Consider the following 55,620-nt stretch of genomic DNA (forward strand, 5'->3'; position numbering starts at 1 on the left):
GCTGGATTCGCCGATTACCAAACTGACCGATGTATGGGTGCTGCACGCTCGATCAGACGGTAGTGATATCAATTTCTGGAAAGTCGCAAATCTTGGCGGCGGAGAGTTCGAAGAGCCTTCGTCTCCGGCTTTCGAGACGAGCGTGCTTAATTGGGCTGACGTGCGGCCTTATGGGCTGGGGACGGGCAGGCAGATCCTGCTTCCCTATCGCGTCAACGATCCTGTGCATGAGTATTACTGGCGAATCGGGAAAATCGGCTTCAAGGCACTGAATCTGTCCGAGCAAGGTATGCCCCTCGAGATCAAGGATTATGGACGTTCACCACGGTTTGAATGGGCGAACCTGCAGTGGCGAGCGCGCTTGAATTGAATGTCGAGCGAGGACGCGTGCACTTGAGCCTGTATTCGGCGCGGCCTAGTAATCAGCCCCGCGTTCGGTAACGTCCTTCTCGACCATCGGCGCATCCGGGTCCTGTCCCTCGGGGAATTTCCCCTTCAGATTCCACGCGAACGCGATGATCTCGGCGATCGTGCGGTACAGCTCCTCGGGGATGCTGTCGCCCAGTTCCATTCGCGCCAACAGCCGCACCAGCTCGGCGTTTTCATAGATCGGCACTTCACAGTCGCGGGCGATGCGCAGGATTTCTTCGGCCAGTTCCTCGTCGCCCTTGGCGGTGAGGGTCGGGGCGTGGTTGCCGTCGTATTTGAGGGCGATGGCCTGGCGTGGAGCAGTGGAATCGTTCATGCGGTTTCATCGACCCAGCGGTGTTCGAGGCGGGTTTGATTGCCTTGCGGCGGGGTGCCGAGGTGGCAATCGAGATCGCCGACATTCAGGCCGCGATCGAGCAGGCGCTGACGCAGGGCGAACAGATTGGTTTCGATCAGGTCGGCGGTGTATGGGCGCTCGGCCCAGAGCTGGCTCGACAGGCTGCCAGCAATCAACTGCGCCTGAATCTGCATCGGCCCCAACGGCTCCATGTCGAACGCCAGGTCGACGCGCCACAGCTGCTGTTTGGGTTCGCGTTCGTCACGGCGTTCGTTGGGTTGCGGTTCTCTTTCCGGCGCTTCTTCGCGCTGAAACTTGACCTGCAACGGCACGATGTCCTGCAGGTTGCGCATGGGGATTTCCAGCTGCCAGGTGCTGAGCAGACGGCCGTCATCGGTGACACCGGTCTGTTCCAGGCTCGACAGCTGATGGCTTTGCAGACGCGACACGGCGGCTGCAGCGAGACGCAGCAGATGTTCCAGATCGCCTTCGCCGTCGAGGCTTTGCAGCAGGCGGTCAGGCAATGGGAAACTGCTCGGCATGGGTTTGGCGCTGACCTGACCGAGAGTGCCGAGGGCGTTGCGCACGAAACTCGGCAGCGCTTGCGCCAGGGTGTTGGCGGCGATGATCGCGTTGAAACTGGCATTGCCCGGCGCACCCGGGGACAGTTGCGCGATCAGCTTGAGCAGATCGGCTTTCATGTCCGGGGCCAGCGCCGGATTCTGTCCGGTCAGCAATTTGGCTTCGAGGAAGGCGCCACTGTTGGCCAGGGCCAGGGCCACGCCTTTGGCGGTGCTCATTTGCTGCACATCGGGCAGGTTGGCGAGCAGGCGCGTGACGGCAGCGCGCAGATCCTGCGAGGTCTGATCGTCGTCGCTCGGCAGGTTTTGCAGAGCATTGAGCAAACCGTCCAGCGAACCTTGGCGAGTCTGCTGGCCGAGCAGTTGCTGGCTCACCGCCAATTGCTCCTGACGGCTGCTCAGTGGCACGAACTTGAGAGTTTGCGAGTCTTCGACCAGTGCCGAGAGCAGGGTGCCGATGCGCAGTGGCGTCGGGCTGTCGATGTCCAGTGTGGCGCCACTTTGCGCGGTGTTGAGCAGGCTCACCAGCGAGCGGTACACCGTCGGCTGTCCCGGCACTTGCGGCAGTGTCTGCGAGGTCAGCACCTTGCCTTGCAGCAGCGTGCCGACCGGCAACTGCGCGGTGTCGATGCGGGTGAGGGCGGCGACGCTGCTGGCAATCGCCTGTTGCACGGTGATCGCCAGATTGCCCGCCGACGGCTGAGTGACGGCCAGGTTGGTGCCGGTCGGCAACGGCAGGTTGCTGCTGGCTTGCACGGTGGTCTGCCGACCGCCGTCGACGGTCACCTTGAGCAGCAGTTGAAAGGTCTGATCCGCCTGCTTGAGTGACAACACCTCGGCCTGGGCGCTTTGCCCGGCGCCGATCAGGCCTTCGACCGGGGTCAACAGCTTGAGCAACTCACCGCTCATCACCAGCGGACGCGTGTTCGCCGGGGTGGTGGGCGGCAGCGGGAGGATGTTCATTTCGCCTGTCATACGCGGACACAACCTGAGGAAATTGCGCTCTTGGGAGTAAGGCACGGCATGTATAATGCCGCGCGTCTTGCGCTTCGTTCAGAAAACATAGCAATTGTTTGATCCAGCTCTCTGCTTCGCACCGTCATTGCATTTATCCTGCATCTCTTTAACGGCCGCGCCAGAGCCGACTTGAACCGTATAAGGCCCGTGATCCCTTGACCAGTCCTGTCCTGCAAACCGTTGCCCTTGCCTGTGAGCGAGACCTGCGGCTGCTCTTCGAAAATCTCGAATTAAGACTGGCCAGTGGCGATATGGTGCAGATCAGCGGTCCCAACGGCAGCGGCAAGACCAGCCTGCTGCGTCTGTTGTCCGGGTTGATGCAGCCGACCAGCGGTCAAGTGCTGCTCAACGGCCAGCCCTTGACTGCACAACCGAGCGAACTGGCGCGCAACCTGTTGTGGATTGGCCACGCCGCCGGGATCAAGGACCTGCTGACCCCGGAAGAGAACCTGTCCTGGCTCTGCGCCCTGCATCGGCCGGCCGGGCGCGACGCGATCTGGCAGGCGCTGGCAGCCGTAGGATTGCGCGGATTCGAAGATGTTCCCTGCCACACCCTGTCCGCCGGTCAGCAACGCCGCGTGGCGCTGGCGCGGCTGTATCTGGACAGCCCGCCGCTGTGGATTCTCGACGAGCCGTTCACCGCGCTCGACAAACAGGGCGTGGCGCAGCTTGAAGAACACTTGGCCGGGCACTGCGAGCGCGGCGGTCTGGTGGTTCTGACCACGCACCACACACTGAGCCGGATGCCGGCCGGTTATCGCGATATCGATCTGGGGAACTGGGCAGTATGAGTGTGTTCGGCCTGCTGGTTGCCCGTGAGTCCCGTTTGCTGTTTCGTCGCCCGGCGGAACTGGCCAATCCGCTGATTTTCTTCGCCATCGTCATCGCCTTGTTCCCGCTGGCCGTCGGCCCGGAAACTCAAGTCTTGCAAAACCTGTCCCCGGGGTTAGTCTGGGTGGCCGCGTTGTTGTCGGTCCTGCTTTCGCTGGACGGACTGTTTCGCAGTGATTTCGAAGATGGCTCCCTGGAACAGTGGGTCCTTTCGCCGCACCCGCTGCCCCTACTGGTGCTGGCCAAGGTGCTGGCACACTGGCTGTTCTCGGGACTGGCACTGGTTCTGCTCTCGCCGTTGCTGGCGTTGATGCTCGGTTTGCCGGTCGCCTGCCTGCCGGTGTTGCTGTTGTCGTTGCTGCTGGGTACACCGGTGCTGAGCCTGCTCGGTGCGGTGGGCGCGGCGCTGACGGTTGGTTTGAAACGCGGCGGCCTGTTGCTGGCGTTGCTGATTCTGCCGTTGTACATCCCGGTGTTGATCCTTGGCAGTGGCGCCTTGCAGGCCGCCTTGCAAGGCATGCCGGCGACCGGGTATCTGCTGTGGCTGGGTAGCCTGACCGCCCTGGCGATCACCCTGACACCTTTTGCAATAGCTGCTGGCCTGAAGATCAGCGTCGGCGAATAATGAGGTCTGGTTAAAATTTAACCAGCAAAGACCCTGAGACTGCTCACACCGATGAGCGGCACCCGTGATGGAAACAGTATGAACTGGACCTGGTTTCACAAGCTCGGCTCGCCCAAGTGGTTCTACGGCATCAGCAGCAGGTTTCTGCCGTGGCTGAGCATTGCCGCGTTGCTGCTGATCAGCGTTGGCGTCGTCTGGGGCCTGGCCTTCGCACCGCCGGATTATCAGCAGGGCAACAGCTTCCGCATCATCTATATTCACGTGCCTGCGGCGATGCTGGCGCAGTCGATCTACGTGATGCTAGCGGTATGCGGCGTGGTCGGGCTGGTGTGGAAAATGAAACTGGCCGACGTCGCCCTGCAATGCGCGGCGCCGATCGGCGCGTGGATGACTGCCGTGGCGCTGGTTACCGGCGCGATCTGGGGCAAGCCGACCTGGGGCTCGTGGTGGGTCTGGGACGCACGACTGACGTCGATGCTGATTCTGCTGTTCCTGTATTTCGGGGTGATTGCGCTGGGCAACGCCATCAGCAACCGCGACAGCGCCGCCAAGGCCTGCGCGGTGCTGGCGATCGTCGGGGTGATCAACATCCCGATCATCAAGTACTCGGTGGAGTGGTGGAACACCCTGCACCAGGGCGCAACCTTCACCCTCACGGAAAAACCGGCAATGCCCGCTGAAATGTGGCTGCCGCTGCTGCTGACGGTGCTGGGGTTCTACTGCTTCTTCGGCGCCGTGCTGTTGCTGCGCATGCGCCTTGAAGTGCTCAAGCGCGAAGCCCGCGCCAGTTGGGTGAAAGAAGAAGTGCAGAACAGTCTGGAGGCCGCGCGATGAGTTTTGCTTCATTCGGCGACTTCCTCGCCATGGGCCACCATGGCCTGTATGTGTGGTCGGCCTACGGTATCTGTCTGGCGGTGCTGATCCTCAACGTGGTCGCACCGATCGCGGCCCGCAAGCGCTATCTGCAACAAGAGGCGCGTCGTCTGCGCCGGGAGAACGGCAAGTGAATCCGCTGCGCAAAAAACGTCTGACCCTCATTCTGGCGATCCTGGTCGGGGTCGGCGCTGCCGTCGGCCTGGCCCTGAGCGCCCTGCAGGAAAACATCAACCTGTTTTACACGCCGACCCAGATCGCCAACGGTGAAGCGCCGCACGACACGCGCATCCGCGCCGGCGGCATGGTCGAGAAGGGCTCGCTGCAACGTTCGCCGGACTCGCTGGACGTCAAATTCGTTGTCACCGACTTCAACAAAGCCGTGACCATCACCTACCGCGGGATCCTCCCGGATCTGTTCCGCGAAGGGCAGGGCATTGTCGCCCTGGGCAAACTCAACGCCGACGGCGTGGTGGTGGCCGATGAAGTGCTGGCCAAGCACGACGAGAAGTACATGCCGCCGGAAGTGACCAAAGCGCTGAAAGACAGTGGTCAATCGGCACCGACCCAAGCGAAGGAGGGTTGATCGATGACTTCTGCACTGTTTATTCCCGAACTCGGCCATCTGGCGATGATTCTGGCGCTGTGTTTTGCGCTGGTGCAGGCCGTGGTGCCGCTGTTCGGTGCCTGGCGCGGTGACCGCATGTGGATGGGCCTGGCCCAGCCGGCGGCGTGGGGTCAGTTTGCGTTCCTGCTGTTTGCCTTCGGTTGCCTGACCTACGCGTTCATGACCGACGATTTCTCGGTCGGTTATGTGGCGATGAACTCCAACAGCGCCTTGCCGTGGTACTACAAGTTCAGCGCGGTGTGGGGCGCCCACGAAGGCTCGCTGCTGCTGTGGGCGTTGATCCTCGGTGGCTGGACCTTCGCCGTGTCGGTGTTCTCCCGGCAGTTGCCGCAAGTCATGCTCGCTCGCGTACTGGCGGTGATGGGCATGATCAGCACCGGTTTCCTGTTGTTTCTGATCCTCACCTCCAACCCGTTCTCGCGGATCCTGCCGCAGATTCCGGCCGACGGGCGTGACCTCAATCCGCTGCTGCAAGACATCGGCCTGATTGTGCATCCGCCGATGCTCTACATGGGGTACGTCGGCTTCTCGGTGGCGTTCGCCTTCGCCATCGCTGCACTGCTCGGTGGTCGTCTCGACGCCGCGTGGGCACGCTGGTCGCGCCCTTGGACGATTGTCGCCTGGGCCTTCCTCGGCATCGGCATCACCCTCGGTTCGTGGTGGGCTTACTACGAACTCGGCTGGGGCGGCTGGTGGTTCTGGGACCCGGTGGAAAACGCCTCGTTCATGCCATGGCTGGTCGGCACCGCGCTGATTCACTCGCTGGCAGTCACGGAAAAACGTGGGGTGTTCAAGAGCTGGACGGTGTTGCTGGCGATTGCCGCATTTTCGTTGAGCCTGCTCGGTACGTTCCTCGTGCGCTCCGGCGTGCTGACTTCGGTACATGCGTTTGCCTCGGACCCTGAGCGCGGCGTGTTCATTCTGATCTTCCTGCTGTTCGTGGTCGGCGGTTCGCTGACGCTGTTTGCGTTGCGCGCTCCGGTGGTCAAGAGCCAGGTCGGCTTCAACCTGTGGTCGCGGGAAACCCTGTTGCTGGGCAACAACCTGGTGCTGGTGGTGGCCGCGTCGATGATTCTGCTCGGCACGCTGTATCCGCTGATTCTTGATGCGATCAGCGGCGCCAAGCTGTCAGTAGGCCCGCCGTACTTCAACGCGCTGTTCATCCCGCTGATGGCGTTGCTGATGGTGGTAATGGCGGTCGGCGTGGTCGTGCGCTGGAAGGACACCCCGGTGAAGTGGCTGGCGAACATGCTGACCCCGGTGCTGCTCGGCAGCGTCGCATTGGCCGTGGTGGCCGGTGTCGCTTACGGCGATTTCAACTGGGCGGTGATCGCGACGTTCCTGCTTGCCGCATGGGTGTTGCTCGCCGGTGTGCGCGACATCTTCGACAAGACTCGCCACAAGGGCCTGATCAAAGGCCTGCCAACCCTGACCCGCAGCTACTGGGGCATGCAGATCGCTCACCTCGGCATCGCCGTGTGCGCCCTCGGTGTGGTGCTGTCGAGTCAGAACAGTGCCGAGCGCGACCTGCGTCTGGCGCCGGGCGAGTCGATGGATCTGGCCGGTTATCACTTCATCTTCGAAGGTGCCAAACACTTCGAAGGGCCGAACTTCACCTCCGACAAGGGCACCATCCGGGTGATCCGCGACGGCAAGGAAGTCAGCGTGCTGCACCCGGAAAAACGCCTGTACACCGTGCAGAGTTCGATGATGACCGAGGCCGGGATCGACGCCGGTTTCACTCGCGATCTCTACGTTGCACTGGGCGAGCCGCTGGAAAACGGCGCGTGGGCGGTGCGGGTTCACGTCAAACCGTTCGTGCGCTGGATCTGGTTTGGCGGTCTGCTGACCGGTCTGGGCGGATTGCTGGCGGCGCTGGATCGGCGTTATCGAGTCAAGGTCAAAGCCAAGGTGCGTGAAGCCCTCGGCCTGCAAGGAGCGGCTGCATGAGACGTTGGTTGATGCTGGTACCCCTGGCGATGTTCCTGCTGGTGGCGGTGTTTCTGTATCGCGGTCTGTACCTCGATCCGGCGGAGCTGCCGTCGGCGATGATCAACAAGCCCTTCCCGGAATTCAGCCTGCCGAACGTGCAGGGTGACAAGACCCTGACCAAGGCTGACATTCTCGGCAAACCGGCGCTGGTCAACGTCTGGGGCACCTGGTGCATTTCCTGCCGGGTCGAGCACCCGGTGCTGAACAAGCTGGCCGAACGCGGTGTGGTGATCTACGGCATCAACTACAAGGACACCAACGCCGATGCGTTGAAGTGGCTGGCCGAATTCCACAACCCGTACCTGCTGGATATTCGTGACGACGAAGGTTCGCTGGGCCTCAACCTCGGCGTGTACGGCGCGCCGGAAACCTTCTTCATCGACGCCAAGGGCATCATTCGCGACAAGTATGTCGGGGTGATCGACGAGCAGGTCTGGCGCGAAAAACTCGCAGCCAAGTATCAGGCGCTGGTCGATGAGGCCAAGCCATGAAGCGCTTTATCGCTGCCGTGGTCTTGGGCCTGAGTCTGGCCGGTGTGGCGCATGCCGCGATCGACACCTACGAGTTCGCCAAGGAAGGTGATCGCGAGCGCTTTCGTGAACTGACCAAGGAACTGCGCTGCCCCAAGTGCCAGAACCAGGACATCGCCGACTCCAACGCGCCGATTGCCGCCGACCTGCGCAAAGAGATTTTCCGCATGCTCGGCGAGGGCAAGGACAATCAGCAGATCATCGACTTCATGGTCGATCGCTACGGTGATTTCGTCCGCGACAAACCGGCGCTCAATGCCAAGACAGCCTTGCTGTGGTTCGGCCCGGCCGGTCTGTTGTTCGGTGGTCTGGTGGTGATCGCAGTGATCGTTCGCCGACGCCGCGCGCACCGCACCGAGACCCCGCCATCGCTGTCCACCGAAGAGCGTCAGCGCCTCGACCAACTGTTGGATAAAAACCAAGAATGATTGATTTCTGGCTTGCCGCAGGGCTGTTGCTTCTGGTCGCCCTGAGTTTTCTGCTGATCCCGGTTTTGCGTGGCCGTCGCGCCCAGCGTGAAGAGGATCGAACTGCCCTGAACGTGGCGCTGTATCAGGAGCGCGTGGCCGAGCTGCAAGCGCAGCAGGCTGAAGGCGTACTCGATGCCGCGCAAATGGACAGCGGTCGCGCGGAAGCTGCGCGTGAGCTGCTCGCCGATACCGAAGGCGTTGCCGCACCGCGTGTATCGAGACTGGGCAAGCCGTTGCCGTTGTTGGCAGCGGTGCTGGTGCCGGTGTTGGGCCTGGGTCTGTACCTGCATTTCGGTGCTGCCGATAAAGTCGAACTGACCCGCGAATTCGCCCAGGCGCCGCAGTCGATGGAAGAGATGACCCGGCGTCTGGAGCGTGCCGTCGCCGCGCAACCGGATTCGGCGGAAGGCCTGTACTTCCTCGGGCGCACCTACATGGCCCAGGATCGTCCGGCGGACGCTGCCAAGATGTTCGAACGCGCCGCCAACCTGGCCGGTCGCCAGCCGGAGCTGCTCGGCCAGTGGGCGCAGGCGCAGTATTTCGCCGACGGTAAAAAGTGGTCGGACAAGATCCAGGCCCTGACCGATGAAGCGCTGAAAGCCGATCCGAAAGAAGTCACCAGCCTCGGCCTGCTCGGCATCGCCGCGTTCGAGGGCGAGCGTTATCAGCAGGCAATCGACTATTGGAACCGGTTGCTGGCGCAGTTGCCAGAGGGCGACAACTCCCGCGCCGCCTTGCAGGGCGGGATCGAGCGAGCCACCGAGCGTCTGCAAGCCAGTGGCGGCAAGGTCGCCGCCGCGCCGGCCGCCAAGGTTGCCGCACTGCTCAAGGTGCGTGTCGATCTGGCCAGCGAACTCAAAGGCAAGGTGCAACCGGGCGACAGCGTGTTCATCTTCGCCCGCGCCGTTTCCGGCCCACCGGCACCGCTGGCGGCCAAGCGTCTGACCGTGGCCGATCTGCCGGTCACTGTCGAACTGGGCGATGCCGACGCCATGATGCCGCAGTTGAAACTGTCGAACTTTCCTGAAGTCCAACTGGTTGCACGCATCTCTCGCGCCGGTCAGCCAACCGCCGGGGAGTGGGTAGGTCGCAGCGGCCCGCTGGCCAGCAGCACCACCGCGCCGCAAACACTGACCATCGACAGCCCGGACAAATAACCCCGGAACCCACAGGAAAGCACCGCCATGCACAGCCTCGCCCGCATCTCCGTCATCACATTGGCCTTGAGCATGAGCGCATGTGCGGTGCACCGACCGGAACCGACCACCAACCTGCCGCCGATCCCGCCGTCACAACCGAGCCCGACCCCGTCGACCTCGCCGACTCCGGGCAAAAGCATCCCGGCCAAACCGTCCAAGCCAGTCCCACGCACCTCAGCCAGCTTCGCCCCACCACCGGGCGGCAACAGCCACTGGGACCAGAAACTCGGCGTCTACGTCCTCGACGACCAGACCAACACCTTCTACCGCCAGCGCACCTACTTCCGCTGGAACAACGGCTGGACTCGCTCCGTCAGCCCCAACGGCCCTTGGGAAGACACCGATATCCACGGTGTACCGCCGGGATTGGGCAAACAGTTCGGGCAGTAATGAAAAACGGCGATCTCTGGATCGCCGTTTTTTTGTGTGTTGCCGGGCATTGATGATGTCCCTGTAGGAGCTGGCGAAGCCTGCGATCTTTTGATTAGCTGTTTTTCACAATCCGCTGGTCAACAACCCCTGCACATAATCCACAAACGCCCGCGCCTTCGCATTGACCATCCGCCCCGTGGGAAACATCGCCCACAAGTCCTGATCCGGCAATACCCAGTCACTCATCACCGCCCTGACCGCGCCGCTTGCCAGCTCCGGAGCGAACATCCATTGCGAGGCGATGGTCAGGCCCTGATCGGCCAGCACGGCTGCACGCAAACCCTCGGCGGCGCTGACCCGCAGGCGGCCGGTCAGGGTTTGCGTCTGTTGTTCGCTGCCCTGGGTGAAGATCCAGGTGGCGCCGCCGCTGAGGTTGTAGACGATGCCTTGATGCTTATCCAAATCGGCAGGGCAGCTCGGCTCGCCGTGGCGGGCGAAGTAGGCCGGGGTGCCGAGCACTACGCGGCGACAGTCGGCGATTTTACGCACGGTGAGGCTGGAGTCGCTGAGCGGGCCCATGCGCAGGGCGACGTCGATACCTTCTTCGACCAGATTGATGTTGCGATCATCGAGCATCAGGTCGATGTTCAGCTGTGGATGCTGCTCGAGAAACGGCCCCAGCTGCGGCACGACGTGCAGGCGACCGAAAGTCACCGCCGCGCTGATCCGCAGGTTGCCGCTTAAACCGCTGGCGCTGCCACGGGCGGCGTTATCGGCTTCGTTGGCTTCATCAATGGCACGCCTGGCCCGTTCGAAAAACGCGAGTCCGGCTTCGGTCGGGGTCAGGCCGCGAGTCGAGCGCAGCAACAGGCTGACCGCCAGGCGTTTTTCCAACTGAGCGATGGTTTTCGACACGGCGGGCTGGCCGATATTCAGGCGTCGGGCGGCGGCGGAAAAGGAGCCGGTTTCGACCACGTAGACGAAGGTTTCCATGGCGGCGAGGCGGTCCATCAGTCTTCCTGCAAATCTGAAAGTTGTCGTAGTCCCCTTGTGGGAGCGGGCTTGCTCGCGAAAGCGGTCTGACATTCAGCACATGTATTGGCTGATCCAACGCCTTCGCGAGCAAGCCCGCTCCAACAGGGAATAGGGTGCTGAGTGTAATCCGCGTCCATTCAATCACATGCGGTAAAACAACCAAACGTCGTCCTGCAGATTTATGTGCTTGAGTAAAGATAACTCTAGAGTTACTTTTATTCGGCCGGAGCAAGGAGGCGCCAGGTGCAAAGCAGGCTATTGATCAAGGAGCTGGAGGAGGCAGGCTGGACGCTGGATCGAGTCACCGGCAGTCATCACATCTTCACGCATCGTTACAACCCGTACACCATTGCCGTTCCTCACCCTAAAAAGGATTTGCCGCTGGGGACGGTCAAAAGCATCAGGAGGCGTGCCGGGTTGTACCACCCGCCAGCCAGCTACAAGGGAGATCCATAATGCAATATCCGATCTGCATCGAATGGGGTGACGACAACACCGCCATCGGTATTCAGATACCTGACATTCCCGGCGCCGTCACGGCCGGGGACACTTTCGAGGACGCCTATAACGCAGCCGTTGAAGTCGCCCATCTCATGTTGCAGGAGATGGCGGCGGACGGGGAGTCGATTCCGATGCCGACGTCGGCAGCGGCCCATCGCAATAATCCGGAGTTTGCCGACATGGGCTGGGGGATGCTCGAGCTGGATATCTCGCCGTACATGGGCAAGACCGAGAAGGTCAACGTGACGTTGCCAGGCTATGTGATCCAGCGCATCGATCGCTATGTGCGTGAACACAATGTCAAAAGCCGCTCTTCGTTTCTGGCAGATGCGGCGATGGAGAAGCTGGTTCGGTATTAAGCGTCATCGCTCTCACAGGCCCAGTGAGCAACCTGTGGGAGCGAGCTTGCTCGACATCTTACGCCGTTGCCAAAGCACCACGCTGCGACGCACTCAGGAACCGCAACAACGCCAGCAGCGGGAACGCGCTACCGACAATCACGATCCACAACCAGCCGCCATGCTCATATACCGCACTGGCGACCGACGAGCCGAAAGCGCCGCCGATGAAGATGCTGGTCATGTACAGCGCGTTGAGGCGACCACGGCTTTTGGCGTCCAGCGAGTAGACCGCGCGCTGGCCGAGAACCATGTTCATCTGCACGCAGAAGTCCAGTACCACGCCGGTCACCGCGAGGCCGATGACGCTGTAGGCCGGGTGAATGAAGGCCGGCAGGAAGCTCAGGCTGGCGAACAGCATGGCCAGCAGCGAAGCGATGCGGGTGTGGCCGGCGTCAGCCAGGCGTCCGCTGATCGGCGCGGCGATGGCACCGATGGCACCGACCAGCGCGAAGATCGCAATCTCGCTTTGCGACAGACCGTGGTTGCGCGCCAGTTCCAGTGGCACCGCTGTCCAGAACAGGCTGAAGGTGGCGAACATGCAGCCCTGATAAAACGCCCGCTGACGCAGCACCGGTTGCTGGCGCAGCAGGGTCCACAGCGAGCCGAGCAACTGGCCGTAGGAAGCGCTGTGATCCGGTTGACGCTTGGGCACGGTCAACGCCAGCACCACGCTGATCGCGGCCATCAACGCCGCGGCAATCATGAACATCGCACGCCAGCCGAAATGGTCAGCCACTACGCTCGACACCGGCCGCGCCAGCAGAATGCCCAACAGCAGGCCGCCCATGATCCCGCCGACCACCCGGCCACGGGATTCTTCCGGCGCCAGATGCGCGGCCAGCGGAATCAGGATCTGCACCGACACCGAACTGAAGCCCACCAGCAACGAGATCAGCAGGAACACGTTCGGCTGACTGGTGAACGCCGCGCCGAGCAGGCTGGCAATCGCCACCACCGTGGTGATGATCATCAACCGGCGGTTTTCCAGCAGGTCGCCCAGCGGCACCAGGAAGAACAGGCCCAGCGCATAACCGATCTGCGTCAGCGAGACGATGAAGCTGGCCATGGTGTCGGAAAGACCGATGTCCGGCGCGATCAGGCCGATGATCGGTTGCGCGTAGTAGATGTTGGCGACGATCGCGCCGCAGCAGAAGGCGAACAGCAGCACCATGCCTCGGGTCATTGCGTGAGTTGTGGCGTTCATAAGGTTTCTCGATCCAGCGAAAGGGAATGCGGTGAGGCTAAGGGACGCACCGACGCGGCGGTAGAAGCCTTGTATCGATATCAGTTATTCCGTTGCGGAATGATTGGCTTCAGCGGCGGTGTCGTCCATCGGCGAACCTTGCGTCCAGCCGGGGAGGGTCGATGATACATTCACTTACATGTTCTTCGATAGCGTGCTTATGTTTACCGCTGCGCTTTTACTGTTCATCAACGGAGGATTGCCATGTTGCGTCAGCTGCTGCGTCACACCACCACGATTGCCTTGATTGGCCTGCTCAGTGCCACTGCGGTGCAGGCCGCCGATGCCCCGGGCATGCGTCTCGGCGTGCGCGGTGAGATCACCGGGGTCAGCGCCGATTCGCTGAAAGTCCACGTCAACAGCGGCGAGAACGTGGTGATCCGGTTGACTGCGGACACCAAGGTGCGTGCCGTCACGCTGGCGAATATCGAAGACATCAAACCCGGCAGCTACATTGGCTCGGCCGCCATGCCGCAGGAAGATGGCACCCTCAAGGCAACGGAAGTGCACGTATTCCCGCCGGAACTGGCCGGCAGCGGTGACGGTCATCGGCCGTTTGATCTGGCCAAGGGCAGCAGCATGACCAATGGCAGCGTCGGTGATCTGGTGGTCAGCAATGGCCGGGTGCTGACGGTCAATTACAAGGGCGGACAGCAGAAGATCCTGGTGCCGGAGGACGTGCCGATCGTCAACCTGATGCCGGGGGATCGGAGTTTGCTGAAGGTGGGGGTGAAGATCGTCACTTTTGTCACGCAAAGTGCGGACGGCACGCTGACCGCGCAATCGATCTCGGCGGGCAAGGATGGTGTGAAACCACCGATGTGAAGTCGATTTGATCGTAAATTGGAATGCTTTAAACGAACCATGGGTAACGGCGCTTTCTCCAATTTCATCATGGTTTTACCGTACGTGCGTATGAAAAATCCTGTATCACTGTGGCTGAATGGTTGGAGAGAGCGTAGGAATATTTGCTTTTCTAAGCAGAATTTCTTGTCAAGGTGGAAAACCATTTATTACATATGAGGTTTTTCGAGAATCTTGGGGTTGGCGAGGAAACGAAAAAAAACTAAAGTGTTTTGAGTGAATTATTAGGGAAATTACTCGATGGCTCCGAAAGCGGTACCAACGAAAAAAGCAAAGAATTCTCCTTCTGAAAAGGGTCGAGAGACCGAGCTTAAGGGACCTGCACTCAATTTGCCCGAAGGATCATCCCAAGAAATTGAACCCTCGCGATTATTACTTGATCCGCACAATCTCAGGCTTTTAGAACGGGTGGGGGATATTTATAAGATCCTGGATGTAAAGCTTTTTGGTCAGCCAGCTATTCAGGATAAGCTTTATGGGGTTGTGAATGGAGAGCCACGTTTTGATATAGAGTCTCTCGCAACTTCAATAGAAAATAACGGTTTTTTGAAGCATGAAAGGTTAATTGTTGCAAAGTACGATGGCGACAAGTTTTTGGTGCTTGAGGGGAATCGTAGGGTTACCGCGGTACGTAGACTTTTCAATGACTCAGGGCCAAATCATGAAAAGCTTCGTCCACAAGTTAGAGAGTCACTTAGAACACTTCCTTGTTTTGTTTTGGAAGGTCCCGTTATAGATGGTAGCGCGAAGCAACTTGAGAAGTATCGACGCGCTTCTGAAATATATATCGGTATGCGCCATTTGATGGGGGCGAAAAGTTGGGAGCCAGCGAGCCGCTATGAATTTCAGTCTCGACTGATTTTTGAAGATGGCTGGAGTGTGGCACAGGTTGCTGATCGCTTTGGACGTAAAAAATCGGAAGTGCTGCGCGATCTGAAAGCGCACGTGTTGTATAAAGATTTTCTGGCTTTTGAAAAGAGATCTTCAGTAAAACACACATTGACCTATAACGCATTCTCAGAGGCGGCAAGAGCACCTGCGATATCTAGGTGGTTAGGCTGGTCTGAAAAAGACATGAGCTATGTTAATAGCGCTAGTGAAGATGTGTTTTTTCACTATCTATTGAACAAGCTGGCTGTGGAGACAAATAATCTCGAAGATCAAGAGGATAGTGGCGGTACAGAAGTTTCGGCAGAGATGGCAGTTCGTCGTCTTCGTGAAATGTTGAAGCTCGAAGACAGTTCGGTATTAGAAGCTTTAGCTGATCGTGACTTTCGGTCGGCGGAAATATTTTTTGAGGAGAGGAAAGAAGGAGAGCTTTCCAAGAAAATCGCAATGTTCATCAGGACATTGAAGAGGACTCCTACGGATGATTTAATAGAGTCGCCTGAAACTAAACAAAAACTCGAAGAATTGAAGGGCCAGGTTACAAGAATGTTAGCGGTGATCAATGCTTTGTCGGAGGTGCAGTCACAACTCCAAGGTTCATTGTCAGAGGTAAACAATGGCGCTGACTGAAGCAGAGATTTCCGTTGTCGTTAAAGCAGCAAAAAAATTGGCTATCGATGCACCAGAAGTTTCAGTTGAAAGTTTTTACGGAAGTGAGCTTAACCTGAGTCCGGTGCAGTTGGCGGCAGCGTTTCCCGATCCTGATCCCGGCGGAGAAGTGGCAATTGCAGTCAGTCATCTTTCTCTCGCGCGTGAGCAAATATTGCGAGATAAGTGTGAGGTTGCAGAGTTTGTAGTTTACTCGGGGGTTAATGGTAATAGTGTTATTTCCGGGCTCTGTACTTATCTTTCTAGGGTGCAATTGTCTAGTTCGTATCCTTCTGATTTTTTAGAGCGTATAAAAAAACATAAGAATATAAGGGCGGCACTGCTTAATATTGATAAGGGGCATGATCTCGAGGTCGTTGCGGCAGCCATTCTATCTGAAGCTTGTTTTTTTGGGGCTGCCACGAAGGGGTCTGGAGACCAAGGTGTGGATGCGATTGCCTGGAATCATCTCGTGGATATCGAGGAAGCTTTTTCGCATGGAACAGTAGGGGGAGGGTTGGTTAGAGCCGGTCAAAAGGTAATGATTGTCGCATCCTCCAAGGCTGCCATTAATAGCAATTTTGATAATCCAAAGGTTATTAATCCTGCTCATATTAGGGAGTTGATTGGCGGGTGGCTGATTCAAAGAAGTGAAAGTGGGAATTGGCGGGAGTTTGGTATTCAGATGTTGACGCCGCTTCAGTTGGTTCTAGTAACAACGTACCGTCTTAGTCCCGCTTCTAAAGATGAGTGTCAGAAGTTGGGTGTACAGGTTTGGGGTATTGCTGAGTTAATCTATTTAATTTGCAGATATGCACCATCGTCAGTCTTTCAGCGAGGTGGGAAGTTTGTTTTTTCTCCAGCTAAATTTAATGAGTGGTGGCAGGCTAAGTCGCATTCGCGAGTTAGCCCTTAATTAGGAGCAAGGCGACTTTTTCAGGTCGCCTTTTTCGTTTTGCTCAAGCCTTACTGGCCGGTATAGATCTGATCAAAGATCCCGCCATCATTGAAGTGGGTCTTCTGCACCGAACGCCAGTCGCCGAAGGTTTTCTCCACCGACAGGAAATCGACTTTCGGGAAACGGTCGGTGTACTTCGCCAGCACTGCCGGGTCCCGTGGACGCAGGTAGTTGGCGGCGGCGATTTCCTGACCTTCCGGCGACCACAGATATTTCAGGTATTCATCGGCGGCGGCGCGGGTGCCTTTTTTGTCGACCACTTTGTCGACCACCGACACCGGTGGTTCGGCCTCGGCGGAGACGCTTGGGTAGATCACCTCGAACTGATCGCGACCGAACTCGCGAGCGATCATCTCGGCTTCGTTCTCGAAGGTGACCAGCACGTCGCCGATCTGGTTGGTCATGAACGTGGTGGTCGCGGCGCGGCCACCGGTATCGAGCACTGGCGCTTGCTTGAACAGTTTGCCGACGAAGTCCTTGGCCTTGTTCTCGTCACCGCCATTTTTCAGCACGTAGCCCCAGGCCGAGAGGTAGGTGTAGCGGCCGTTGCCCGAAGTTTTCGGGTTCGGCACGATCACTTGCACGCCGTCCTTGAGCAGGTCCGGCCAGTCTTTTAGGGCTTTCGGGTTGCCTTTGCGGACGATGAACACGGTGGCCGAGGTGAACGGTGCGCTGTTGTTCGGCAGGCGGCTGACCCAGTTTTCCGGCACCAGTTTGCCGTTGTCGGCGAGGGCGTTGATGTCGGTCGCCATGTTCATGGTGATGACGTCAGCCGGCAGGCCGTCGATCACCGAACGCGCCTGCTTGCTCGAACCGCCGAAGGACATTTGCACGGTGATGTTTTCGTTGTGCTCGGCCTGCCAGTGTTTCTGGAACGCAGTGTTGTAATCCTTGTAGAAATCGCGCATCACGTCATACGAGACGTTGAGCAGGGTCGGTGCGGCTTGAGCCACGCTGCCAAAGGCAAGACCGGCGGCGAGAAGTGAGGCGCCAAAGAGTTTTTTCACTGCGCATTCCTTGTTGTGTCGGTGATAACGGTCGGGGGTGATACCGTTTTGCCAGCGACTATAGCCGGGCTGGCATAGTCATTTAAAGATTAAAAAGCTCTGTGCTTATTCCACTTTCTTAAACAGCTGACTGCCGCACCGCGAGCAAAACGCTGCGTTCTGTTCATGGCTGTTTTTCTTGCACACCGGGCAGTCATGTTGCAGCTGTTCGCCGCGCATGGCGTTGGCCAGTTCTGCAGTGAAAATCCCGGTGGGCACGGCGATGATCGAGTAACCGGTGATCATCACCAGCGAAGAAATTACCTGACCCAGCGGGGTCTTCGGCACGATGTCGCCGAAGCCGACGGTGGTCAACGTCACGATAGCCCAATAGATGCCTTTGGGGATGCTGGTGAAGCCATGTTCCGGGCCTTCGATCACGTACATCAGGGTGCCGAACACCGTCACCAGGGTGCAGACGCTGACCAGAAACACCACGATCTTCTGCTTGCTGCCGCGCAGCGCCGACATCAGATAGTTGGCTTGCTTGAGGTACGGGCTGAGCTTGAGCACGCGGAAGATCCGCAGCATCCGAATGATGCGGATGATCAGCAGGTACTGCGCATCGCTGTAATACAGCGCGAGGATCCCCGGCACGATCGCCAGCAGATCCACCAGTCCGTAGAAACTGAAGGCGTAGCGCAACGGTTTCGGTGAGCAATACAGGCGCAGGATGTATTCACCGAGAAAAATGACGGTGAAACCCCACTCGATGTAGGCCAGCACATCGGCGTAGTTCTGGTGAATGCTGTCGATGCTGTCGAGCATCACCACCACCAGGCTGGCAAGGATGATCAACAGCAAGGTGCCGTCGAAGCGCCGCCCGGCGAGGGTGTCGCTCTGGAAAATCATCACGTAAAGCCGTTCGCGCCAACTGTTGCTGCTGTCCATGGATAACGCCTGAATTGAAGATCAGCGCAGCCTAGGTTGATTGTCCCCCTGTGCGCAAGGCGTGGCGTCGACGGCCGCTTTACCGAGCATCTGGATCCCGGCGCGGATCAGCCAGCCGGCGAGGATGAACGGCGCGGTCAGCATCGCCAGACCGAGAGCGGCGAACAGCGGGGTGACCAGCAGCGCAAGGACGATGCCCAGCAGCGGCAGCCACGGTTGCTGGCGCTGCGCACTGAAGGCGAGGGCGGCGAGTACCGCGTTGTAACTGCCCAGTCCCAGCAATGCCGCGCCGGTTTCGTGGTGCAACAGACTGGACGCAAGGCCGATGGCTGACGCGAACAATGCCCAGCAAAAGGCGCGGCGATCAGCGATCAACAAGCCAATGCCGATCAATGCGCCGGCCAGCGGATGCTCGAGGAACATCACCTGACCCAATCCACGCAGTCCTGCGGCGAGCAGGTTCAGCGTGTTCATCTCGATGTGCGCCGTCGGCGCGGATGGCTCGGCGAACAGCAGCAGGATCCAGCCGATGGCCACGAATGGCGAGGTGTAGGCCGGTATCGATCGACTGCGGTAAACGTGTTTGAGCCATTGCTGAGTGAGCATCGCACTGACGCCGCCAGCCGCCAGAATCAGCGGCGGCAGCAGCGGTGACCAGGGGAAATACAGACTCAGTAACAAGCCGAGCAGCACGCCGTTGTAGCTGAACAAACCGGCCTGACGATCAGCCTTGGCATAGTTACGTCGCTGTGCAGTGAGCAATCCAGCGACTGCCCCGAGCAGCGCGCCGGCAAACAGCACCGGCGCAGTGAGCAGGATCGCCAGCAGGCACAACAGGCCGCATAGCGGGTGGCGCTGAAGGAATATCTGACTGAAACCGTTGAGCAAAGCCTCGGCCCAGTCGGGGCAGTGGTTGTTGAAATGATTGGCAGGCATGTTGAAAAAATCTGGGCAGTTGGAAAATCAAAAGGTCTTGCTTACCTGTGGTGAGGGGATTTATCCCCGATGGGCTGCGAAGCGGCCCCCAATCGGGGAGTGCGGTTTTTCTGTGAAAACCGTCACTCTCTTGAAAGCGGTGACTGCTGCGCAGTCAATCGGGGATGAATCCCCTCACCACAGGGTTCAGTCGCAATCGTCAGATCAATGTTTCGATCCGCAGTGAGTTAGTCGATCCCGGCTGCCCGAACGGCACCCCGGCAGTGATCAGCAACGTATCGCCACGCTCGGCCATGCCTTGCGCCTGAGCGATTTCCAGCGCGGTCGAACACACTTCATCGACCTGACGCAGGCGATCGTTGACCACCGAATGAATACCCCACGCCACACTCAAACGTCGTGCCGTCTGCAGGTTCGGCGTCAGGTTGAGGATCGGCGCTTTCGGCCGTTCCCGCGCCGCACGTAATGTCGAGGCGCCCGATTCGCTGTAGTTGACCAGCACCGCCACCGGCAGCACGTTGCTGATGCGGCGGATCGCGCAGCTGATCGCATCGGACACCGTCGCCTCGGCTTTCGGTCGGCTGACGTCGAGTTGAGTCTGATAGTCCGGACCGTTCTCAACCTGACGAATGATCTTGCTCATCATCTGCACCGCTTCCAGCGGGTATTCGCCGGACGCGGTTTCGGCCGAGAGCATCACTGCATCCGCGCCTTCAGCCACAGCGTTGGCCACGTCAGTGACTTCAGCGCGGGTCGGCGCCGGAGAGAAGCGCATCGACTCGAGCATCTGCGTCGCCACCACCACCGGTTTGCCGAGTTCGCGGCAGGTGCTGATGATGTTCTTCTGGATCTGCGGCACGCTTTCCGCCGGCACTTCGACACCGAGGTCACCGCGCGCCACCATGATCGCGTCGCTCAGCTCGGCGATTTCGCGCAGTTGTTCAACCGCCGACGGCTTCTCGATTTTCGCCATCAGGAACGCTTTGTCGCCGATCAGTTCGCGTGCTTCGAGGATGTCTTGCGGACGCTGCACGAACGACAGCGCCACCCAGTCCACGCCCAGTTCCAGGCCGAAGCTCAGGTCGCGGCGATCCTTGGCGGTCAGTGGGCTGAGGTCGAGCACCGCTTGCGGTACGTTGACGCCTTTGCGGTCCGACAGTTCGCCGCCGGCGAGCACGGTGGTGTCGATCGCATCGCTGTATTTGGTGACCACGCGCAGGCGCAGTTTGCCGTCATCCAGCAGCAGATCCATGCCGGCTTCCAGCGCGGCGATGATCTCCGGGTGCGGCAGGTTCACCCGGCGTTCATCGCCCGGCGTAGCGTCCAGATCGAGGCGGAACGCCTGACCGCGATGCAGCTGCACCTTGCCGTCGGCGAACTTGCCGACGCGCAGTTTCGGCCCCTGCAAATCCATCAGAATGCCCAGCGGATAGTTGAGCTGGCGCTCGACTTCGCGGATCCACTGATAGCGCTTGGCGTGGTCGGCGTGATCGCCGTGGCTGAAGTTCAGGCGGAAGATGTTGACCCCGGCCTCGACCAGTTCACGGATATCTTCGATGCCATCGACGGCAGGCCCGAGGGTGGCGAGGATTTTGACCTTTTTATCAGGCGTCATGATTTGCAGTTCTCAAGGATCAGGATGGCGCGGAAGTCGTTGACGTTGGTGCGGGTCGGCTCGGTGACGATCAGCGCATCGAGCGCCTCGAAGTAGCCGTAACCGTTGTTGTTATCCAGCTCGTCGCTGGCGCTCAGGCCCAGAGCGGCGGCGCGGGCGTAGCTGTCCGGGGTCATGATCGCGCCGGCGTTGTCTTCCGAGCCGTCGATGCCGTCGGTGTCACCGGCCAGCGCATAAACGCCGGGCTGGCCCTTGAGGCTGTCGGTCAGGCTCAGGAGGAATTCGGCGTTGCGTCCGCCACGGCCATTGCCGCGCACGGTCACGGTAGTTTCGCCGCCGGACAGAATCACGCACGGCGCTGCCAGTGGCTGCCCGTGATTGATGATCTGCCGGGCGATGCCGGCGTGGACCTTCGCCACTTCGCGGGATTCACCTTCGAGGTCGCCAAGGATCAGCGTGCTGAAACCGGCCTGGCGGCATTTCACTGCCGCTGCATCCAGCGATTGCTGCGGGCGGGCGATCAACTGGAAATGGCTGCGAGCGAGGCTCGGATCACCGGGTTTGACCGTTTCCGATTCCGGGCTTTGCAGCCAGTTGCGCACCGTCGCCGGGACTTCAATGTTGTAGCGCTTGAGGATCGCCAGCGCTTCGGCCGAAGTGCTCGGGTCGGCCACGGTCGGGCCGGAAGCGATCACCGTGGCGAGGTCGCCCGGTACATCGGAAATTGCGTAGGTGTAGACGGTGGCAGGCCAGCAAGCCTTGCCGAGGCGGCCGCCCTTGATCGCCGAGAGGTGCTTGCGCACGCAGTTCATCTCGCCGATGGTCGCGCCGGATTTGAGCAGGGCTTTGTTGATCGACTGCTTGTCGGCCAGGGTGATGCCTTCGGCTGGCAGCGCGAGCAGGGCAGAACCGCCGCCGGAGAGCAGGAAGATCACGCGGTCGTCTTCAGTCAGATTGCTGACCAGTTCCAGCACGCGTTTGGCCACGGCCAGACCGGCAGCGTCCGGTACCGGATGCGCGGCTTCGACCACTTCGATTTTTTCGCACGGAGCGCCGTGACCGTAACGGGTCACCACCAGACCGGATACTTCACCCTGCCAGCAGCGCTCGACCACCTGCGCCATGGCAGCTGCGGCTTTGCCGGCACCGATGACGATCACCCGACCCGTGCGATCGGCAGGCAGATGGGCTTCGAGGACTTGGTTCGGATGGGCCGCGTCGATGGCTGTGGCAAACAGCTCGCGCAGCAGTTGTTGCGGATCGACCGACATGGCGGGCTCCCGGAATTCTTGTTATTCGAAAGGGCAACTCGGATCCATTGTGGGAGCGGGCTTGCTCGCGAAGGCGGTGGGTCAGTCAATCTCCATGTCGACTGAAACGCCCTCTTCGCGAGCAAGCCCGCTCCCACATGGAAAGTGGGGCAAAGGCTTTATTTTTTGTCGCGAATCGAGAAGTTGGCCATGTGTTCCAGACCCTTGATCAGCGCCGAGTGGTCCCAGTTGCTGCCACCGATGGCCGCGCAGGTGCTGAACACTTGCTGGGCGTTGGCGGTGTTCGGCAGATTGATGTTCAGCTCCTTGGCGCCTTGCAGGGCCAGGTTCAGGTCCTTCTGGTGCAGGCTGATGCGGAAGCCCGGATCGAAGGTGCCTTTGATCATGCGCTCGCCGTGCACTTCGAGGATCTTCGACGAAGCGAAACCGCCCATCAGCGCTTCACGCACCTTGGCTGGATCAGCGCCGTTTTTCGAGGCGAACAGCAGCGCTTCAGCCACGGCCTGGATGTTCAGCGCGACGATGATCTGGTTCGCCACTTTGGCGGTCTGACCGTCACCATTGCCGCCGACCAGGGTGATGTTCTTGCCCATGGCCTGGAACAGCGGCAGGGCGCGTTCGAAGGCATCGGCGTCGCCACCGACCATGATGCTCAGGGTCGCAGCCTTGGCGCCGACTTCACCACCGGATACCGGGGCGTCGAGGTATTGCGCGCCTTTCTCGTTGATCTTCTTGGCGAAGGCCTTGGTGGCGGTCGGCGAGATCGAGCTCATGTCGATCACGACTTTGCCTTTGCCGATGCCGGCAGCAACGCCGTCGGCGCGGAACAGCACGTCGTCGACCTGCGGGGTATCCGGGACCATGACGATGATGAATTCGGCTTCCTGCGCCACTTCGCGCGGGTTGGCCAGGGCGACGGCGCCAGCGGCCACCAGGTCGGCTGGAGCGGCGTCGTGGTGCGCCGACAGGAACAGGCTGTGACCGGCTTTCTGCAGGTTCGAAGCCATTGGGTGGCCCATGATGCCGGTGCCGATAAATCCGATTTTAGCCATGAGAAAATCCTCTTGTTTTTGTCTTGCTCAAGCGAAATAGGGGGTGTTGCCTTGGGTGGGAGCGGGCTTGCTCGCGAATGCGGTGGAACATTCAATATCCGTGTTGACTGAACCACCGCATTCGCGAGCAAGCCCGCTCCCACAAGGGTTTTGCAGTGCTCTTAAATTGCGTTGTGGCTCTTGAGCCAGCCGAGACCGGCCTCGGTGGTGGTCAGCGGCTTGTATTCGCAGCCAACCCAACCCTGATAACCAATGCGATCCAGGTGTTCGAACAGGAAGCGGTAGTTGATCTCACCGGTGCCCGGCTCGTTGCGCCCCGGGTTGTCCGCGAGCTGCACATGGTTGATCTCGGCCAGGTGCGATTGCAGGGTGCGGGCCAGATCGCCTTCCATGATTTGCATGTGATAGATGTCGTATTGCAGGAACAGATTGGCGCTGCCGACCTGCTCGCGAATCGACAGGGCTTGCGCCGTGTTGTTCAGGTAGAAACCCGGGATGTCGCGGGTGTTGATCGCTTCCATCACCAGTTTGATACCCGCCGCCTGCAGCTTGTCGGCTGCATATTTGAGGTTGGCGACGAAGGTTTTTTCCACGGTGGCATCGTCCACGCCTTGCGGACGAATACCGGCCAGGCAGTTGACCTGGGTGTTGCCCAGCACTTGCGCGTAGGCAATCGCCAGATCGACCCCGGCGCGGAACTCTTCAACGCGATCCGGCAGACACGCGATACCGCGCTCGCCCTTGGCCCAGTCACCGGCCGGCAGGTTGAACAGCACTTGGGTCAGACCGTTGGCATCGAGCTTTGCCTTGATTTCGGCGGAGCTGAAGTCGTACGGGAACAGGTATTCCACGCCACTGAAACCGGCCTTGGCGGCGGCGTCGAAACGGGCAAGGAAATCCTGTTCGGTGAACAGCATGGACAGGTTGGCAGCGAAACGCGGCATGGTGGTCTCCTAAAACGGTTTTGACGCGGGTGGTCAGACTAAACCCAATCAGTCCCCTCTCCAGGGGGAGAGGGTTAGGGTGAGGGGGGAATCAGGGTTGGCCCCAAATTCCCCGAACGACACAAAATCGCTCCCTCACCCCAGCCCTCTCCCGGAGGGAGAGGGAGCCAGTTACGTTCAGTCGAGCAACGAAATCGCCGTTGGCGCGTCGTTGCCGACCAGTGCCAGGTCTTCGAATTCGTTGACGGCGTTGATCTCGGTCCCCATGGAGATGTTGGTCACACGCTCCAGGATGATCTCGACAATCACCGGTACCTTGAACTCTTCGATCATCTGTTCGGCCTTGCGCAGGGCAGGGGCGATTTCCGATGGTTCGAACACCCGCAGGGCTTTACAGCCGAGGCCTTCGGCGACTGCGATGTGGTCGACACCGTAACCGTTGAGTTCCGGCGCGTTCAGGTTATCGAAGGACAGCTGCACGCAGTAGTCCATTTCGAACCCGCGCTGGGCCTGACGGATCAGCCCCAGGTACGAGTTGTTCACCACGACGTGGATGTAAGGCAGTTTGAACTGAGCGCCGACCGCCAGCTCCTCGATCATGAACTGGAAGTCATAGTCCCCCGACAGGGCCACGACTTTCCGGCTCGGATCGGCCTTGACCACGCCCAGCGCTGCCGGAATGGTCCAGCCCAACGGGCCGGCCTGACCGCAGTTGATCCAGTGACGCGGCTTGTAGACGTGCAGGAACTGCGCGCCGGCAATCTGCGACAGACCAATGGTGCTGACGTAGCAGGTGTCCTTGCCGAACACCTGGTTCATTTCTTCGTAAACGCGTTGCGGCTTGACCGGCACGTTGTCGAAGTGAGTCTTGCGGTGCAGGCTGGCCTTGCGCTGCTGGCAATCCTGCAGCCAGGCGCTACGGTTTTTCAGCTTGCCGGCGGCTTGCCATTCACGGGCGACTTCGATGAACACGGTCAGCGCGGCAGCGGCGTCGGAGACGATGCCCAGATCCGGAGTGAACACGCGGCCGATCTGCGTGCCTTCGATGTCAACGTGAATGAACTTGCGGCCTTCGGTGTAGACGTCGACCGAACCGGTGTGACGGTTGGCCCAGCGGTTACCGATGCCCAGCACCACATCGGATTTGAGCAGCGTGGCGTTGCCGTAACGGTGCGACGTCTGCAGACCGACCATGCCGACCATCAGCGGGTGATCATCGGGAATGGTGCCCCAGCCCATCAGGGTCGGGATCACCGGAATGCCGGTCAGCTCGGCGAACTCCACCAGCAGATCGCTGGCGTCGGCGTTGATGATGCCGCCACCGGCCACCAGCAATGGACGCTCGGCCTGATCCAGCAGCGCCAGAGCCTTTTCGACCTGAACGCGGGTCGCGGTTGGCTTGGCCAGCGGCAGCGGCTGGTAGGCATCGATGTCGAATTCGATTTCAGCCATCTGCACGTCGAACGGCAGGTCGATCAGCACCGGGCCTGGACGACCGGAGCGCATTTCGTAGAAGGCTTTCTGGAACGCGTAAGGCACCTGGCCCGGCTCCAGAACCGTGGTCGCCCACTTGGTGACAGGCTTGACGATGCTGGTGATGTCGACCGCCTGGAAGTCTTCCTTGTGCATACGGGCGCGGGGTGCCTGGCCGGTAATGCAGAGGATCGGAATCGAGTCGGCCGAGGCGCTGTAGAGCCCGGTGACCATGTCGGTACCGGCAGGGCCGGAAGTACCGATGCACACGCCGATATTGCCGGCCTTGGTGCGGGTGTAACCCTCGGCCATGTGTGACGCGCCTTCGACGTGACGAGCGAGGACGTGATCGATGCCACCGACTTTCTGCAGGGCGGAGTACAGCGGGTTGATCGCAGCACCCGGAATGCCAAAAGCGGTATCAACCCCTTCACGGCGCATCACCAGAACGGCGGCTTCGATTGCTCTCATTTTGCTCATGGTTTTGTGCCTCTTTACGTTTTGTAATTGTATACAAGTGGCTTTGCGCAGAGTGTATTCACGGCGGACGGCGCAGGTCAATCCATTTTCTCAAGCGTCTGTTTCATTTGTCGGAAGCCGGTTTTGCTGTGGCTTTTCGTCGCATGTGGCGCCTTTCGAGAATTATTGTATACAAAAAAATAATTCATTGTGTTCTATTTGTGGCATCGGTCTGCGGCACTTGAGCGCAGCCCCACGACTTTCCCAATAACAAAATGAGGACGGCACCATGAGCGCTTTAACCTTGAAAGTCGCAGTCAACCTGGTCAACGAAGCCATCAGCACCGGGCGCGGGATCAACGCCGCGCCGCTGACCATCGCGGTACTCGATACCGGCGGCCACCTGATCACCCTGCAACGCGAAGACGGCGCCAGCCTGCTGCGCCCGAACATCGCCATCGGCAAAGCCTGGGGCGCCATCGCCCTGGGCAAGGGCTCACGCCTGCTGGCGCTGGACGCCCAACAACGCCCGGCCTTCATCGCCGCACTCAACAGCATGGGCCAGGGCAGCGTCGTCCCGGCCCCGGGCGGGGTGTTGATCCGTGATCAGGCGGGGAATGTGCTGGGGGCGATTGGGATTAGCGGCGATCTGTCGGATATTGATGAGCAGGTGGCGATCAAAGCGGTAGAGGCGCTGGATTTGAGGGCGGATGCGGGGGTGGCTGCTTGAGTCTGCGTTGATTGATTAACCGCTATCGCGAGCGGGCTCACTCCTACAAGGGATCCTGGTTGGACACAAAATGTCTGAACACCACAAACCCCTGTAGGAGTGAGCCTGCTCGCGATAGCTCTCTCCCAGAAACATCCAGCCAAGAGTCTGTCCCATCAACTTGAGCACGCAGAACTAGTCTTCTCATGAGCTGATCATGGGAGGCAAAGGAATGCCTGATCTACCCGCTGCACACCGATTGCGAGCCGGTCGCTATGCCGAGCCCAATCGAATCTACCTACTGACGACCAACACTCTTGATCGCAAACCGATCTTTGCCGATTTTGCTTTGGGCCGATTGGTGGTTCATCAATTTCGGCGTGCACAAGATCTCGGCTTGGCGAACTCACTGGCGTGGGTGGTAATGCCAGATCATTTTCATTGGTTAATCGAATTGCAGAGCGGGTCTTTGAGCGAACTGATGCAAAAGACCAAGTCGCTAAGTACCAAAGCGGTGAATCAGGCTACCGGTAGAAATGTTGGCCTCTGGCAAAGAGGGTTTCATGACCGGGCACTGCGGCGGGAGGAGGATTTAGTGAAGATGGCAAGGTATGTCGTCGCCAACCCATTGCGGGCTGGACTGGTGGAGAGGCTTGGAGACTATCCGCTGTGGGATGCGATTTGGGTTTGAGCCGAAACCGTGTCGCCTCGATCGCGAGCAGGCTCACTCCTACATTTGGAATGCATTCCCCTGTAGGAGTGAGCCTGCTCGCGATGGCGTCAGCGCGGTCTTACTGATCCGGCTCACACCCTTTCAACACCAACCGGATAATCGTCTGCGCCGCCGCTTCATAATCCGCCTCGTCCAGCTTGTCCTTGCCGGTGACCGCAGAAATCTGCCAGTCGAAGTCGGCGTAGGTCTGGGTCGCGGCCCAGATGCTGAACATCAGGTGATTGGGGTCGATCGGGGCGATCTGGCCGCGGTCGATCCAGCTCTGGATGCAGTCGATGTTGTGCTTGGCCTGGCTGTTGAGCTGCTCCACCAGGTCGGCGCTCAAGTGCGGGGCGCCGTGCATGATTTCGCTGGCGAACACTTTGGAGGCGAAGGGCAGGTCGCGGGAGATGCGGATCTTCGAGCGGATGTAGCCGCTGAGCACTTCGCTCGGTACGCCGTCCGGGTTGAACGGGGTCGAAGCCTGCAGGATCGGCACGATGATGCTTTCCAGGACCTCGCGGTAGAGGTTTTCCTTGGATTTGAAGTAGTAGTAGACGTTGGGCTTGGGCAATCCTGCCTTGGCGGCGATGTCGCTGGTTTTGGTCGCAGCGAAGCCCTTGTCGGCAAATTCCTCACTGGCGGCACGCAGGATCAGTTCTTTGTTGCGCTCGCGGATTGTGCTCATAAACCCGGTGGTTCCTTGCCTGTTCTGGCGGTTGCGCATGGTAGCACCGGCCTCGCGCATGGCTCAAGAATGCCCCGTGTGGCCCGCAGTCGCGGTATGCTGCGCGGCATTATTCACATAAGGAAACAAGATTCATGGCAGGAAGCAGTTTGCTGGTGCTGATCGACGATATTGCCACCGTTCTGGATGATGTGGCGTTGATGAGCAAAATGGCCGCGAAGAAGACCGCCGGCGTGCTCGGCGATGACTTGGCGCTCAATGCCCAGCAAGTCTCCGGCGTGCGCGCCGAGCGGGAAATTCCGGTGGTCTGGGCGGTCGCCAAGGGCTCGTTTCTCAACAAGCTGATCCTGGTGCCCTCGGCCCTGGCGATCAGTGCGTTTGTGCCATGGCTGGTGACGCCGCTGTTGATGGTCGGCGGCGCGTACCTGTGTTTCGAAGGTTTCGAGAAGCTCGCGCACAAGTTCCTGCACAGCAAGGCCGAAGATGATGCCGACCACGCGCAATTGAGCGCGGCGGTGGCCGAACCGACCACCGATCTGGTGGCTTACGAAAAGGACAAGATCAAAGGCGCGATCCGCACTGACTTCATCCTCTCGGCGGAAATCATCGCGATTACCCTTGGTACCGTGGCCGACGCATCGCTGACCCAGCAAGTGATCGTCATGTCGGGCATCGCCATCGTCATGACCGTGGGGGTTTATGGCCTGGTGGCCGGCATCGTCAAACTCGACGATCTAGGCCTGTGGCTGACCCAGAAATCGGGTGCAGCCGCCAAAAGCATCGGCAATGCGATCCTGCGCGCAGCCCCGTACATGATGAAAGGCCTGTCGGTGATCGGCACGGCGGCAATGTTCCTCGTCGGTGGCGGCATCCTCACCCATGGCGTTCCGGTGGTGCATCACTGGATTGAAAGTGTCGGCGCAGCGGCTGGCAGTGCCGGGTTTGCCGTGCCTGTGTTGCTCAATGGCGTAGCGGGGATTATCGCGGGCGCAGCCGTGCTGGCGGTGGTTTCGGTCGTCGGCAAGATCTGGCGCGCGATCAAAGGATAAACACATCACTCCTGTGGGAGCGGGCTTGCTCGCGAATGCGGTGTGTCAGTCGAAGAATATGCTGGCTGATTCACCGCATTCGCGAGCAAGCCCGCTCCCACAGTTTGATCTGGGTTGTGCTATGAAAAAGGGCCATTCGACTCGCATCGAATGGCCCTTTTTTGTTGTCGCTGAGGTTACTCGGCAATCTGCAACTTGCGCGACTCGGTGTAGACGTAACGCACTTTCTCGTACTCGAACGGCGAGTTCATCTGGCCGTAGCGGAAGTTGGTCTGGTAGCGCTTGTCGACCGCACGCAGGGCCCAGATTTCCGGGTGGTTGGAGCTGACTTCCGACACGTTCAGGTAGTTGATCGCCGATTCGGCGGTGTAGTCCACGGCGAGGCCGGCGGTGTCGCGAATGTTCGACGGGCCGAGGATCGGCAACACGAAGTAGGCACCGCCCGGTACGCCGTAGAAACCCAGGGTCTGACCGAAGTCTTCGCTCTGGCGCGGCAGGCCCATGGCAGTGGCCGGGTCCCACAGACCGGCAATGCCGATAGTGGTGTTGAGCAACAGGCGCGCGGTGGTTTCCATCGAGCGCTTGCCCTTGAACTGCAGCAGGCTGTTGACCAGGTTCGGCACGTCGCCAAGGTTGTTGAAGAAGTTGCTCACCCCGGTGCGCAGGAAGCTTGGCGTCACGTAGCGATAACCGTCGACCACCGGCAGGAACACCCATTGGTCGAAGCGGTAGTTGAAGTGGTAGACGCGGCGGTTCCACGACTCCAGCGGGTCATAGACGTTGAGTGCGTTGAGCGTCGAGCGCTCGAACTCACGCTGGTCCAGCCCCGGGTTGAACTTGAGTTTGGACAGCGGCTCCTTGAAGCCATCGCTGTCGACCACCACCGGCGCGTTGGCTTTGCTGTTGTCGGCCTGGGCCACGCCTGCACTGAGGAGCGCTGCAATCAGCAGGAGATATTTAGCCACGGAAAAACTCCAGCATGGCGTCGCTGTTGACGCGGTAGTTAAGGTTGCCGCAATGGCCGCCCAGTGGGTAAACGGTCAGGCGATCGCCAAAGGTCTTGCGCAGGAAACCGAGGTCGCCAGGGCCGAGGATCACGTCATCAGCATTGTGCATGACGGCGATTTTCGGGCTGTCGTGCAGGTAATCCTTGAGTGCGTACAGGCTGACCTGATCGATCAGTTGCAGCAGGCTGCCGCCGTCAGTGCGCGCGCGCCACATCGGAATCACTTGTTCGGTCAGGTAGCAGTCGAAGTCGCATTGCAGCGCACGCTTGAGGAACGGCGTGAGGCTGGTGCCTTCGGTGATCGGGAATTTCGGCGGGGTGATCAGGCCACGACGGTTGATCAGGTCGGAGGTGAAGGCAATGTCGGCCGCCGAGAAACGGAACGAAGTGCCGATCAGCATCGCCATCTGTTCGTTGGTCAGGTGCTGCTTGGACTGCTGGAAGTCGTAGAGCAGGGCGTCATTGAGGTCGATGTAGCCTTTCTGCTGGAAGTAGCGGGTCAGCTTGTTCAGCACCAGTTCATAGAAGGTGGTGCTGTTGTTGATGCCCTTCACCTCGGTCTGTACCAGCTTGTCGAGGTTGCTAATCGAGGTGTAGAGGTTGACCGGCGGGTTGAGCAGCAGGACTTTCTTGAAGTTGAAGCTGCGTCGGGTCTCGTCCAGATGCGCGACGAACGCGGCATCCAGTGCGCCGAGGCTGTAGCCGCTGAGGTAGTACTCGGTGACCGGCAGTTTCGGATGCTGCGCGCGCACGGCCTGCATCACCCGGTACATGTCTTCGGCGTCTTCCTTGGTGATGCCCGGGGTGGCGAAGCGTGAAGCGGCGCTGATGAAGTCGAAGCTGGTGGGCGACGACAACTGCACGACGTGGTAGCCGGCCTTGTAGTAGAGCTTCTTCAGGTATTCGTTGAGCGTGCTGTCATAGCGCGCACCGGTGCCGGCGATCAGGAAGATCAGCGGCGCCGGTTTGTCCTGCTCGGCGATGCGGTAGGTGAGTTTTTTCACCGCCCAGAAATTGTCCGGGAGGATGAAGGCCCGTTCCGGGCGCAGGGTGATGCTGTGGTCGGACTGATTGATCTCGTCGTTCGACGGCAACTCCGGGCGCAGGTCCGGTGGCGTGGTGGCGATGGTCGCCTCGAACGGGTTGGTCAGGGGATAGCCATAACTGGCGGCATCGATATCCACCGCCAGTGCGGACGCACTCAGAATAAGGCCGCTGAACAGCGCGGCGAAGCGCAAGGAACGGAGCATGACTGGATCCCTTAAAGGAAGGTGCCGAATGAAGTTCGCAGGCTATGACCACCGGGCTTGCGCCAAAGTGCCATGCCTCGGCACCAAACAGGCAGAATTCGGAGTAATAGTAGCTGGACGATACACTTTGCAAGGCGCGGATGACCAGTTAACAGTTGTTAGTGCTTGCCAATGCGTGCGGGCAGATTAAGCTGGCCGCCGATTTCGTTGATTGGAGAGATTCATGTCCCGCCGCTTGCCCGTGATCCTGTTGCTCGTGCTGTTGCCGCTGTGGCTGGCCGCCAGTTATGGCGCGCGTTATGGCTTTATGGAGGACGGACGGTGGGTTGGCATCTGCGTCGATGAGGCGAGCCGTTGGGAATGCACGGTGCGCTCGAACCTGGGGCTGATGATTCACTTCAAGGTGTTGGGCTGGACCGCGCTGGGTGCGGCGCTGCTGGGTTTTGTGTTGCCCGGGCGGGCAGGGTGGTGGCTGGCGGTGCTGGCGTTGGTGTTCGGGTTGCCGGCGCTGGCGTTGTACAACACGACGCTGGCGGTGTTTGCGCTGGTGATTGCCGGGTTGCGGTTGGTCCGGGAATCCCGTAGCGCCTAAGAGTCAGCCTTCGCGAGCAAGCCCGCTCCCACATTCGATTGCATTCCAACTGGAGGAACCCGATTAAATGTGGGAGCGGGCTTGCTCGCGAAGGGGCCAGACTGGCCTCTGGAGATCAGCCTTTGCGAACCCGCAGGCAGCGCCACAACGCAGCGACCATCAACCCACTGACCAGCGCCCAGCCCCACGCCTGCTGATTCAACAATCCTTCTTCATACAGCTGCGGCGCAATGCCGGCGCCGATGATAAAGGTCAGCAGGGCGATTTCCCGGCGTGGCACGCTGACCGGACGGCACACGAAAACCAGCGCCGGCAGGATGAACGCCATGCTGGCGAAACTGCGATAACGCGCGTCGAACACCATCTCCAGCATCATCACCGCCGCCGCAAAACCGGCCACGGCAACCAGCCATCCAGCACGCCGTTCCAGCAGATGGAACGCCCGTTCACGCCAACCCTGGCGGTTGCTCAAGGTCAGCGCGGCATGCGCCAGCACCAACAGATTCAACGCTGTCAGCAAGCCGACCCACAGCCATTCGCTGGCAAACCGCGTGGTCACTCGCGCCAGATCGCCCCAGGCGCCGATCGAGCAGGCTGCAACTGCCGCAAGCAGGGGCAGAACCAACGCCGATTGCGTGGTGCGAACCCGGCCGCCGAGTAGCAGCGTGCCGAGGAAAATCAGCCCGCCGATGCCCAGCCATTCCTTCCAGTACGGCACGTTGGTCACCGGTCCGGCGAGCACACCCTTGTCCTGGCGATCGGCATCAAACAGGCCCCAGTAACCGCCGACCGCACCTTCGCTGCCACGTTTCCATGGCTGGTCGAACGCCTCGATCAGGTTGTAATGCCAGCCTTCCTTCTCGGCCATCGCGACAAAACCGCGAATGAACTTGGCCTCGTTGACCCGGCTCGGCAGGGCGGTCTCTCGCTGGCGACCTTCGCTGGGCCAGCCGGTTTCGCCGATCATCACGTCCTTGGGCGCGAATTTGTTGCCGAACACCTGACGCACATCCGCCACATGTTGCAGAGCGACGTCAATGTTCGACGGATCATCTTCCCAATACGGCAGCAAGTGAATGGTCAGGAAATCCACCGCCGGCGCGACTTCCGGGTGCTTGAGCCAGAACTCCCAGACATCGGCATAAGTGACCGGTTGCTTGACCTGGCTTTTGACCTTGTTGATCAGCTTCGCCAGTTGCGCGCCGGTGACTTCCTTGCGCAGCAACGCTTCGTTGCCGACGATCACCGCGCTGACCACATCCGGGTTGGCGTTGGCCGAAGCAATCAGCAGGTCGACTTCTTTCTCGGTGTCCGCAGGGTTGCTGTTGACCCAGGCGCCGATCATCAACTTCAGACCGTGCTTGCGCGCCAGTTGCGGCAGGGCTTCGAGGCCGGTCATCGAGTAGGTGCGGATGCATTCGAAGCGCGTCGCCAGCAGGGCGAGGTCGGCGTCCATGCGCTCCGGGCGCAGCTTGAACGGCACGTCGAACGGCGACTGGTCCTTGTCGAATGGCGTGTAGGAGGCGCATTGCAACTTGTGCGTCGGGGTCGCGGCGTCCGGCAGGATCACCGGTTTGCCGAGGCCGTACCAGAAGCCGCCAAGGGCAAACAGGCCGAGCAGGCAGGCGAAGAGATAAGGAACAAACGGGAAGCGAGAAGTCGCGGACATGGTCAGGCCGAGTGGCTGCAAAGCGACGCATGTTACCTGCATTTATCCGCGGGTTGGTGGCCTGCATGATTTGCACATGCAAAGTTCGGGCGGATTGTCTGGCGCCAATTATTCAGAGGCGATTAATGGCCTTCTGATGTCGTTTCTCGCTGTATTGAGGTCGCTGACAGAGCAGGTCGCTGCGGGCGTCAGGCCGATGATCGAAAGCGTCAGTACTCCACTGGCATTCGAGCGAGTTTGCGGTCAGGCGTGATGGGGGCGCTGTGCACCATAACAATACGTTGACGATGCCCGGCATCCGTCGGGCGCAGCATTTCGGGGAAGTAAACGATGAAGATGCGACGACTTTTAGGCGCAGGTGCCGCTCTGGTACTTGCGATGAGTTCCACATTCGCCAGCGCTGAAAAACAGACCCTGAACATCGGTTACGTTGACGGCTGGTCCGACAGCGTCGCGACCACCCACGTGGCGGCCGAGGTGATCAAGCAGAAACTCGGCTACGACGTGAAGCTGCAAGCCGTCGCCACCGGGATCATGTGGCAGGGCGTGGCCACCGGCAAACTCGACGCGATGCTCTCGGCATGGCTGCCGGTGACCCACGGCGAGTACTGGACGAAGAACAAGGATCTGGTCGTCGATTACGGCCCGAACTTCAAGGACGCGAAAATCGGCCTGATCGTGCCGGAGTACGTCAAGGCGAAATCGATCGAAGACCTCAAGACCGATGACTCCTTCAAGAACCGCATCGTCGGCATCGACGCCGGTTCAGGCGTGATGCTCAAAACCGATCAGGCGATCAAGGATTACGGCCTGGACAAATATACGCTCAAGGCCAGTTCCGGCGCCGGCATGATTGCCGAGCTGACCCGTGCGGAGAAGAAGAACGAATCGATTGCCGTCACCGGTTGGGTGCCGCACTGGATGTTCGCCAAGTGGAAACTGCGCTTCCTCGACGACCCGAAAGGCGTGTATGGCGCGGCTGAAACCGTGAACAGCATCGGCAGCAAAGAACTCGCGACCAAGGCTCCGGAAGTCGCCAAGTTCCTGAAAAACTTCCAGTGGGCGTCGAAAGACGAGATCGGCGAAGTCATGCTGGCCATCCAGGATGGCGCCAAGCCTGAGGCGGCGGCCAAGGATTGGGTCGCCAAACACCCGGATCGCGTGGCTGACTGGACCAAATAAAAGTACCAACAACGCCTGACCCCTGTGGGAGCGAGCTTGCTCGCGAAAGCGGTGTAACAGTTGACAGAAATGTTGGCTGACACGACGCCTTCGCGAGCAAGCTCGCTCCCACATTTGTTTCCAGCGACAAGTCCCGTCTTGCAGGGTTTACGGCTGTCTCAAAGCCTCTTTCCAACTCTTTCGGCTAATTAGCGTCCGAAAATTGGCGAAAACGTCATGTCGTTCTAATACTAAGGTCGTCTGGAACCCGTTCCGCAGCCGCATACAGTGGATACGTTCCAACAATAATCTGTGCTGCGAGGATAAAAACAATGAACGACAGCATTTACCTCTCGATTCAAAACAGCCCGCGCTTCAAGGAGCTGGTGCGAAAAAGAGAAAAATTCGCCTGGATACTCTCGGCGATCATGCTCGGGCTGTACTCCGGATTCATCCTGCTGATCGCATACGGGCCGCAAGTGCTCGGGGCGAAACTCAGCCCCGGGTCGTCGATTACCTGGGGTATTCCGATTGGTGTCGGCCTGATTGTCTCGGCCTTCATCCTGACCGCGATCTACGTACGGCGCGCCAACGGCGAGTTTGACGACCTGAACAATGCGATTCTCAAGGAGGCTCAGCAATGATCCGGCGTCTACTGGCTCTTTTGAGCATCGCAGCGTTCGCGCCAGCCGTCTGGGCCGCTGACGCCTTGACCGGCGAAGTCCACAAACAACCGCTCAACGTTTCCGCGATCGCCATGTTCGTGGTGTTCGTCGGCGCCACCTTGTGCATCACCTACTGGGCGTCCAAGCGCAACAAGTCGGCCGCCGACTACTATGCAGCGGGCGGCAAGATCACCGGGTTCCAGAACGGTCTGGCGATTGCCGGTGACTACATGTCGGCGGCGTCCTTCCTGGGGATTTCCGCGCTGGTGTTCACCTCCGGCTACGACGGCCTGATCTACTCGATCGGCTTCCTGGTGGGCTGGCCGATCATTCTGTTCCTGATCGCCGAGCGCCTGCGTAACCTGGGTAAATACACCTTTGCCGACGTGGCGTCCTACCGCCTCGGGCAAACCCAGATCCGCACCCTGTCTGCCTGCGGTTCGCTGGTAGTGGTGGCGTTCTACCTGATCGCGCAAATGGTTGGTGCCGGCAAGCTGATCCAGCTGCTGTTCGGTCTCGACTACTACGTCGCGGTGATTCTGGTCGGTATCCTGATGTGCATGTACGTGCTGTTCGGCGGCATGCTGGCGACCACCTGGGTGCAGATCATCAAGGCGGTGCTGTTGCTGTCCGGTGCCTCGTTCATGGCGCTGATGGTGATGAAGCACGTCAACTTCGACTTCAACATGCTGTTCTCCGAGGCGATCAAGGTTCACCCGAAAGGTGAGGCGATCATGAGCCCGGGCGGTTTGGTGAAAGATCCGATTTCGGCGTTCTCCCTCGGTCTGGCCCTGATGTTCGGTACTGCCGGCCTGCCACACATCCTGATGCGCTTCTTTACCGTGAGTGATGCGAAAGAAGCGCGCAAGAGCGTGCTGTACGCCACCGGCTTCATTGGTTACTTCTACATCCTGACCTTCATCATCGGCTTCGGCGCGATCCTGCTGGTCAGCACCAACCCGGCCTTCAAGGATGCGGCGGGCGCTCTGCTCGGCGGCAACAACATGGCGGCGGTGCACCTGGCTGACGCGGTGGGTGGCAGCATCTTCCTCGGCTTCATCTCGGCGGTGGCGTTTGCGACCATTCTGGCGGTGGTGGCCGGTCTGACCCTGGCCGGTGCTTCGGCGGTGTCGCACGACCTGTATGCCAGCGTGATCAAGAAGGGCAAGGCCAACGACAAGGATGAAATTCGCGTGTCGAAGATCACCACTATCGCCCTGGGTGTGCTGGCGATCGGTCTGGGTATCCTGTTCGAGAGCCAGAACATCGCGTTCATGGTCGGCCTGGCGTTCTCCATCGCGGCGAGCTGCAACTTCCCGGTGCTGTTGCTTTCGATGTACTGGAAGAAGCTGACCACCCGCGGTGCGATGGTCGGTGGCTGGCTGGGGCTGGTGAGTGCGGTGGGGCTGATGATCCTTGGCCCGACCATCTGGGTGCAGATTCTGCATCACGAGAAGGCGATCTTCCCGTACGAGTATCCGGCGTTGTTCTCAATGGTGATCGCGTTCATCGGGATCTGGTTCTTCTCGATTACCGACAAGTCGGCGGCGGCCGAGAACGAGCGTGCGCTGTTCTTCCCGCAGTTTGTGCGTTCGCAGACTGGCCTTGGGGCGAGCGGGGCGGTTTCGCACTAAGTTCTGGTTACGTGGTTTGAGTGAAATGCCCTGGTTGAGAGATCGGGGCATTTTTTTTGTGGGCGGTTATCGGACTGGAATTGGGTACATATCCTTTGCTGCGGTAACGGCTGCTTAGGGTTTCGCCCTTACGGCGACTCACTTTTTTTACAAACGCCTAAAAAAAGTAAGCAAAAAAACGCTTGCTCCTGCGTTCGGCCCGCTCGCTGGGGCTCGGGGTCCCTTCGCTGCGGGATCGATCCGGGGGCAGCGCCTACGGTTTGCTTCGCTGCACCTCCTCTCGCTGTGTTTGGCTGCGCCAAACGGTCGCTGCGCTCCCACCCCCGGATCAATCCCTCCACTCAGCCTTCCGATGTCGCCCGTGGATCAAGATCAAAAGCTGCAGCCGAGCTTGCGCTCATCCTGTTGAGTGGTGGAAAAGCATGCGGTCGGCTTGTGTTCTGTGTTGGATCTACCCCTCATCGGAACGCCGCCCGCCCAGCCCTCTCCCGGAGGGAGAGGGAGCCGATTTTTGAGCCTTTCAGAACCTGAGTTCGACTGGGTGTTTCACGTCGGCGTAACTCTCCCAAGCACCGCGATCAGTTCCCTCTCCCTCCGGGAGAGGGCTAGGGTGAGGGGCTCTTGATCTGGTTTTTGATCTGGCTTTGGCTTTTGATCTTTTGCCCCTTCGGCAGGCCGAGCGAAGGTGTTCACCCGGGGGGTTAGGCGCGCAGCGCCATGCGGCGAAGCCGCATACATCGAGAGGAGGTGCAGCGAAGCAAACCGGAGGCGATGCCCCCGGATGGACACCGTAGCGAGGGAACACTGAGCCTCAGCGAAGTGCCGTACGCCGGGGCAAGACTTTTTGGTTACTTTTGAGGCGTTTGTCAAAAGTGACCCGCCGTAAGGGCGGAACCATAGGAGGCCGTTACCGCAGCAACGGATATACACCCAAAACCCCAAAACCCAGTCGGCCCACAGGCCGCTGCGACCAGACAAACAAAAACGGCCTCTATATAAGAGGCCGTTCCCGATACAACTTCAAGACGTTATCGCAAGACAAGCCTTATTTGCGGTCTTCCAGCTTGGTGATATCACGCGACTCGTAGCCAGTGTACAACTGGCGCGGACGGCCAATCTTGTACGGGCTGGAGAGCATTTCTTTCCAGTGCGAAATCCAGCCCACAGTACGCGCCAGAGCGAAGATCACGGTGAACATGCTGGTTGGAATGCCGATCGCCTTGAGGATGATCCCCGAGTAGAAGTCGACGTTCGGGTACAGCGAGCGCTCGATGAAGTACGGGTCGGTCAGCGCGATCTCTTCCAGGCGCATGGCCAGTTCGAGTTGCGGATCGTTGTTGATGCCCAGTTCTTTCAGCACTTCGTCGCAGGTCTGCTTCATGACAGTCGCGCGAGGGTCGCGGTTCTTGTAAACGCGGTGACCGAAGCCCATCAGTTTGAACGGATCGTTCTTGTCCTTGGCCTTGGCGATGAACTTGTCGATGTTGGACACATCGCCAATCTCGTCAAGCATGGTCAGAACGGCTTCGTTCGCACCGCCGTGGGCAGGGCCCCACAGTGCGGCGATACCGGCGGCGATACAGGCGAACGGGTTGGCACCCGAGGAACCTGCCAGGCGCACGGTGGACGTCGATGCGTTCTGCTCGTGGTCGGCGTGGAGGATGAAGATCCGATCCATGGCCTTGGCGAGTACCGGGCTGATCGGTTTGATCTCGCACGGGGTGTTGAACATCATGTGCAGGAAGTTTTCCGCGTACGTCAGGTCGTTGCGCGGGTACATCATGGGTTGGCCCATGGAGTACTTGTAAACCATCGCTGCCAGGGTTGGCATCTTGGCGACCAGACGGATCGCGGAGATTTCGCGATGCTGCGGGTTATTGATGTCCAGGGAGTCGTGGTAGAAGGCCGAGAGGGCGCCGACTACGCCGCACATGACGGCCATCGGGTGGGCGTCGCGACGGAAGCCGTTGAAGAAGGTTTTCAGCTGCTCGTGAACCATGGTGTGGTTTTTCACGGTGCTGACGAACTGGGCCTTCTGTTCTGCAGTCGGCAATTCGCCGTTGAGCAGCAGGTAGCAGGTTTCCAGGTAGTCCGACTTTTCAGCCAGCTGTTCGATCGGGTAGCCGCGGTGCAACAGAATGCCGTTGTCGCCGTCGATATAGGTGATCTTCGATTCGCACGAGGCGGTCGACATGAAACCCGGGTCGAAAGTGAAGCGGCCCGTGGCCGTCAGGCCCCGAACATCGATTACATCGGGACCAACGGTGCCGGTTAAAATGGGCAGCTCGACGGGGGCTGCGCCCTCGATGATCAACTGCGCTTTTTTGTCAGCCATGTGGCCTCCTATTTATGCTTGAACCATCAGACAGACCCCCCACGCAGGGCCCGCACCACTATAGTGAGATAAATTCGAATGTCAATTTGCCTAAAGTCTTGCTCCAGAAGGCTTTAAGCGCACTTTTTCCTCGAAATTGACTGCCATTTACGCCTTTTATGCGACTTGTGCAATCAGCTATTGGGGGTAGGTGATTGCGTTGTCATTAGTAGCCTAACTGTCTATACTCGGCCACCGACCGCCAAGGGCTTTTGGGCTTGCTTTCATTGGGGGTCGCATCCCTGGGTGGTGGTTACCTGACCAGTGCACTCCCCAACAACTTTGCCCTGATTGTTAGGGGCTCTTCAGTGTGAAAAAAAAGCCGTGAAAAGCCAACGACCTGTAAACCTAGACCTAAGGACCATCAAACTCCCAGTCACTGCTTACACGTCCATTCTTCACCGTATCTCCGGTGTCATCCTCTTCGTGTGCCTTGCCATCATGCTTTACGCATTGGACAAGTCGCTGAGCTCCGAGGAAGGCTTCGGTCAGGTGAAAGCGTGTCTGACCAGTCCGCTAGCCAAGCTAGTGATTTGGGGCATCCTGTCCGCTCTGCTGTATCACCTGGTTGCCGGTGTGCGCCATTTGATCATGGACATGGGCATCGGTGAGACGCTGGAAGGCGGCAAGCTGGGCTCGAAAATCGTTATCGCCGTTTCCGTGGTGGTAATCGTTCTGGCAGGAGTCTGGATATGGTAACTAACGTCACGAACCTCTCGCGTTCGGGCCTCTATGACTGGATGGCGCAACGTGTGTCGGCGGTCGTTCTCGCGGCTTACTTCATTTTTCTGATCGGATACGTCGTGGCCCACCCAGGCCTCGAGTACGCCCAGTGGCATGAACTGTTCGCCCACAACGGGATGCGTATTTTCAGCCTCCTGGCCCTTGTTGCTCTCGGCGCTCACGCCTGGGTCGGCATGTGGACCATCGCGACTGACTACCTGACGCCAATGGCGTTCGGCAAGTCCGCGACGGCTATACGTTTCCTTTTCCAGGCAGTATGCGGCGTTGCAATGTTCGCTTACTTCGTCTGGGGTGTGCAGATTCTCTGGGGTATCTGAGTCATGGCTAACATTCCAACGATTTCTTTCGACGCCATCATTATTGGTGGTGGCGGTGCCGGCATGCGCGCTGCGCTGCAGCTGGCGCAGGGCGGTCACAAGACTGCGGTGATCACCAAGGTTTTCCCGACCCGTTCGCACACTGTATCCGCCCAGGGCGGCATCACCTGCGCGATCGCGTCCGCTGACCCGAACGATGACTGGCGCTGGCACATGTACGATACCGTCAAGGGTTCCGACTACATCGGTGACCAGGACGCTATCGAATACATGTGTCAGGAAGGCCCGGCTGCCGTTTTCGAGCTGGACCACATGGGTCTGCCGTTCTCGCGTACCGAGCAAGGCCGTATCTACCAGCGTCCGTTCGGTGGTCAGTCCAAGGACTACGGTAAGGGCGGCCAGGCTGCCCGTACTTGCGCAGCGTCCGACCGTACCGGTCACGCACTGCTGCACACCCTTTATCAGGGCAACCTGAAAGCCGGTACCACGTTCCTGAACGAGTACTACGCGGTCGACCTGGTGAAAAACCAGGAAGGCGAGTTTGTCGGTGTGATCGCGATCTGCATCGAAACCGGCGAAACTTCGTACATTCGCGCCAAGGCCACCGTACTGGCTACTGGCGGTGCTGGCCGTATCTACGCCTCCACCACCAACGCCCTGATCAACACCGGTGACGGCGTTGGCATGGCGCTGCGTGCTGGCGTGCCGGTACAAGACATCGAAATGTGGCAGTTCCACCCGACCGGCATCGCCGGCGCCGGTGTACTGGTGACCGAAGGTTGCCGTGGTGAAGGTGGTTACCTGATCAACAAGCACGGCGAGCGTTTCATGGAGCGTTATGCTCCGAACGCGAAAGACCTCGCTGGTCGTGACGTGGTTGCCCGCTCGATGGTTAAAGAAATCATCGCCGGCAACGGTTGCGGTCCGAATGGCGACCACGTAATGCTCAAACTCGACCACTTGGGCGAGGAAGTGCTGCACAGCCGTCTGCCAGGTATCTGCGAACTGTCGAAGACTTTCGCACACGTTGACCCGGTGGTTGCTCCGGTTCCGGTTGTTCCGACCTGCCACTACATGATGGGCGGCGTTGCCACCAACATTCATGGTCAGGCGATCACCCAGAACGCCGAAGGCGTGGATCAGATCATTCCGGGTCTGTTCGCCGTAGGTGAAGTGGCTTGCGTATCGGTACACGGTGCCAACCGTCTGGGCGGCAACTCGCTGCTCGACCTGGTGGTATTCGGCCGCGCTGCCGGCCTGCACCTGGAAAAGGCGCTGACCGACGGCATCGAATACGACGACGCTACCGAAGCCGACATCGAAGCTGCCCTGTCGCGTTTGAATGCGCTGAACGGCCGTACCGATGGCGAAGACGTGGCTACCCTGCGTCGCGAGCTGCAAAGCTGCATGCAGAACTACTTCGGTGTATTCCGCACTGGCGAATACATGCAGAAGGGTATCGCTCAGCTGGCCGATCTGCGCAAGCGCATCGCCAACGTGAAGATCAACGACAAGTCGCAAGCGTTCAACACCGCGCGTATCGAAGCTCTGGAACTGCAAAACCTGCTGGAAGTGGCTGAAGCTACCGCCATCGCGGCCGAAGTACGTAAAGAGTCCCGCGGCGCTCACGCCCGTGAAGACTTCGAAGACCGTGACGACGAAAACTGGCTGTGCCACACCCTGTACTTCCCGGGTGAGAAACGCGTCGCCAAGCGTGCCGTAAACTTCTCGCCGAAGACTGTTCCGACTTTCGAACCTAAAGTCCGGACTTATTAAGGGTGATCGCCATGTTGCAAGTCAGTGTTTATCGCTACAACCCTGATCAGGACGCTGCGCCGTTCATGCAGGAATTCCAGGTCGATACCGGTGGTAAAGACCTGATGGTGCTGGACGTGCTGGCCCTGATCAAAGAGCAGGACGAGGGTTTCTCCTATCGTCGCTCTTGCCGTGAAGGCGTCTGCGGCTCCGACGGCATGAACATCAACGGCAAGAACGGCCTGGCGTGCATCACGCCGCTGTCCGCTGTCGTAAAAGGCAACAAGTTGATCGTTCGTCCGCTGCCAGGTTTGCCGGTTATCCGTGACCTGGTTGTCGATATGAGCATCTTCTACAAGCAATACGAGAAGGTTAAGCCTTACCTGCAGAACGACACGCCGGCTCCGGCCATCGAGCGTCTGCAGTCCCCTGAAGAGCGTGAAAAGCTCGACGGTCTGTACGAGTGCATCCTGTGCGCCTGCTGCTCGACCTCGTGCCCGTCCTTCTGGTGGAACCCGGACAAGTTCCTGGGTCCAGCTGCCCTGCTGCAAGCGTACCGCTTCCTGGCAGACAGCCGTGACACCAAGACGTCCGAGCGTCTGGCTTCGCTTGATGACCCGTTCAGCGTCTTCCGCTGCCGGGGCATCATGAACTGCGTCAACGTATGTCCGAAAGGCCTGAACCCGACTAAGGCCATCGGTCACATCCGTAACATGCTGCTTTCGAGCGGCGTGTGATTCAGCTGCTGTAACCGTAGAACCGCTGTAACGAAGAGGCTGTGGCGCGGGCTTCAACCCGCGTCATGGCTATAACCAGAGCAGTAGCCACAAGCTGCAGCTCTTATTTTGAAGAAATGAGACAAGCAGGGGCATCCGGGCTGGTACCCGGACTATCAGCGTGATCCTAAGTGGCTTGTTTTGGTCGCTGCATTCGGACTTCTGCAAGTTTGCTCGGTATTGACGCCGATGGTGTTCCCCTAACCGAGGGTGACCAAGCATGCAAGAAAGCGTGATGCAGCGCATGTGGAACAGCGCCTACCTTTCAGGTGGAAACGCTGCCTATGTGGAAGAGCTTTATGAGCTCTACCTGCACGACCCTAACGCTGTGCCAGAAGAGTGGCGCACCTACTTTCAGAAGCTGCCTGCCGACGGCAGCTCTGCCACTGATGTTTCGCACTCCACAATTCGCGATCATTTCGTGCTGCTGGCAAAGAACCAGCGCCGCGCCCAACCGGTTTCCGCCGGGAGCGTGAGCAGTGAGCACGAGAAGAAGCAAGTTGAAGTGCTGCGATTGATCCAGGCCTACCGTATGCGTGGCCACCAGGCAGCCCAGCTTGACCCGCTGGGGCTGTGGCAGCGTCCTGCACCTGCAGACCTGTCGATCAATCATTACGGCTTGACCAATGCCGATCTTGATACGACCTTCCGTGCCGGCGACCTGTTCATCGGCAAAGAGGAAGCGAGCCTACGCGAAATTCACGAAGCGTTGCAGCAGACATATTGCCGCACCATCGGCGCTGAATTTACGCACATCACCGATTCCGAGCAGCGCCAGTGGTTCCAGCAGCGTCTGGAAAGCGTACGTGGTCGTCCGACGTACTCCGCCGACATCAAGAGCCACCTGCTCGAGCGCGTGACTGCCGGTGAAGGCCTGGAAAAATACCTGGGCACCAAATACCCGGGCACCAAGCGTTTCGGTCTGGAAGGCGGCGAAAGCCTGATTCCGATGCTTGACGAACTGATCCAGCGTTCCGGTTCCTACGGCACCAAGGAAGTCGTCATCGGCATGGCCCACCGTGGCCGTTTGAACGTGCTGGTCAACACCTTCGGCAAGAACCCGCGCGAGCTGTTCGACGAGTTCGAAGGCAAGAAGAAGGTCGAGCTGGGTTCCGGTGACGTCAAATACCACCAGGGCTTCTCGTCCAACGTGATGACCACCGGCGGTGAAGTTCACCTGGCCATGGCGTTCAACCCGTCCCACCTGGAAATCGTTTCCCCGGTGGTAGAAGGTTCGGTTCGCGCCCGTCAGGATCGTCGTAACGACCCGACCGGTGAGAAGGTGCTGCCGATCTCCATCCACGGTGACGCTGCATTCGCAGGTCAGGGCGTGGTCATGGAAACCTTCCAGATGTCGCAGACCCGCGGTTTCAAGACCGGCGGTACCGTGCACATCGTGATCAACAACCAGGTCGGTTTCACCATCAGCAACCCGCTGGACTCGCGTTCCACCGAGTACGCCACCGACGTTGCGAAGATGATCCAGGCGCCGATCCTCCATGTGAATGGTGATGATCCGGAAGCCGTGCTGTTCGTGACCCAGTTGGCCATCGATTACCGCATGCAGTTCAAGCGTGACGTGGTGATTGACCTGGTCTGCTACCGTCGTCGCGGCCACAACGAGGCCGACGAGCCAAGCGGCACCCAGCCGCTGATGTATCAGCAGATCACCAAGCAGCGCACTACCCGTGAGCTGTACGCGGATCGCCTGACTCAGGCCGGTGTGCTGGACGCTGAGCGTGTTCAGGCCAAGGTCGACGAATACCGCAACGCGCTGGACAACGGTCTGCATGTAGTGAAATCGCTGGTCAAAGAGCCGAACAAAGAGTTGTTCGTGGACTGGCGTCCGTATCTGGGCCACGCCTGGACTGCGCGTCACGACACGCGTTTCGACCTGAAGACCCTGCAGGAACTGTCCGCCAAGCTGCTGGAAATTCCGGAAGGCTTCGTGGTTCAGCGTCAGGTCGCGAAGATCTACGAAGACCGTCAGAAGATGCAAGCCGGCGGCCTGCCGATCAACTGGGGTTACGCCGAAACCATGGCGTACGCGACCCTGGCGTTCGAAGGTCACCCGATCCGCATGACCGGTCAGGACATCGGCCGCGGTACGTTCTCGCACCGTCACGCTGTGCTGCACAATCAGAAAGACGCGGGCACCTACATTCCGCTGCAGAACCTGTACGACGGTCAGCCACGCTTTGACCTGTACGACTCGTTCCTCTCGGAAGAAGCGGTATTGGCTTTCGAATACGGTTACTCGACCACCACGCCAAACGCGCTGGTGATCTGGGAAGCCCAGTTCGGCGACTTCGCCAACGGTGCACAGGTCGTTATCGACCAGTTCATCACCAGCGGCGAGCACAAGTGGGGCCGTCTCTGCGGTCTGACCATGCTGTTGCCGCACGGCTACGAAGGTCAGGGTCCTGAGCACAGCTCGGCACGTCTTGAGCGTTACCTGCAGCTGTGCGCCGAGCACAACATTCAGGTGTGCATGCCGACCACCCCGGCCCAGATCTACCACTTGCTGCGTCGTCAGGTGATTCGCCCGCTGCGCAAACCTCTGGTAGTGCTGACGCCGAAGTCGCTGCTGCGCCACAAGCTGGCCGTCTCGACTCTGGAAGATCTGGCTGAAGGTTCGTTCCAGACCGTGATCCCGGAAATCGATGCCCTGGACCCGAAAAAGGTCGAGCGCGTTGTTCTGTGTAGCGGCAAGGTCTACTACGACCTGCTGGAAAAACGTCGTGCCGAAGGCCGTGACGATATCGCCATCGTGCGTATCGAGCAGCTGTATCCATTCCCTGAGGACGACTTGAAAGAAGTCCTGGCGCCTTACACCAACGTCAAGCATGCCGTCTGGTGTCAGGAAGAGCCGATGAACCAGGGCGCCTGGTACTGCAGCCAGCATCACCTGCGTCGCAGCATCGGTAACCTCGACAAGTCTCTCGTACTCGAGTACGCGGGCCGCGAGGCTTCTGCTGCCCCAGCATGTGGTTACGCATCGATGCACGCCGAGCAGCAGGAAAAACTGCTGCAAGACGCGTTTACCGTTTAACGCCTTCGCGCACCTGAAACCGAATTTAAGGAACCACAGATAATGGCTATCGAGATCAAAGCCCCCACTTTCCCGGAATCGGTTGCCGATGGCACCGTTGCCACCTGGCACAAAAAACCGGGCGACGCCGTCAAGCGTGACGACCTGATCGTCGACATCGAAACCGACAAAGTCGTACTGGAAGTGCTGGCTACCGCCGACGGCGTGCTGGGCGCAATCGTCAAAAACGAAGGCGACACCGTTCTGTCCGACGAAGTCCTGGGCTCCATCGAAGCGGGCGGCGCTGCTGCCGCTGCTCCAGCCGCCGCTGCTGCTCCGGCCGCTGCTGCCGCTGCCCCGGCTGCTGCCGAAGGCGAAGACGATCCTGTTGCTGCTCCGGCTGCGCGCAAGCTGGCTGAAGAGAACGGCATCAACATCGCTTCCGTTGCCGGTACCGGCAAAGGTGGTCGTGTGACCAAGGAAGACGTGGTGGCTGCTGTTGCCGCGAAGAAAGCCGCTCCGGCTGCCGCACCTGCCAAGGCTGCTGCTCCGGCTGCCGCTGCTCCGGTATTCGCTGCCGGTGATCGCGTTGAGAAGCGCGTACCGATGACCCGTCTGCGTGCCAAGGTTGCCGAGCGTCTGGTTGAAGCCCAGTCGAACATGGCAATGCTGACCACTTTCAACGAAGTCGACATGACCGAAGTCATGGCGCTGCGTTCGAAGTACAAGGACCTGTTCGAGAAGTCCCACAACGGCGTACGCCTGGGCTTCATGTCGTTCTTCGTCAAGGCTGCCACCGAAGCGCTGAAACGCTTCCCGGCGGTCAACGCTTCGATCGACGGTGCGGACATCGTTTACCACGGCTACGCCGACATCGGTGTTGCCGTTTCCAGCGACCGTGGTCTGGTCGTTCCGGTTCTGCGTAACGCCGAGCTGATGAGCCTGGCTGAAATCGAAGGCGGCATCGCCACGTTCGGCAAGAAAGCCCGTGACGGCAAACTGTCGATGGAAGAGATGACCGGCGGTACCTTCACCATCACCAACGGTGGTACCTTCGGTTCGATGATGTCGACCCCGATCGTCAACCCGCCGCAGGCAGCGATTCTGGGCATGCACAACATCATCCAGCGTCCTATGGCCATCAACGGTCAGGTCGTGATCCGTCCGATGATGTACCTGGCACTGTCCTACGATCACCGTCTGATCGATGGCAAAGAAGCTGTAACCTTCCTGGTGACCATCAAGAACCTGCTGGAAGATCCGGCTCGTCTGTTGCTGGATATCTGATAGAAGCAGCCATGCGCTGCGGGTGGCGTACCGTCGGCAACGGCGGTACGGCCCGCAGCGCGCGGCTTGAAGCTTTTCGCTAAAGAGGATTTTTTGAATGTCGCAGAAATTTGACGTAGTAGTGATCGGTGCCGGCCCTGGCGGCTATGTAGCTGCCATCAAGGCCGCGCAGCTGGGTCTCACCACTGCCTGCATCGAGAAGTACACCGACGCTGAAGGCAAACAGGCCCTCGGCGGTACTTGCCTGAACGTCGGCTGCATTCCGTCCAAGGCGCTGCTGGACAGCTCCTGGAAGTACAAGGAAGCCAAAGAGAGCTTCAACGTTCACGGTATCTCGACCGGCGAAGTCAAAATGGACGTCGCTGCGATGGTTGGCCGTAAGGCTGGCATCGTCAAGAACCTGACTGGCGGCGTTGCCACCCTGTTCAAGGCCAACGGCGTTACCTCGATCCAGGGCCACGGCAAGCTGCTGGCTGGCAAGAAAGTCGAAGTCACCAAGCCGGACGGTTCGGTTGAAGTCATCGAAGCCGAAAACGTCATCCTGGCTCCAGGTTCGCGTCCGATCGACATTCCGCCGGCTCCGGTCGATCAGAAAGTCATCGTCGATTCGACTGGCGCTCTGGAATTCCAATCCGTACCTAAGCGTCTGGGCGTGATCGGCGCTGGCGTGATCGGTCTGGAACTGGGTTCGGTGTGGTCGCGTCTGGGTTCCGAAGTGGTTGTCCTCGAAGCACTGGACACCTTCCTGATGGCAGCGGACACCGCTGTTTCCAAGGAAGCGCTGAAAACCCTGACCAAGCAAGGTCTGGACATCAAACTGGGCGCTCGCGTAACCGGTTCGAAAGTGAACGGCGAAGAAGTCGTGGTTAACTACACCGATGCCAACGGCGAACAGTCCATCACTTTCGACAAGCTGATCGTAGCCGTTGGTCGCCGTCCGGTGACCACTGATCTGCTGGCTGCCGACAGCGGCGTGACCCTGGACGAGCGCGGTTTCGTGCACGTTGACGATCACTGCGCCACCACCGTACCGGGCGTCTACGCCATCGGTGACGTGGTGCGCGGCATGATGCTGGCGCACAAGGCCTCGGAAGAGGGCATCATGGTTGTCGAGCGCATCAAGGGCCACAAAGCCCAGATGAACTATGACCTGATCCCTTCGGTTATTTATACTCACCCGGAAATCGCGTGGGTTGGCAAAACCGAGCAGGCCTTGAAAGCCGAAGGCGTTGAAGTTAACGTCGGCACCTTCCCGTTCGCCGCTTCCGGCCGTGCCATGGCCGCCAACGATACCGGTGGTTTCGTCAAGGTCATCGCTGATGCCAAGACTGACCGCGTATTGGGCGTGCACGTAATTGGCCCGAGCGCTGCAGAACTGGTTCAGCAGGGCGCGATCGGTATGGAATTCGGTACCAGCGCTGAAGACCTGGGCATGATGGTTTTCTCCCATCCGACCCTGTCTGAAGCCTTGCACGAAGCTGCTCTGGCTGTGAATGGCGGCGCCATCCACATTGCCAACCGCAAGAAGCGTTAAGACACAATAAGAAACCACGGCGGTAACGGCCCGTCGTGAGCCTTGCGAGCAAGTCTCACCGCGGAATGTCCGCTGGACGCAGTCTTGCGTAGCTGCACCGGGTATCCGGAAAGGCTACGCAAGCAGCAGTCACAGGTGGCGCGGCACTCATCAAGAGCGCAGCGCCGAATGCGCAGTACCTAACGAAGACGGTAAAAAGCATGAATCTTCACGAGTATCAGGGTAAGCAGCTGTTCGCTGAATACGGCCTGCCAGTTTCCACTGGTTACGCAGTAGACACCCCGGAAGCAGCAGCAGAAGCTTGCGACAAAATCGGCGGCAGCGAGTGGGTTGTCAAAGCCCAGGTCCACGCCGGTGGTCGCGGTAAAGCGGGCGGCGTCAAGCTGGTTCGCAACAAAGAAGACGCCAAGGCCTTCGCACAGCAGTGGCTGGGCAAGCGTCTGGTGACTTACCAGACTGACGCCAATGGTCAGCCAGTCACCAAGATCCTGGTTGAATCGTGCACTGATATCGCTAAAGAGCTGTACCTGGGCGCTGTCGTTGACCGTTCGAGCCGTCGCATCGTGTTCATGGCTTCCACCGAAGGTGGCGTGGACATCGAGAAAATCGCTCACGACACTCCAGAAAAAATTCTGAAAGCCACTATCGATCCACTGGTTGGCGCTCAGCCATTCCAGGGTCGCGAGCTGGCGTTCCAACTGGGTCTGGAAGGCAAGCAAGTTGCCCAGTTCGCCAAGATCTTCGTTGGTCTGGCCAAACTGTTCCAGGATCACGATCTGGCCCTGCTGGAAGTGAACCCGCTGGTGATCAAGGCTGACGGCGATCTGCACTGCCTGGACGCCAAGATCAACATCGACGCCAACGCCATGTACCGTCAGCCTAAGCTGAAGACTTTCCACGATCCGTCGCAAGACGATCCGCGCGAAGCGCACGCTGCCAAGTTCGAACTGAACTACGTAGCCCTGGAAGGCAACATCGGCTGCATGGTCAACGGTGCCGGCCTGGCCATGGGTACCATGGACATCGTCAACCTGCACGGCGGCAAGCCAGCCAACTTCCTCGACGTAGGTGGTGGTGCTACCAAAGAGCGCGTGACCGAAGCCTTCAAGATCATCCTGTCCGACACCAACGTCGCTGCAGTACTGGTCAACATCTTCGGCGGCATCGTTCGCTGCGACATGATTGCCGAAGGCATCATCGGCGCCGTTAAAGAAGTCGGCGTGAAAATCCCGGTTGTTGTTCGCCTTGAAGGCAACAACGCTGAGCTGGGCGCTAAAGTACTGGCAGAAAGCGGTTTGAACATCATCGCTGCTACCAGCCTGACCGACGCTGCTCAACAAGTTGTCAAAGCTGCGGAGGGCAAATAATGAGCGTCCTGATCAATAAAGACACCAAAGTTATCTGCCAGGGTATTACCGGTTCGCAAGGTAGTTTCCACACCCAGCAAGCCATCGAATACGGCACCAAGATGGTTGGTGGCGTAACTCCGGGCAAAGGCGGCACCGAGCACCTGGGTCTGCCAGTGTTCAACACCGTCAAAGACGCAGTTGCTGCCACAGGCGCTACCGCCAGCGTGATCTACGTTCCGGCTCCTTTCTGCAAGGACTCGATCCTGGAAGCAGCGTTCGGCGGCATCAAGCTGATCGTCTGCATCACTGAAGGCATTCCTACCCTGGACATGCTGGACGCTAAAGTTAAGTGCGACGAGCTGGGTGTTACCCTGATCGGCCCTAACTGCCCAGGCGTGATCACCCCAGGCGAATGCAAGATCGGCATCATGCCAGGTCACATTCACTTGCCAGGCAAGGTCGGTATCGTTTCGCGTTCCGGCACCCTGACCTACGAAGCTGTGAAGCAGACCACTGACGCCGGTTTCGGTCAGTCGACTTGCGTCGGCATCGGTGGTGACCCGATCCCGGGTTCGAACTTCATCGACATCCTGAAGCTGTTCCAGGAAGACCCGAAGACCGAAGCGATCGTGATGATCGGCGAGATCGGCGGTTCGGCTGAAGAAGAAGCGGCTGCCTACATCAAGGCACACGTGACCAAGCCGGTTGTTTCCTACATCGCTGGTGTGACTGCTCCTCCGGGCAAGCGCATGGGCCATGCTGGCGCAATCATCTCTGGCGGCAAAGGCACTGCAGACGAGAAATTCGCTGCGCTGCAAGACGCAGGCGTAAAAACCGTGCGTTCGCTGGCAGACATCGGCAAGGCCCTGGCCGAGCTGACCGGTTGGGCTGTCAAGTAAGCCTCGTGCTTGACTGACGCTTCACCAGACAAAGGCCACCTTCGGGTGGCCTTTGTTGTTTCTGGCATTAAAGGGATAGGAGGGCTTCTGTGGCGAGGGGATTTATCCCCGATGGGCTGCGAAGCGGCTCCAAACCCGATGTATCCAGCCAATCGAAAAGCGCTACAAGTTCTCAATCAGGGCTGCTTCGGCCCATCGGGGATAAATCCCCTCACTACAGGGTTCGTGCTCTACCTACAGAGTTCCATGTAGGAAAAATAGATGCGTAAACGCGACACAGACACGTCGTGTATCGGATAGTTCGCCCTCAAACAGTGCGTTTGTCAGACAAATTCGTTAGGCTAGCAGCCATTTTTGCGTCTGCCGCCCACAAGGCATGCAACGCGCTAAACGGGTCAGTCTTATACGGACTGACAGCATTTCCCTAACCCCACAGGGAAATCCCCCTCTAAATTCCGATTCAGTAGTGTGGTATTTCCTTAATGAAAGTTTTGAAAGGTCAGGACATCCTGGCACTGGGCTTTATGACATTTGCCCTGTTCGTCGGGGCCGGCAACATCATTTTCCCGCCTATCGTCGGCCTGCAGTCCGGACCTAATGTCTGGATGGCGGCGCTGGGCTTCCTGATCACGGCCGTCGGTCTGCCGGTGGTCACCGTCGTCGCCCTGGCCAAGGTCGGTGGCGCGATGGATGCGCTGAGCAGCCCGATTGGCAAGATCGCCGGTGGTGTGCTCGCCGCGGCATGCTACCTGGCGGTCGGCCCGCTGTTCGCCACCCCGCGGACCGCGACCGTGTCGTTCGAAGTGGGTCTCGCGCCGCTGACCGGCGAAAGCCCGCTGGCGCTGTTCCTCTACAGCTCGGTGTACTTCCTGCTGGTGTTCTTCATCTCGCTGTATCCGGGCCGTCTGCTCGATACCGTGGGGCGTTTCCTCGCGCCGCTGAAAATCATCGCCCTGGCGGTACTCGGCATCGCCGCGTTCGCCCTGCCGGCCGGGGATATCGGTCAGGCCACGCCGGAATACGTCGCGGCACCGTTCTCCCAGGGCTTCATCAACGGTTACCTGACCATGGATACCCTCGGCGCGCTGGTGTTCGGTATCGTCATCGTCAACGCGATCCGCTCCCGTGGCGTCGAGTCGCCTGCGCTGATCACCCGTTACGCGATCATTGCCGGCCTCATCGCCGGTGTCGGTCTGGCGCTGGTGTACATCAGCCTGTTCCGCCTCGGCTCCGGCAGCCACGAAGTCGCGGTCGGTGCCACTAACGGCGCGGCGGTGCTGCATGCTTACGTGCAACACACCTTCGGTTCGCTGGGCAGCGGTTTCCTCGCGGTGCTGATCTCGCTGGCGTGCCTGGTGACCGCGGTCGGTCTGACCTGCGCCTGCGCTGAATACTTCAGCCGCGTGCTGCCGCTGTCCTACAAGACCCTGGTGATCATCCTCGCCGCGTTCTCGCTGCTGGTGTCCAACCTGGGCCTGACCAAGCTGATCGCGTTCTCGATCCCGGTGCTGACCGCGATCTACCCGCCGTGCATCGTTCTGGTGGCTCTGAGCTTCTGCAAGGACTTCTGGCATGAACACGGGCGGATCCTCGGCCCGGTGATGCTGGTGTCGTTCCTGTTCGGCACCATCGACGCGCTCAAGGGCGCCGGTCTGGCTGACTGGATGCCGTCGCAGCTGTCGCACCTGCCGCTGAGCGAGCAGGGCCTGGCGTGGCTGGTGCCATGCGTGATGACCCTGGTGGTCGCCGTGGTCTGCGATCGCCTGCTGGGCAAGCGCAGCGAAGCCGTTGCCTGACGTTGTCTGACCCGCCACAAGCGGGTCTTCAGCGCTTAAACAGAAATGCCCCGTATCAATCGATACGGGGCATTTTTTATGGGCGTCTGGCAGTGTCTTTTTCCGCGAGCTAACGTCGAAGCACTGCACAGATTTTATGTAGGAGTGAGCCTGCTCGCGTTGGCGTCGTACCTGTCGGATCAATGCCGGGTGTGCCAGCGAATCGCGAGCAGGCTCACTCCTACAGGTAATGCATCCACACTTCACAGGAAAACGAATGTCGTTCATCCAAGCCAATCTGATCCACCTGCTGGCCGCGCTCTGGTTTGTCATTTGCTGGGGCGGCTACACCCGTTATGCGTCGTGGAAGGCCCGCGACACCGCGTGCCTCGCCAGCGTGCTGCACCTGTATCGCGAAGACTGGATGCGCCGCATGCTGCTGCGTGACAACCGTATTGCCGACGCCAGCGTGATCGGTAATCTGGAGCGTAACGCCTCGTTCTTCGCCTCCAGCACTCTGATCATCCTCGCCGGCATTCTCACCGTGCTCGGTGCGTCCGAACGCGCCGTGTCGCTGCTGGCGGATATCCCGATGGTGCAGCAGGCATCGCAGGGCATGTCGGAGATCAAGTTGCTGTGTCTGGCGCTGGTGTTCGTCTATGCGTTCTTCACGTTCAGTTGGTGCATGCGTCAGTACAACTTTGCTGCCGTGCTGGTCGGTTCCGCGCCGATGATCGGTGAGCGTCAGGTCTCGGAGCAGGAGCGCAAGGCGTTCGCACTGCGGGCGGCGCGGGTGATTTCGATGGCGGCGAACCAGTTCAACTTCGGTCTGCGTTCTTATTACTTCGGCATGAGCATGCTGGCGTGGTTTGTCAGCCCGTGGCTGTTCATGTTGATGAGTGCCGGGGTGGTCATCGTGTTGTACCGCCGCGAGTTTCATTCCGACGTGCTGGATGTGATGGTCTATACCCCTACAGAGGCACCATTGCCCGAAACCAATAAAGAGGCTGCTTGATGAGTATTCCGTTCTGGTGTGTGTTTATCAGTGCACTGTTGATTTACATCGCGCGGATGCCGGTGGGTAAAGCCATGAAAGAGCAGGGCGGTTACAACAACCACCTGCCGCGCCAACAGCAGGCGCAACTCACCGGCTATGGCGCGCGGGCGCTGGCGGCGCACCAGAACTGCATCGAAGCGTTCATCCTGTTCGCCGTGGGTGTGCTGATGGCGCACACCACGCAAACCCAAGGCTGGTTGATCGATGCGCTGGCGATCATCTTTGTGATCGCGCGAATTCTTTACGTGTGGTTATACCTGGCGGATAAACCATCCCTGCGCAGCCTGGTGTGGCTGATCGGCCTGATCTGCAGTTTGTTGCTGATGATTAGTCCGACTTTTAGAACCGTATTGCTCTAAGAAAGCCTCTAAGCCAAGACTGACAAAAAATCACAGACAAAAGAAAACCCGCACTTGGCGGGTTTTCTCTTTCTGCATCAAGTCGCAATTATTGCTTCTTGGCAGCTTCTTCCTGAGCAGCTTGATTCGATTCAGCCTGAGCTTTGGCAGCTTCGGCGTTTTCTTTTGCTGCGTCGTTCACTTTATCCTGAGCTTTGTTCATGTCTTGCTGAGCTTGCTCAGCATGTTGGTTGGCATCTTGAGCTTTGTCCTCGGATTTTTTATCGCAGGCAGCGAGACCGAGGGAAGCGGTCAACATCAAGGCAATAGCTAAAGTCTTACGCATGGGGTGTTTCTCCTTATGGAAAATAACTACTGGCCTTAAGAGCGCAGCGCCAAAGGTTAAGTTCCTCATTTCCTTCAGATATATAAGTTTGTTTTTTAGTGGAACTTTTGCGGTATTTCCTACTACTGGCACAAGGCTCTAACGAGAGTAATTATCAAATGGCTGAAAACCCCGTTTTTGAGCGCGCGACACGATTTCTTTCGGCCCTGCGCCATTGTCAGGTGCTCGGTTTGACGGTACACAGCGCCAGCAGCGAAGGGCTGACGGTGAGGTTGCCGTACAGCGCGCAAATCGTCGGCAATCCACAGACCGGGGTCATCCACGGCGGTGCCATTACTTCGCTGATGGACACCGCGTGCGGCATGTCCACGTTGTGCGTGCTGGCGGAGTTCGAAGTCTGCCCGACCCTGGACCTGCGTATCGACTACATGCACGCCGCCGAGCCGAACAAGGACGTCTATGGCTTTGCCCAGTGTTACCGGGTCACCACCGATGTGATCTTCGCCCGCGGCTTTGCCTATCAGGATGATCCGCAGCAACCGATCGCCCATGTCGTCGGCACATTCATGCGCATGGGCAAGGGCCTGAAGGGCACTCACGGGTTTGGCGGCACGATCAAAGGAGAGCTCTCATGAGCGATGACTGGAAGCAACAATTGCTGCTGGCCCACGCCCAGGGCGATTACGCACCGCTGCTGGGGATGATTCCCTACGCCGGGCTGATCGGCGTCGAATGCTCGCGAGTCGGTGATGAATTGCTGTTCAAGCTGCCGGCGAATAAGGACAACATTGGTA

Annotated in this window: 55 protein-coding genes (2 of these 55 running past the window's edge); 37 read left to right on the forward strand and 18 right to left on the reverse strand. The window is 59.3% G+C overall.

Annotated features, from left to right (window positions below):
* Positions 1-370: the 3' portion of a carbohydrate-binding protein gene (locus tag ACOYXI_RS27375; RefSeq protein WP_461675510.1), read on the forward strand. 2,072 nt of this gene lie to the left of the window's left edge; the window shows 370 of its 2,442 coding nt (coding positions 2,073-2,442); the start codon falls outside the window, past its left edge; its stop codon occupies positions 368-370.
* 45 nt (positions 371-415) lie between these two features.
* Here ACOYXI_RS27375 and ACOYXI_RS27380 read toward each other — a convergent pair whose 3' ends face one another.
* On the reverse strand, positions 416-745 hold the full coding sequence (locus ACOYXI_RS27380; protein ID WP_007961677.1) for an EscU/YscU/HrcU family type III secretion system export apparatus switch protein: 330 nt from the start codon (positions 743-745) through the stop codon (positions 416-418).
* Positions 742-2,322 carry a flagellar hook-length control protein FliK gene (gene fliK / locus ACOYXI_RS27385; RefSeq protein WP_461675511.1) on the reverse strand — a complete coding sequence of 527 codons (1,581 nt, stop codon included), beginning with the start codon at positions 2,320-2,322 and terminating at the stop codon, positions 742-744. The genes ACOYXI_RS27380 and fliK overlap by 4 nt, the downstream gene beginning before the upstream one ends.
* A 197-nt stretch (positions 2,323-2,519) precedes the next feature.
* Between fliK and ccmA the strand changes: the two genes are divergently transcribed.
* The 10 genes from ccmA (at position 2,520) to ACOYXI_RS27435 (ending at position 9,902) form a co-directional block, all read left to right on the forward strand.
* A complete protein-coding gene (gene ccmA / locus ACOYXI_RS27390) occupies positions 2,520-3,155 on the forward strand; it encodes a cytochrome c biogenesis heme-transporting ATPase CcmA (protein ID WP_461675512.1) in 636 nt (211 codons plus the stop codon).
* Complete coding sequence (ccmB, locus tag ACOYXI_RS27395) at positions 3,152-3,820, forward strand: heme exporter protein CcmB (protein WP_003222942.1); 669 nt, start codon at positions 3,152-3,154, stop codon at positions 3,818-3,820. The genes ccmA and ccmB overlap by 4 nt, the downstream gene beginning before the upstream one ends.
* Positions 3,821-3,898: 78 nt before the next feature.
* Positions 3,899-4,654: a heme ABC transporter permease gene (locus ACOYXI_RS27400; RefSeq protein ID WP_003222943.1), complete on the forward strand. Its 756-nt coding sequence runs from the start codon at positions 3,899-3,901 to the stop codon at positions 4,652-4,654.
* Positions 4,651-4,827, forward strand: a complete 177-nt coding sequence (gene ccmD / locus ACOYXI_RS27405) for a heme exporter protein CcmD (RefSeq protein WP_003222944.1) — start codon at positions 4,651-4,653, stop codon at positions 4,825-4,827. The genes ACOYXI_RS27400 and ccmD overlap by 4 nt, the downstream gene beginning before the upstream one ends.
* Entirely contained in the window at positions 4,824-5,279 is a 456-nt protein-coding gene (gene ccmE, locus ACOYXI_RS27410) for a cytochrome c maturation protein CcmE (RefSeq protein ID WP_007961672.1), read from the forward strand. The genes ccmD and ccmE overlap by 4 nt, the downstream gene beginning before the upstream one ends.
* A 3-nt stretch (positions 5,280-5,282) precedes the next feature.
* Entirely contained in the window at positions 5,283-7,271 is a 1,989-nt protein-coding gene (locus tag ACOYXI_RS27415) for a heme lyase CcmF/NrfE family subunit (protein WP_098967860.1), read from the forward strand.
* Positions 7,268-7,804, forward strand: coding sequence for a DsbE family thiol:disulfide interchange protein (locus ACOYXI_RS27420; RefSeq protein ID WP_247843145.1), 537 nt, complete (start codon positions 7,268-7,270; stop codon positions 7,802-7,804). Before ACOYXI_RS27415 ends, ACOYXI_RS27420 begins: the two co-directional genes overlap by 4 nt.
* Entirely contained in the window at positions 7,801-8,271 is a 471-nt protein-coding gene (locus tag ACOYXI_RS27425) for a cytochrome c-type biogenesis protein (RefSeq protein ID WP_461675513.1), read from the forward strand. The genes ACOYXI_RS27420 and ACOYXI_RS27425 overlap by 4 nt, the downstream gene beginning before the upstream one ends.
* Positions 8,268-9,470, forward strand: a complete 1,203-nt coding sequence (gene ccmI / locus ACOYXI_RS27430) for a c-type cytochrome biogenesis protein CcmI (RefSeq protein WP_027613932.1) — start codon at positions 8,268-8,270, stop codon at positions 9,468-9,470. The genes ACOYXI_RS27425 and ccmI overlap by 4 nt, the downstream gene beginning before the upstream one ends.
* A 27-nt stretch (positions 9,471-9,497) precedes the next feature.
* Positions 9,498-9,902: a hypothetical protein gene (locus ACOYXI_RS27435; protein ID WP_096796244.1), complete on the forward strand. Its 405-nt coding sequence runs from the start codon at positions 9,498-9,500 to the stop codon at positions 9,900-9,902.
* A gap of 105 nt (positions 9,903-10,007) precedes the next feature.
* On the opposite strand, the gene ACOYXI_RS27440 is transcribed toward ACOYXI_RS27435, so the two are convergent.
* Positions 10,008-10,895, reverse strand: coding sequence for a LysR family transcriptional regulator (locus ACOYXI_RS27440; RefSeq protein ID WP_225138008.1), 888 nt, complete (start codon positions 10,893-10,895; stop codon positions 10,008-10,010).
* Between the two features lie 267 nt (positions 10,896-11,162).
* Between ACOYXI_RS27440 and ACOYXI_RS27445 the strand changes: the two genes are divergently transcribed.
* Together ACOYXI_RS27445 and ACOYXI_RS27450 are read left to right on the forward strand one after the other, a co-directional pair.
* Positions 11,163-11,375, forward strand: a complete 213-nt coding sequence (locus ACOYXI_RS27445) for a type II toxin-antitoxin system HicA family toxin (protein ID WP_461675514.1) — start codon at positions 11,163-11,165, stop codon at positions 11,373-11,375.
* Positions 11,375-11,779, forward strand: a complete 405-nt coding sequence (locus tag ACOYXI_RS27450; protein WP_007961664.1) for a type II toxin-antitoxin system HicB family antitoxin — start codon at positions 11,375-11,377, stop codon at positions 11,777-11,779. The genes ACOYXI_RS27445 and ACOYXI_RS27450 overlap by 1 nt, the downstream gene beginning before the upstream one ends.
* A gap of 58 nt (positions 11,780-11,837) precedes the next feature.
* Here ACOYXI_RS27450 and ACOYXI_RS27455 read toward each other — a convergent pair whose 3' ends face one another.
* Positions 11,838-13,025, reverse strand: a complete 1,188-nt coding sequence (locus ACOYXI_RS27455) for an MFS transporter (protein WP_096796242.1) — start codon at positions 13,023-13,025, stop codon at positions 11,838-11,840.
* Between the two features lie 243 nt (positions 13,026-13,268).
* Here ACOYXI_RS27455 and ACOYXI_RS27460 point away from each other — a divergent pair, with 243 nt between their 5' ends.
* The 3 genes from ACOYXI_RS27460 (at position 13,269) to ACOYXI_RS27470 (ending at position 16,380) form a co-directional block, all read left to right on the forward strand.
* Positions 13,269-13,889 carry a DUF5666 domain-containing protein gene (locus ACOYXI_RS27460; protein WP_461675515.1) on the forward strand — a complete coding sequence of 207 codons (621 nt, stop codon included), beginning with the start codon at positions 13,269-13,271 and terminating at the stop codon, positions 13,887-13,889.
* 279 nt (positions 13,890-14,168) lie between these two features.
* Positions 14,169-15,446: a ParB N-terminal domain-containing protein gene (locus ACOYXI_RS27465; protein WP_135295236.1), complete on the forward strand. Its 1,278-nt coding sequence runs from the start codon at positions 14,169-14,171 to the stop codon at positions 15,444-15,446.
* The gene (locus ACOYXI_RS27470; protein ID WP_127646222.1) at positions 15,433-16,380 is read left to right on the forward strand and encodes a hypothetical protein; all 948 of its coding nucleotides are present in this window, start codon (positions 15,433-15,435) and stop codon (positions 16,378-16,380) included. The genes ACOYXI_RS27465 and ACOYXI_RS27470 overlap by 14 nt, the downstream gene beginning before the upstream one ends.
* Positions 16,381-16,430: 50 nt before the next feature.
* Here ACOYXI_RS27470 and ACOYXI_RS27475 read toward each other — a convergent pair whose 3' ends face one another.
* From ACOYXI_RS27475 to gcl, 8 genes are all read right to left on the reverse strand, one after another.
* Entirely contained in the window at positions 16,431-17,429 is a 999-nt protein-coding gene (locus tag ACOYXI_RS27475) for a sulfate ABC transporter substrate-binding protein (RefSeq protein ID WP_027613937.1), read from the reverse strand.
* Positions 17,430-17,534: 105 nt separating this feature from the next.
* Positions 17,535-18,359, reverse strand: a complete 825-nt coding sequence (locus ACOYXI_RS27480; RefSeq protein WP_095667160.1) for an ion transporter — start codon at positions 18,357-18,359, stop codon at positions 17,535-17,537.
* A gap of 21 nt (positions 18,360-18,380) precedes the next feature.
* A complete protein-coding gene (locus ACOYXI_RS27485; RefSeq protein ID WP_461675516.1) occupies positions 18,381-19,295 on the reverse strand; it encodes an urea transporter in 915 nt (304 codons plus the stop codon).
* Positions 19,296-19,494: 199 nt separating this feature from the next.
* Entirely contained in the window at positions 19,495-20,910 is a 1,416-nt protein-coding gene (pyk, locus tag ACOYXI_RS27490; RefSeq protein WP_461675517.1) for a pyruvate kinase, read from the reverse strand.
* Positions 20,907-22,181 (reverse strand): glycerate kinase type-2 family protein, encoded by a 1,275-nt coding sequence (locus tag ACOYXI_RS27495; protein WP_096796236.1) that lies wholly within the window; start codon positions 22,179-22,181, stop codon positions 20,907-20,909. The genes pyk and ACOYXI_RS27495 overlap by 4 nt, the downstream gene beginning before the upstream one ends.
* A 158-nt stretch (positions 22,182-22,339) precedes the next feature.
* Positions 22,340-23,233: a 2-hydroxy-3-oxopropionate reductase gene (locus tag ACOYXI_RS27500; protein ID WP_003222962.1), complete on the reverse strand. Its 894-nt coding sequence runs from the start codon at positions 23,231-23,233 to the stop codon at positions 22,340-22,342.
* Between the two features lie 161 nt (positions 23,234-23,394).
* Complete coding sequence (gene hyi, locus ACOYXI_RS27505) at positions 23,395-24,177, reverse strand: hydroxypyruvate isomerase (protein ID WP_346608359.1); 783 nt, start codon at positions 24,175-24,177, stop codon at positions 23,395-23,397.
* Positions 24,178-24,354: 177 nt separating this feature from the next.
* Positions 24,355-26,130 (reverse strand): glyoxylate carboligase, encoded by a 1,776-nt coding sequence (gene gcl, locus ACOYXI_RS27510; RefSeq protein ID WP_096796234.1) that lies wholly within the window; start codon positions 26,128-26,130, stop codon positions 24,355-24,357.
* 268 nt (positions 26,131-26,398) lie between these two features.
* On the opposite strand from gcl, the gene ACOYXI_RS27515 reads away from it, so the two are divergent.
* Both ACOYXI_RS27515 and ACOYXI_RS27520 read left to right on the forward strand, forming a co-directional pair.
* Positions 26,399-26,839, forward strand: coding sequence for a GlcG/HbpS family heme-binding protein (locus ACOYXI_RS27515; protein ID WP_027613943.1), 441 nt, complete (start codon positions 26,399-26,401; stop codon positions 26,837-26,839).
* Between the two features lie 211 nt (positions 26,840-27,050).
* Positions 27,051-27,509, forward strand: coding sequence for an REP-associated tyrosine transposase (locus tag ACOYXI_RS27520; protein WP_098968488.1), 459 nt, complete (start codon positions 27,051-27,053; stop codon positions 27,507-27,509).
* Between the two features lie 100 nt (positions 27,510-27,609).
* Here the strand turns inward: ACOYXI_RS27520 and ACOYXI_RS27525 are convergent, their stop codons facing one another.
* Complete coding sequence (locus ACOYXI_RS27525; RefSeq protein ID WP_034151540.1) at positions 27,610-28,218, reverse strand: TetR/AcrR family transcriptional regulator; 609 nt, start codon at positions 28,216-28,218, stop codon at positions 27,610-27,612.
* Positions 28,219-28,352: 134 nt separating this feature from the next.
* Here ACOYXI_RS27525 and ACOYXI_RS27530 point away from each other — a divergent pair, with 134 nt between their 5' ends.
* On the forward strand, positions 28,353-29,267 hold the full coding sequence (locus ACOYXI_RS27530; protein ID WP_461675518.1) for a DUF808 domain-containing protein: 915 nt from the start codon (positions 28,353-28,355) through the stop codon (positions 29,265-29,267).
* A 176-nt stretch (positions 29,268-29,443) separates the two neighbouring features.
* On the opposite strand, the gene ACOYXI_RS27535 is transcribed toward ACOYXI_RS27530, so the two are convergent.
* Together ACOYXI_RS27535 and ACOYXI_RS27540 are read right to left on the reverse strand one after the other, a co-directional pair.
* Positions 29,444-30,232 (reverse strand): MlaA family lipoprotein, encoded by a 789-nt coding sequence (locus tag ACOYXI_RS27535; RefSeq protein WP_007969640.1) that lies wholly within the window; start codon positions 30,230-30,232, stop codon positions 29,444-29,446.
* Entirely contained in the window at positions 30,225-31,523 is a 1,299-nt protein-coding gene (locus ACOYXI_RS27540) for a serine/threonine protein kinase (protein ID WP_027613946.1), read from the reverse strand. Before ACOYXI_RS27540 ends, ACOYXI_RS27535 begins: the two co-directional genes overlap by 8 nt.
* Positions 31,524-31,746: 223 nt before the next feature.
* Here ACOYXI_RS27540 and ACOYXI_RS27545 point away from each other — a divergent pair, with 223 nt between their 5' ends.
* On the forward strand, positions 31,747-32,115 hold the full coding sequence (locus ACOYXI_RS27545; protein WP_461675519.1) for a hypothetical protein: 369 nt from the start codon (positions 31,747-31,749) through the stop codon (positions 32,113-32,115).
* Between the two features lie 115 nt (positions 32,116-32,230).
* Here ACOYXI_RS27545 and ACOYXI_RS27550 read toward each other — a convergent pair whose 3' ends face one another.
* A complete protein-coding gene (locus tag ACOYXI_RS27550) occupies positions 32,231-33,826 on the reverse strand; it encodes a glycoside hydrolase family 17 protein (RefSeq protein ID WP_461675520.1) in 1,596 nt (531 codons plus the stop codon).
* Between the two features lie 288 nt (positions 33,827-34,114).
* Here ACOYXI_RS27550 and ACOYXI_RS27555 point away from each other — a divergent pair, with 288 nt between their 5' ends.
* From ACOYXI_RS27555 to ACOYXI_RS27565, 3 genes are all read left to right on the forward strand, one after another.
* Positions 34,115-34,966 carry a glycine betaine ABC transporter substrate-binding protein gene (locus ACOYXI_RS27555; protein ID WP_096796228.1) on the forward strand — a complete coding sequence of 284 codons (852 nt, stop codon included), beginning with the start codon at positions 34,115-34,117 and terminating at the stop codon, positions 34,964-34,966.
* 311 nt (positions 34,967-35,277) lie between these two features.
* Positions 35,278-35,589 carry a DUF485 domain-containing protein gene (locus ACOYXI_RS27560; protein WP_027613950.1) on the forward strand — a complete coding sequence of 104 codons (312 nt, stop codon included), beginning with the start codon at positions 35,278-35,280 and terminating at the stop codon, positions 35,587-35,589.
* The gene (locus ACOYXI_RS27565; RefSeq protein WP_027613951.1) at positions 35,586-37,244 is read left to right on the forward strand and encodes a cation acetate symporter; all 1,659 of its coding nucleotides are present in this window, start codon (positions 35,586-35,588) and stop codon (positions 37,242-37,244) included. Before ACOYXI_RS27560 ends, ACOYXI_RS27565 begins: the two co-directional genes overlap by 4 nt.
* 1,045 nt (positions 37,245-38,289) lie before the next feature.
* On the opposite strand, the gene gltA is transcribed toward ACOYXI_RS27565, so the two are convergent.
* Positions 38,290-39,579, reverse strand: coding sequence for a citrate synthase (gltA, locus tag ACOYXI_RS27570; RefSeq protein ID WP_003222994.1), 1,290 nt, complete (start codon positions 39,577-39,579; stop codon positions 38,290-38,292).
* Positions 39,580-39,942: 363 nt separating this feature from the next.
* Here gltA and sdhC point away from each other — a divergent pair, with 363 nt between their 5' ends.
* The 12 genes from sdhC (at position 39,943) to ACOYXI_RS27630 (ending at position 54,501) form a co-directional block, all read left to right on the forward strand.
* Positions 39,943-40,317, forward strand: a complete 375-nt coding sequence (gene sdhC / locus ACOYXI_RS27575) for a succinate dehydrogenase, cytochrome b556 subunit (RefSeq protein ID WP_016773673.1) — start codon at positions 39,943-39,945, stop codon at positions 40,315-40,317.
* Complete coding sequence (gene sdhD, locus ACOYXI_RS27580) at positions 40,311-40,679, forward strand: succinate dehydrogenase, hydrophobic membrane anchor protein (protein WP_003222999.1); 369 nt, start codon at positions 40,311-40,313, stop codon at positions 40,677-40,679. Before sdhC ends, sdhD begins: the two co-directional genes overlap by 7 nt.
* 3 nt (positions 40,680-40,682) lie before the next feature.
* Positions 40,683-42,455, forward strand: a complete 1,773-nt coding sequence (gene sdhA, locus ACOYXI_RS27585; protein ID WP_007962857.1) for a succinate dehydrogenase flavoprotein subunit — start codon at positions 40,683-40,685, stop codon at positions 42,453-42,455.
* 11 nt (positions 42,456-42,466) lie between these two features.
* Positions 42,467-43,171, forward strand: coding sequence for a succinate dehydrogenase iron-sulfur subunit (locus ACOYXI_RS27590; protein WP_003223007.1), 705 nt, complete (start codon positions 42,467-42,469; stop codon positions 43,169-43,171).
* Between the two features lie 259 nt (positions 43,172-43,430).
* Entirely contained in the window at positions 43,431-46,262 is a 2,832-nt protein-coding gene (locus ACOYXI_RS27595) for a 2-oxoglutarate dehydrogenase E1 component (RefSeq protein ID WP_027614036.1), read from the forward strand.
* Between the two features lie 42 nt (positions 46,263-46,304).
* On the forward strand, positions 46,305-47,528 hold the full coding sequence (gene odhB / locus ACOYXI_RS27600; RefSeq protein ID WP_003223011.1) for a 2-oxoglutarate dehydrogenase complex dihydrolipoyllysine-residue succinyltransferase: 1,224 nt from the start codon (positions 46,305-46,307) through the stop codon (positions 47,526-47,528).
* Positions 47,529-47,625: 97 nt separating this feature from the next.
* On the forward strand, positions 47,626-49,062 hold the full coding sequence (gene lpdA, locus ACOYXI_RS27605; protein ID WP_461675521.1) for a dihydrolipoyl dehydrogenase: 1,437 nt from the start codon (positions 47,626-47,628) through the stop codon (positions 49,060-49,062).
* Between the two features lie 200 nt (positions 49,063-49,262).
* Positions 49,263-50,429, forward strand: coding sequence for an ADP-forming succinate--CoA ligase subunit beta (gene sucC / locus ACOYXI_RS27610; protein ID WP_003223015.1), 1,167 nt, complete (start codon positions 49,263-49,265; stop codon positions 50,427-50,429).
* Positions 50,429-51,310: a succinate--CoA ligase subunit alpha gene (gene sucD, locus ACOYXI_RS27615; RefSeq protein WP_003223019.1), complete on the forward strand. Its 882-nt coding sequence runs from the start codon at positions 50,429-50,431 to the stop codon at positions 51,308-51,310. The genes sucC and sucD overlap by 1 nt, the downstream gene beginning before the upstream one ends.
* Positions 51,311-51,792: 482 nt before the next feature.
* Positions 51,793-53,106, forward strand: a complete 1,314-nt coding sequence (gene brnQ / locus ACOYXI_RS27620; RefSeq protein WP_027614038.1) for a branched-chain amino acid transport system II carrier protein — start codon at positions 51,793-51,795, stop codon at positions 53,104-53,106.
* A gap of 256 nt (positions 53,107-53,362) precedes the next feature.
* Complete coding sequence (locus ACOYXI_RS27625) at positions 53,363-54,100, forward strand: DUF599 domain-containing protein (RefSeq protein ID WP_027614039.1); 738 nt, start codon at positions 53,363-53,365, stop codon at positions 54,098-54,100.
* On the forward strand, positions 54,100-54,501 hold the full coding sequence (locus ACOYXI_RS27630) for an MAPEG family protein (protein ID WP_258679001.1): 402 nt from the start codon (positions 54,100-54,102) through the stop codon (positions 54,499-54,501). The genes ACOYXI_RS27625 and ACOYXI_RS27630 overlap by 1 nt, the downstream gene beginning before the upstream one ends.
* Before the next feature lie 88 nt (positions 54,502-54,589).
* On the opposite strand, the gene ACOYXI_RS27635 is transcribed toward ACOYXI_RS27630, so the two are convergent.
* Positions 54,590-54,826, reverse strand: coding sequence for a hypothetical protein (locus tag ACOYXI_RS27635; protein ID WP_007962865.1), 237 nt, complete (start codon positions 54,824-54,826; stop codon positions 54,590-54,592).
* Between the two features lie 158 nt (positions 54,827-54,984).
* On the opposite strand from ACOYXI_RS27635, the gene ACOYXI_RS27640 reads away from it, so the two are divergent.
* Positions 54,985-55,461: a PaaI family thioesterase gene (locus ACOYXI_RS27640; RefSeq protein WP_098967875.1), complete on the forward strand. Its 477-nt coding sequence runs from the start codon at positions 54,985-54,987 to the stop codon at positions 55,459-55,461.
* Positions 55,458-55,620: the beginning of a PaaI family thioesterase gene (locus ACOYXI_RS27645; RefSeq protein WP_064586638.1), read on the forward strand. The gene runs 290 nt beyond the window's last position; 163 of the gene's 453 nt are visible here — the first part of the coding sequence; it begins with the start codon at positions 55,458-55,460; its stop codon lies beyond the right edge, outside the window. Before ACOYXI_RS27640 ends, ACOYXI_RS27645 begins: the two co-directional genes overlap by 4 nt.

The organism is Pseudomonas sp. G3-19, assembly GCF_054855875.1.

Coding starts and splice junctions, on each gene's coding strand:
- ACOYXI_RS27380 (WP_007961677.1), bottom strand. CDS start 745: ATGAACGATTCCACTGCTCCACGCCAGGCCATCGCCCTCAAATACGAC.
- fliK (WP_461675511.1), bottom strand. CDS start 2,322: ATGACAGGCGAAATGAACATCCTCCCGCTGCCGCCCACCACCCCGGCG.
- ccmB (WP_003222942.1), top strand. CDS start 3,152: ATGAGTGTGTTCGGCCTGCTGGTTGCCCGTGAGTCCCGTTTGCTGTTT.
- ACOYXI_RS27400 (WP_003222943.1), top strand. CDS start 3,899: ATGAACTGGACCTGGTTTCACAAGCTCGGCTCGCCCAAGTGGTTCTAC.
- ccmD (WP_003222944.1), top strand. CDS start 4,651: ATGAGTTTTGCTTCATTCGGCGACTTCCTCGCCATGGGCCACCATGGC.
- ACOYXI_RS27415 (WP_098967860.1), top strand. CDS start 5,283: ATGACTTCTGCACTGTTTATTCCCGAACTCGGCCATCTGGCGATGATT.
- ACOYXI_RS27420 (WP_247843145.1), top strand. CDS start 7,268: ATGAGACGTTGGTTGATGCTGGTACCCCTGGCGATGTTCCTGCTGGTG.
- ACOYXI_RS27425 (WP_461675513.1), top strand. CDS start 7,801: ATGAAGCGCTTTATCGCTGCCGTGGTCTTGGGCCTGAGTCTGGCCGGT.
- ccmI (WP_027613932.1), top strand. CDS start 8,268: ATGATTGATTTCTGGCTTGCCGCAGGGCTGTTGCTTCTGGTCGCCCTG.
- ACOYXI_RS27435 (WP_096796244.1), top strand. CDS start 9,498: ATGCACAGCCTCGCCCGCATCTCCGTCATCACATTGGCCTTGAGCATG.
- ACOYXI_RS27440 (WP_225138008.1), bottom strand. CDS start 10,895: ATGGACCGCCTCGCCGCCATGGAAACCTTCGTCTACGTGGTCGAAACC.
- ACOYXI_RS27450 (WP_007961664.1), top strand. CDS start 11,375: ATGCAATATCCGATCTGCATCGAATGGGGTGACGACAACACCGCCATC.
- ACOYXI_RS27455 (WP_096796242.1), bottom strand. CDS start 13,025: ATGAACGCCACAACTCACGCAATGACCCGAGGCATGGTGCTGCTGTTC.
- ACOYXI_RS27460 (WP_461675515.1), top strand. CDS start 13,269: ATGTTGCGTCAGCTGCTGCGTCACACCACCACGATTGCCTTGATTGGC.
- ACOYXI_RS27465 (WP_135295236.1), top strand. CDS start 14,169: ATGGCTCCGAAAGCGGTACCAACGAAAAAAGCAAAGAATTCTCCTTCT.
- ACOYXI_RS27470 (WP_127646222.1), top strand. CDS start 15,433: ATGGCGCTGACTGAAGCAGAGATTTCCGTTGTCGTTAAAGCAGCAAAA.
- ACOYXI_RS27480 (WP_095667160.1), bottom strand. CDS start 18,359: ATGGACAGCAGCAACAGTTGGCGCGAACGGCTTTACGTGATGATTTTC.
- ACOYXI_RS27485 (WP_461675516.1), bottom strand. CDS start 19,295: ATGCCTGCCAATCATTTCAACAACCACTGCCCCGACTGGGCCGAGGCT.
- pyk (WP_461675517.1), bottom strand. CDS start 20,910: ATGACGCCTGATAAAAAGGTCAAAATCCTCGCCACCCTCGGGCCTGCC.
- ACOYXI_RS27495 (WP_096796236.1), bottom strand. CDS start 22,181: ATGTCGGTCGATCCGCAACAACTGCTGCGCGAGCTGTTTGCCACAGCC.
- ACOYXI_RS27500 (WP_003222962.1), bottom strand. CDS start 23,233: ATGGCTAAAATCGGATTTATCGGCACCGGCATCATGGGCCACCCAATG.
- hyi (WP_346608359.1), bottom strand. CDS start 24,177: ATGCCGCGTTTCGCTGCCAACCTGTCCATGCTGTTCACCGAACAGGAT.
- gcl (WP_096796234.1), bottom strand. CDS start 26,130: ATGAGCAAAATGAGAGCAATCGAAGCCGCCGTTCTGGTGATGCGCCGT.
- ACOYXI_RS27515 (WP_027613943.1), top strand. CDS start 26,399: ATGAGCGCTTTAACCTTGAAAGTCGCAGTCAACCTGGTCAACGAAGCC.
- ACOYXI_RS27520 (WP_098968488.1), top strand. CDS start 27,051: ATGCCTGATCTACCCGCTGCACACCGATTGCGAGCCGGTCGCTATGCC.
- ACOYXI_RS27525 (WP_034151540.1), bottom strand. CDS start 28,218: ATGAGCACAATCCGCGAGCGCAACAAAGAACTGATCCTGCGTGCCGCC.
- ACOYXI_RS27530 (WP_461675518.1), top strand. CDS start 28,353: ATGGCAGGAAGCAGTTTGCTGGTGCTGATCGACGATATTGCCACCGTT.
- ACOYXI_RS27540 (WP_027613946.1), bottom strand. CDS start 31,523: ATGCTCCGTTCCTTGCGCTTCGCCGCGCTGTTCAGCGGCCTTATTCTG.
- ACOYXI_RS27545 (WP_461675519.1), top strand. CDS start 31,747: ATGTCCCGCCGCTTGCCCGTGATCCTGTTGCTCGTGCTGTTGCCGCTG.
- ACOYXI_RS27550 (WP_461675520.1), bottom strand. CDS start 33,826: ATGCAGGTAACATGCGTCGCTTTGCAGCCACTCGGCCTGACCATGTCC.
- ACOYXI_RS27555 (WP_096796228.1), top strand. CDS start 34,115: ATGAAGATGCGACGACTTTTAGGCGCAGGTGCCGCTCTGGTACTTGCG.
- ACOYXI_RS27560 (WP_027613950.1), top strand. CDS start 35,278: ATGAACGACAGCATTTACCTCTCGATTCAAAACAGCCCGCGCTTCAAG.
- ACOYXI_RS27565 (WP_027613951.1), top strand. CDS start 35,586: ATGATCCGGCGTCTACTGGCTCTTTTGAGCATCGCAGCGTTCGCGCCA.
- gltA (WP_003222994.1), bottom strand. CDS start 39,579: ATGGCTGACAAAAAAGCGCAGTTGATCATCGAGGGCGCAGCCCCCGTC.
- sdhD (WP_003222999.1), top strand. CDS start 40,311: ATGGTAACTAACGTCACGAACCTCTCGCGTTCGGGCCTCTATGACTGG.
- sdhA (WP_007962857.1), top strand. CDS start 40,683: ATGGCTAACATTCCAACGATTTCTTTCGACGCCATCATTATTGGTGGT.
- ACOYXI_RS27590 (WP_003223007.1), top strand. CDS start 42,467: ATGTTGCAAGTCAGTGTTTATCGCTACAACCCTGATCAGGACGCTGCG.
- ACOYXI_RS27595 (WP_027614036.1), top strand. CDS start 43,431: ATGCAAGAAAGCGTGATGCAGCGCATGTGGAACAGCGCCTACCTTTCA.
- odhB (WP_003223011.1), top strand. CDS start 46,305: ATGGCTATCGAGATCAAAGCCCCCACTTTCCCGGAATCGGTTGCCGAT.
- lpdA (WP_461675521.1), top strand. CDS start 47,626: ATGTCGCAGAAATTTGACGTAGTAGTGATCGGTGCCGGCCCTGGCGGC.
- sucC (WP_003223015.1), top strand. CDS start 49,263: ATGAATCTTCACGAGTATCAGGGTAAGCAGCTGTTCGCTGAATACGGC.
- sucD (WP_003223019.1), top strand. CDS start 50,429: ATGAGCGTCCTGATCAATAAAGACACCAAAGTTATCTGCCAGGGTATT.
- brnQ (WP_027614038.1), top strand. CDS start 51,793: ATGAAAGTTTTGAAAGGTCAGGACATCCTGGCACTGGGCTTTATGACA.
- ACOYXI_RS27625 (WP_027614039.1), top strand. CDS start 53,363: ATGTCGTTCATCCAAGCCAATCTGATCCACCTGCTGGCCGCGCTCTGG.
- ACOYXI_RS27630 (WP_258679001.1), top strand. CDS start 54,100: ATGAGTATTCCGTTCTGGTGTGTGTTTATCAGTGCACTGTTGATTTAC.
- ACOYXI_RS27635 (WP_007962865.1), bottom strand. CDS start 54,826: ATGCGTAAGACTTTAGCTATTGCCTTGATGTTGACCGCTTCCCTCGGT.
- ACOYXI_RS27640 (WP_098967875.1), top strand. CDS start 54,985: ATGGCTGAAAACCCCGTTTTTGAGCGCGCGACACGATTTCTTTCGGCC.